This window comes from Streptomyces sp. NPDC059008 (assembly GCF_042749045.1).
GTDB lineage: Bacteria > Actinomycetota > Actinomycetes > Streptomycetales > Streptomycetaceae > Streptomyces.
This window is the reverse complement of the sequence record NZ_JBHYJC010000042.1, coordinates 1-53,393: the sequence shown is the minus strand read 5'-3', so window position 1 is coordinate 53,393 and position 53,393 is coordinate 1. Positions and strand designations below refer to the sequence as shown.

Annotated in this window: 57 protein-coding genes and 1 riboswitch (1 of these 58 running past the window's edge); of the genes, 25 read left to right on the top strand and 32 right to left on the bottom strand. The window is 72.8% G+C overall.

Features of this window, described 5'->3' with window-relative positions; all coding sequences use genetic code 11:
• Positions 1-218 carry the start of a class I SAM-dependent methyltransferase gene (locus ACFWZH_RS32230; protein ID WP_384439346.1) on the bottom strand. Its footprint begins 433 nt before the window's first position, so 218 of the gene's 651 nt are visible here — the first part of the coding sequence; its start codon is at positions 216-218; its stop codon lies beyond the left edge, outside the window.
• Between the two features lie 326 nt (positions 219-544).
• The gene (locus tag ACFWZH_RS32225; RefSeq protein ID WP_384439343.1) at positions 545-1,177 is read right to left on the bottom strand and encodes a TetR/AcrR family transcriptional regulator; all 633 of its coding nucleotides are present in this window, start codon (positions 1,175-1,177) and stop codon (positions 545-547) included.
• Between the two features lie 256 nt (positions 1,178-1,433).
• Between ACFWZH_RS32225 and ACFWZH_RS32220 the strand changes: the two genes are divergently transcribed.
• The 3 genes from ACFWZH_RS32220 (at position 1,434) to rph (ending at position 5,659) form a co-directional block, all read left to right on the top strand.
• Entirely contained in the window at positions 1,434-2,210 is a 777-nt protein-coding gene (locus ACFWZH_RS32220; protein ID WP_384439341.1) for an SDR family oxidoreductase, read from the top strand.
• A 71-nt stretch (positions 2,211-2,281) separates the two neighbouring features.
• Positions 2,282-2,719, top strand: coding sequence for an SRPBCC family protein (locus tag ACFWZH_RS32215; RefSeq protein WP_384439338.1), 438 nt, complete (start codon positions 2,282-2,284; stop codon positions 2,717-2,719).
• Positions 2,720-3,040: 321 nt separating this feature from the next.
• Complete coding sequence (gene rph / locus ACFWZH_RS32210) at positions 3,041-5,659, top strand: rifamycin-inactivating phosphotransferase (RefSeq protein ID WP_384439335.1); 2,619 nt, start codon at positions 3,041-3,043, stop codon at positions 5,657-5,659.
• Positions 5,660-5,748: 89 nt separating this feature from the next.
• Here rph and ACFWZH_RS32205 read toward each other — a convergent pair whose 3' ends face one another.
• Complete coding sequence (locus ACFWZH_RS32205) at positions 5,749-5,952, bottom strand: TetR/AcrR family transcriptional regulator C-terminal domain-containing protein (RefSeq protein ID WP_384439332.1); 204 nt, start codon at positions 5,950-5,952, stop codon at positions 5,749-5,751.
• Between ACFWZH_RS32205 and ACFWZH_RS32200 the strand changes: the two genes are divergently transcribed.
• The 3 genes from ACFWZH_RS32200 to ACFWZH_RS32190 all read left to right on the top strand — a co-directional run bounded on the left by ACFWZH_RS32200 (position 5,854) and on the right by ACFWZH_RS32190 (position 8,982).
• Positions 5,854-7,380 carry an FAD-dependent monooxygenase gene (locus tag ACFWZH_RS32200; RefSeq protein WP_384439329.1) on the top strand — a complete coding sequence of 509 codons (1,527 nt, stop codon included), beginning with the start codon at positions 5,854-5,856 and terminating at the stop codon, positions 7,378-7,380. The two genes, ACFWZH_RS32205 and ACFWZH_RS32200, sit on opposite strands and share 99 nt — an antisense overlap.
• Positions 7,381-7,396: 16 nt before the next feature.
• Positions 7,397-8,266 carry an LLM class F420-dependent oxidoreductase gene (locus ACFWZH_RS32195; protein ID WP_384439326.1) on the top strand — a complete coding sequence of 290 codons (870 nt, stop codon included), beginning with the start codon at positions 7,397-7,399 and terminating at the stop codon, positions 8,264-8,266.
• Positions 8,267-8,421: 155 nt separating this feature from the next.
• On the top strand, positions 8,422-8,982 hold the full coding sequence (locus tag ACFWZH_RS32190) for a hypothetical protein (protein WP_384439323.1): 561 nt from the start codon (positions 8,422-8,424) through the stop codon (positions 8,980-8,982).
• Positions 8,983-9,048: 66 nt separating this feature from the next.
• Here ACFWZH_RS32190 and ACFWZH_RS32185 read toward each other — a convergent pair whose 3' ends face one another.
• Complete coding sequence (locus tag ACFWZH_RS32185) at positions 9,049-10,077, bottom strand: SMP-30/gluconolactonase/LRE family protein (protein ID WP_384439320.1); 1,029 nt, start codon at positions 10,075-10,077, stop codon at positions 9,049-9,051.
• Positions 10,078-10,316: 239 nt separating this feature from the next.
• On the opposite strand from ACFWZH_RS32185, the gene ACFWZH_RS32180 reads away from it, so the two are divergent.
• The gene (locus ACFWZH_RS32180) at positions 10,317-10,757 is read left to right on the top strand and encodes a MarR family winged helix-turn-helix transcriptional regulator (RefSeq protein WP_384439317.1); all 441 of its coding nucleotides are present in this window, start codon (positions 10,317-10,319) and stop codon (positions 10,755-10,757) included.
• 45 nt (positions 10,758-10,802) lie between these two features.
• Here ACFWZH_RS32180 and ACFWZH_RS32175 read toward each other — a convergent pair whose 3' ends face one another.
• From ACFWZH_RS32175 to ACFWZH_RS32155, 5 genes are all read right to left on the bottom strand, one after another.
• Positions 10,803-11,975: an aromatic ring-hydroxylating dioxygenase subunit alpha gene (locus ACFWZH_RS32175; RefSeq protein WP_384439314.1), complete on the bottom strand. Its 1,173-nt coding sequence runs from the start codon at positions 11,973-11,975 to the stop codon at positions 10,803-10,805.
• 11 nt (positions 11,976-11,986) lie between these two features.
• The gene (solA, locus tag ACFWZH_RS32170) at positions 11,987-13,174 is read right to left on the bottom strand and encodes an N-methyl-L-tryptophan oxidase (RefSeq protein ID WP_384439311.1); all 1,188 of its coding nucleotides are present in this window, start codon (positions 13,172-13,174) and stop codon (positions 11,987-11,989) included.
• A gap of 87 nt (positions 13,175-13,261) precedes the next feature.
• On the bottom strand, positions 13,262-15,703 hold the full coding sequence (locus tag ACFWZH_RS32165; RefSeq protein ID WP_384439308.1) for an FAD-dependent oxidoreductase: 2,442 nt from the start codon (positions 15,701-15,703) through the stop codon (positions 13,262-13,264).
• 77 nt (positions 15,704-15,780) lie between these two features.
• Positions 15,781-16,866, bottom strand: a complete 1,086-nt coding sequence (locus ACFWZH_RS32160) for an S-(hydroxymethyl)mycothiol dehydrogenase (protein WP_384439305.1) — start codon at positions 16,864-16,866, stop codon at positions 15,781-15,783.
• A gap of 189 nt (positions 16,867-17,055) precedes the next feature.
• Entirely contained in the window at positions 17,056-17,859 is an 804-nt protein-coding gene (locus ACFWZH_RS32155) for an IclR family transcriptional regulator (protein WP_384439302.1), read from the bottom strand.
• 168 nt (positions 17,860-18,027) lie between these two features.
• Between ACFWZH_RS32155 and ACFWZH_RS32150 the strand changes: the two genes are divergently transcribed.
• Both ACFWZH_RS32150 and ACFWZH_RS32145 read left to right on the top strand, forming a co-directional pair.
• A complete protein-coding gene (locus ACFWZH_RS32150; protein ID WP_384439299.1) occupies positions 18,028-18,348 on the top strand; it encodes a bifunctional 3-phenylpropionate/cinnamic acid dioxygenase ferredoxin subunit in 321 nt (106 codons plus the stop codon).
• Positions 18,345-19,517 (top strand): NAD(P)/FAD-dependent oxidoreductase, encoded by a 1,173-nt coding sequence (locus ACFWZH_RS32145; RefSeq protein ID WP_384439296.1) that lies wholly within the window; start codon positions 18,345-18,347, stop codon positions 19,515-19,517. Before ACFWZH_RS32150 ends, ACFWZH_RS32145 begins: the two co-directional genes overlap by 4 nt.
• Positions 19,518-19,548: 31 nt before the next feature.
• On the opposite strand, the gene ACFWZH_RS32140 is transcribed toward ACFWZH_RS32145, so the two are convergent.
• The 3 genes from ACFWZH_RS32140 to ACFWZH_RS32130 all read right to left on the bottom strand — a co-directional run bounded on the left by ACFWZH_RS32140 (position 19,549) and on the right by ACFWZH_RS32130 (position 22,587).
• Positions 19,549-20,376, bottom strand: a complete 828-nt coding sequence (locus tag ACFWZH_RS32140) for an SDR family NAD(P)-dependent oxidoreductase (RefSeq protein ID WP_384439293.1) — start codon at positions 20,374-20,376, stop codon at positions 19,549-19,551.
• A 120-nt stretch (positions 20,377-20,496) separates the two neighbouring features.
• Complete coding sequence (locus tag ACFWZH_RS32135; protein ID WP_384439291.1) at positions 20,497-21,351, bottom strand: bifunctional 5,10-methylenetetrahydrofolate dehydrogenase/5,10-methenyltetrahydrofolate cyclohydrolase; 855 nt, start codon at positions 21,349-21,351, stop codon at positions 20,497-20,499.
• Between the two features lie 21 nt (positions 21,352-21,372).
• A riboswitch (ZMP/ZTP riboswitch) is annotated at positions 21,373-21,462 on the bottom strand.
• Between the two features lie 39 nt (positions 21,463-21,501).
• The gene (locus ACFWZH_RS32130; protein ID WP_384439288.1) at positions 21,502-22,587 is read right to left on the bottom strand and encodes a hypothetical protein; all 1,086 of its coding nucleotides are present in this window, start codon (positions 22,585-22,587) and stop codon (positions 21,502-21,504) included.
• A 228-nt stretch (positions 22,588-22,815) separates the two neighbouring features.
• Between ACFWZH_RS32130 and ACFWZH_RS32125 the strand changes: the two genes are divergently transcribed.
• The 4 genes from ACFWZH_RS32125 (at position 22,816) to ACFWZH_RS32110 (ending at position 25,281) form a co-directional block, all read left to right on the top strand.
• Positions 22,816-23,067: a hypothetical protein gene (locus tag ACFWZH_RS32125; RefSeq protein ID WP_384439285.1), complete on the top strand. Its 252-nt coding sequence runs from the start codon at positions 22,816-22,818 to the stop codon at positions 23,065-23,067.
• A 95-nt stretch (positions 23,068-23,162) separates the two neighbouring features.
• Positions 23,163-23,387, top strand: a complete 225-nt coding sequence (locus ACFWZH_RS32120; protein WP_384439282.1) for a hypothetical protein — start codon at positions 23,163-23,165, stop codon at positions 23,385-23,387.
• Positions 23,388-23,490: 103 nt separating this feature from the next.
• Complete coding sequence (locus ACFWZH_RS32115) at positions 23,491-24,726, top strand: SPFH domain-containing protein (protein ID WP_384439279.1); 1,236 nt, start codon at positions 23,491-23,493, stop codon at positions 24,724-24,726.
• 135 nt (positions 24,727-24,861) lie between these two features.
• Complete coding sequence (locus tag ACFWZH_RS32110; RefSeq protein WP_384439276.1) at positions 24,862-25,281, top strand: PPOX class F420-dependent oxidoreductase; 420 nt, start codon at positions 24,862-24,864, stop codon at positions 25,279-25,281.
• A 32-nt stretch (positions 25,282-25,313) separates the two neighbouring features.
• Here the strand turns inward: ACFWZH_RS32110 and dacB are convergent, their stop codons facing one another.
• The 3 genes from dacB to ACFWZH_RS32095 all read right to left on the bottom strand — a co-directional run bounded on the left by dacB (position 25,314) and on the right by ACFWZH_RS32095 (position 28,151).
• Positions 25,314-26,876: a D-alanyl-D-alanine carboxypeptidase/D-alanyl-D-alanine-endopeptidase gene (gene dacB, locus ACFWZH_RS32105; RefSeq protein ID WP_384439273.1), complete on the bottom strand. Its 1,563-nt coding sequence runs from the start codon at positions 26,874-26,876 to the stop codon at positions 25,314-25,316.
• A gap of 246 nt (positions 26,877-27,122) precedes the next feature.
• Positions 27,123-27,437 (bottom strand): hypothetical protein, encoded by a 315-nt coding sequence (locus tag ACFWZH_RS32100; RefSeq protein ID WP_384439270.1) that lies wholly within the window; start codon positions 27,435-27,437, stop codon positions 27,123-27,125.
• A gap of 54 nt (positions 27,438-27,491) precedes the next feature.
• Entirely contained in the window at positions 27,492-28,151 is a 660-nt protein-coding gene (locus ACFWZH_RS32095; protein WP_384439267.1) for a TetR/AcrR family transcriptional regulator, read from the bottom strand.
• A gap of 116 nt (positions 28,152-28,267) precedes the next feature.
• Between ACFWZH_RS32095 and ACFWZH_RS32090 the strand changes: the two genes are divergently transcribed.
• Together ACFWZH_RS32090 and ACFWZH_RS32085 are read left to right on the top strand one after the other, a co-directional pair.
• Positions 28,268-29,458 carry a cytochrome P450 gene (locus tag ACFWZH_RS32090; RefSeq protein WP_384439264.1) on the top strand — a complete coding sequence of 397 codons (1,191 nt, stop codon included), beginning with the start codon at positions 28,268-28,270 and terminating at the stop codon, positions 29,456-29,458.
• Between the two features lie 8 nt (positions 29,459-29,466).
• On the top strand, positions 29,467-29,682 hold the full coding sequence (locus tag ACFWZH_RS32085; RefSeq protein ID WP_384439261.1) for a ferredoxin: 216 nt from the start codon (positions 29,467-29,469) through the stop codon (positions 29,680-29,682).
• Between the two features lie 207 nt (positions 29,683-29,889).
• On the opposite strand, the gene ACFWZH_RS32080 is transcribed toward ACFWZH_RS32085, so the two are convergent.
• Positions 29,890-30,063: a CsbD family protein gene (locus ACFWZH_RS32080; RefSeq protein WP_384439258.1), complete on the bottom strand. Its 174-nt coding sequence runs from the start codon at positions 30,061-30,063 to the stop codon at positions 29,890-29,892.
• Positions 30,064-30,415: 352 nt separating this feature from the next.
• Between ACFWZH_RS32080 and ACFWZH_RS32075 the strand changes: the two genes are divergently transcribed.
• Complete coding sequence (locus ACFWZH_RS32075) at positions 30,416-30,640, top strand: DUF6480 family protein (RefSeq protein ID WP_384439255.1); 225 nt, start codon at positions 30,416-30,418, stop codon at positions 30,638-30,640.
• 127 nt (positions 30,641-30,767) lie between these two features.
• Here the strand turns inward: ACFWZH_RS32075 and ACFWZH_RS32070 are convergent, their stop codons facing one another.
• Entirely contained in the window at positions 30,768-31,256 is a 489-nt protein-coding gene (locus ACFWZH_RS32070; RefSeq protein ID WP_384439252.1) for an EF-hand domain-containing protein, read from the bottom strand.
• A gap of 336 nt (positions 31,257-31,592) precedes the next feature.
• On the opposite strand from ACFWZH_RS32070, the gene ACFWZH_RS32065 reads away from it, so the two are divergent.
• Entirely contained in the window at positions 31,593-32,273 is a 681-nt protein-coding gene (locus ACFWZH_RS32065) for a DUF899 family protein (protein WP_384439249.1), read from the top strand.
• Positions 32,274-32,310: 37 nt separating this feature from the next.
• On the opposite strand, the gene ACFWZH_RS32060 is transcribed toward ACFWZH_RS32065, so the two are convergent.
• On the bottom strand, positions 32,311-32,700 hold the full coding sequence (locus ACFWZH_RS32060) for a VOC family protein (RefSeq protein ID WP_384439246.1): 390 nt from the start codon (positions 32,698-32,700) through the stop codon (positions 32,311-32,313).
• Positions 32,697-32,990: an ArsR/SmtB family transcription factor gene (locus tag ACFWZH_RS32055; RefSeq protein WP_384439243.1), complete on the bottom strand. Its 294-nt coding sequence runs from the start codon at positions 32,988-32,990 to the stop codon at positions 32,697-32,699. Before ACFWZH_RS32055 ends, ACFWZH_RS32060 begins: the two co-directional genes overlap by 4 nt.
• Before the next feature lie 96 nt (positions 32,991-33,086).
• On the opposite strand from ACFWZH_RS32055, the gene ACFWZH_RS32050 reads away from it, so the two are divergent.
• A complete protein-coding gene (locus ACFWZH_RS32050; protein ID WP_384439240.1) occupies positions 33,087-33,836 on the top strand; it encodes an SOS response-associated peptidase in 750 nt (249 codons plus the stop codon).
• A 52-nt stretch (positions 33,837-33,888) separates the two neighbouring features.
• On the opposite strand, the gene ACFWZH_RS32045 is transcribed toward ACFWZH_RS32050, so the two are convergent.
• Positions 33,889-34,827 (bottom strand): GlxA family transcriptional regulator, encoded by a 939-nt coding sequence (locus ACFWZH_RS32045; protein ID WP_384439238.1) that lies wholly within the window; start codon positions 34,825-34,827, stop codon positions 33,889-33,891.
• A 346-nt stretch (positions 34,828-35,173) separates the two neighbouring features.
• On the opposite strand from ACFWZH_RS32045, the gene ACFWZH_RS32040 reads away from it, so the two are divergent.
• Genes ACFWZH_RS32040 through ACFWZH_RS32030 form a run of 3 tightly spaced genes read left to right on the top strand, consistent with a single transcriptional unit; the run spans position 35,174 to position 36,657 of the window.
• Positions 35,174-35,872: a DJ-1/PfpI family protein gene (locus ACFWZH_RS32040; RefSeq protein ID WP_384439235.1), complete on the top strand. Its 699-nt coding sequence runs from the start codon at positions 35,174-35,176 to the stop codon at positions 35,870-35,872.
• A 9-nt stretch (positions 35,873-35,881) separates the two neighbouring features.
• Positions 35,882-36,349 carry a hypothetical protein gene (locus ACFWZH_RS32035; protein WP_384439233.1) on the top strand — a complete coding sequence of 156 codons (468 nt, stop codon included), beginning with the start codon at positions 35,882-35,884 and terminating at the stop codon, positions 36,347-36,349.
• Entirely contained in the window at positions 36,346-36,657 is a 312-nt protein-coding gene (locus ACFWZH_RS32030; protein ID WP_384439230.1) for a DUF3817 domain-containing protein, read from the top strand. Before ACFWZH_RS32035 ends, ACFWZH_RS32030 begins: the two co-directional genes overlap by 4 nt.
• A gap of 48 nt (positions 36,658-36,705) precedes the next feature.
• On the opposite strand, the gene ACFWZH_RS32025 is transcribed toward ACFWZH_RS32030, so the two are convergent.
• Both ACFWZH_RS32025 and ACFWZH_RS32020 read right to left on the bottom strand, forming a co-directional pair.
• Complete coding sequence (locus tag ACFWZH_RS32025) at positions 36,706-37,149, bottom strand: hypothetical protein (protein WP_384439227.1); 444 nt, start codon at positions 37,147-37,149, stop codon at positions 36,706-36,708.
• 71 nt (positions 37,150-37,220) lie between these two features.
• On the bottom strand, positions 37,221-37,853 hold the full coding sequence (locus tag ACFWZH_RS32020; RefSeq protein WP_384439224.1) for a TetR/AcrR family transcriptional regulator: 633 nt from the start codon (positions 37,851-37,853) through the stop codon (positions 37,221-37,223).
• Positions 37,854-37,974: 121 nt separating this feature from the next.
• Between ACFWZH_RS32020 and ACFWZH_RS32015 the strand changes: the two genes are divergently transcribed.
• Entirely contained in the window at positions 37,975-38,886 is a 912-nt protein-coding gene (locus tag ACFWZH_RS32015; protein WP_384439221.1) for an alpha/beta fold hydrolase, read from the top strand.
• Between the two features lie 50 nt (positions 38,887-38,936).
• Here the strand turns inward: ACFWZH_RS32015 and gdhA are convergent, their stop codons facing one another.
• The 9 genes from gdhA to ACFWZH_RS31970 form a co-directional block, all read right to left on the bottom strand.
• Entirely contained in the window at positions 38,937-40,316 is a 1,380-nt protein-coding gene (gene gdhA, locus ACFWZH_RS32010; protein ID WP_384439218.1) for an NADP-specific glutamate dehydrogenase, read from the bottom strand.
• Positions 40,317-41,633: a beta-ketoacyl-[acyl-carrier-protein] synthase family protein gene (locus tag ACFWZH_RS32005; RefSeq protein WP_384439215.1), complete on the bottom strand. Its 1,317-nt coding sequence runs from the start codon at positions 41,631-41,633 to the stop codon at positions 40,317-40,319.
• Complete coding sequence (locus ACFWZH_RS32000) at positions 41,630-41,899, bottom strand: acyl carrier protein (protein ID WP_384439212.1); 270 nt, start codon at positions 41,897-41,899, stop codon at positions 41,630-41,632. Before ACFWZH_RS32000 ends, ACFWZH_RS32005 begins: the two co-directional genes overlap by 4 nt.
• A complete protein-coding gene (locus ACFWZH_RS31995) occupies positions 41,872-42,975 on the bottom strand; it encodes a beta-ketoacyl-ACP synthase 3 (protein ID WP_384439209.1) in 1,104 nt (367 codons plus the stop codon). Before ACFWZH_RS31995 ends, ACFWZH_RS32000 begins: the two co-directional genes overlap by 28 nt.
• A gap of 33 nt (positions 42,976-43,008) precedes the next feature.
• Complete coding sequence (locus ACFWZH_RS31990) at positions 43,009-43,848, bottom strand: SDR family NAD(P)-dependent oxidoreductase (RefSeq protein WP_384439206.1); 840 nt, start codon at positions 43,846-43,848, stop codon at positions 43,009-43,011.
• Positions 43,848-44,921 (bottom strand): 3-oxoacyl-ACP synthase III family protein, encoded by a 1,074-nt coding sequence (locus ACFWZH_RS31985; RefSeq protein WP_384439203.1) that lies wholly within the window; start codon positions 44,919-44,921, stop codon positions 43,848-43,850. Before ACFWZH_RS31985 ends, ACFWZH_RS31990 begins: the two co-directional genes overlap by 1 nt.
• A 17-nt stretch (positions 44,922-44,938) precedes the next feature.
• Positions 44,939-46,825, bottom strand: a complete 1,887-nt coding sequence (locus ACFWZH_RS31980; protein WP_384439200.1) for an acyl-CoA dehydrogenase — start codon at positions 46,823-46,825, stop codon at positions 44,939-44,941.
• On the bottom strand, positions 46,822-47,871 hold the full coding sequence (locus tag ACFWZH_RS31975) for an ACP S-malonyltransferase (protein ID WP_384439197.1): 1,050 nt from the start codon (positions 47,869-47,871) through the stop codon (positions 46,822-46,824). Before ACFWZH_RS31975 ends, ACFWZH_RS31980 begins: the two co-directional genes overlap by 4 nt.
• Positions 47,872-47,997: 126 nt before the next feature.
• Positions 47,998-49,362 (bottom strand): tol-pal system YbgF family protein, encoded by a 1,365-nt coding sequence (locus ACFWZH_RS31970; protein WP_384439194.1) that lies wholly within the window; start codon positions 49,360-49,362, stop codon positions 47,998-48,000.
• A gap of 424 nt (positions 49,363-49,786) precedes the next feature.
• Between ACFWZH_RS31970 and ACFWZH_RS31965 the strand changes: the two genes are divergently transcribed.
• Positions 49,787-51,133, top strand: coding sequence for a hypothetical protein (locus tag ACFWZH_RS31965; protein WP_384439191.1), 1,347 nt, complete (start codon positions 49,787-49,789; stop codon positions 51,131-51,133).
• A gap of 271 nt (positions 51,134-51,404) precedes the next feature.
• Positions 51,405-52,178, top strand: a complete 774-nt coding sequence (locus tag ACFWZH_RS31960) for a PE-PGRS family protein (protein ID WP_384439188.1) — start codon at positions 51,405-51,407, stop codon at positions 52,176-52,178.
• 222 nt (positions 52,179-52,400) lie between these two features.
• On the opposite strand, the gene ACFWZH_RS31955 is transcribed toward ACFWZH_RS31960, so the two are convergent.
• Positions 52,401-52,685, bottom strand: coding sequence for a zf-HC2 domain-containing protein (locus tag ACFWZH_RS31955; RefSeq protein ID WP_384439185.1), 285 nt, complete (start codon positions 52,683-52,685; stop codon positions 52,401-52,403).
• Positions 52,686-52,734: 49 nt separating this feature from the next.
• On the opposite strand from ACFWZH_RS31955, the gene ACFWZH_RS31950 reads away from it, so the two are divergent.
• Positions 52,735-53,328, top strand: coding sequence for a sigma-70 family RNA polymerase sigma factor (locus ACFWZH_RS31950; RefSeq protein ID WP_384439182.1), 594 nt, complete (start codon positions 52,735-52,737; stop codon positions 53,326-53,328).
• Positions 53,329-53,393 lie beyond the last annotated feature (65 nt).

Below are 53,393 nucleotides of genomic sequence, written 5' to 3'. Positions count from 1 at the left end.
GCACGCAGCCTCGGCTCCGGCTCCACGCCGATGACCTGGTCCACCTCCGTGGGATAGTGCCGGAAATTCGCGCCGGTACCCGCGCCGATCTCCACCACACGACCGCGTACACCCGCGAGCAACTCCCGGCGGTGCTCGATCGAACCATGCGCCTCCATATAGGCATTGATCTTCGGGTAGACGCGCGCGAACAGCGGATGCGAGACCGCCTTGACCATGCCGTGCTCCTCACCTGAGCAGTCGCCCTTACCGGAAGCAGTCCAGCACCGCTGCGAGTCGGCGCCCCTCGGCTCGCGGGTGGTTTCGCACGCTCCATCCCTTGGGCGGAACGACACGCCGGTCCTCGCCCGGTGAGGGCTTGGCCCGATTCGCAGTCCTGCCGGGCTGCGGTGCGGCGACCGGGCTGACAGGGTTGCCCGACGGCCGCCGTGCGGAGCGGTGTGACGAGCCGACCTGGGGCCCAGAGGCCTGACGATGTCGCGCAACGCCCGGGTTCGGTACGGGAGTTGGTCACGCGGGGTCGACCCCCGCGTGGACGTGCCGACTACTTGTCGACGGACGGCGCGGGCTTCGCCCGGAGCTCGTCGAGCCGCAGGAACGCCAGCGCGCGGCGCATCAGATCGACGAGTTCCTCGGGCTCGTCCTGCCAGGCCCAGTACTCCATGGTGACGGTGAACGCATCCAGCACCGCGGTGGTCAGCAGACGCACCTCGAGACTGTCGACAGGGGCGTGTGCGCGGGATGCCAGCGCGGGCGCGAGCCGTTCCTGCATCTCCCGGCCCGCGGCGAGCCAGCGCATCTTCAGGGCGGGGACGGTCCCCATGACCCGGACCAGCCGACGGGCCCGGGCGGCGTCCTCCAGGCGTCGCTCGGCCGTCGCGGTCCCGAAGGACGCCTCGACGGCGGCGCTGAGCGGTTCCGCGACCGGATGTTCCGCGAGGACGTCCACGAGTTGGCCGACGCTGGAGGCGTAGAGGGGGGTGAGGGCGTCCTCCTTCGCCGGGCAGTAGCGGTAGAAGGTGCGCAGGGAGACGCCCGCGGCCGAGGCGATGTCCTCGACCGTCGTCGTGTCGTAACCGCGGTCGGCGAAGAGGGTCGCCGCGGCCTCCGCGATCTCCAGTCGGGTCTGAAGGCGCCGATGTTCCGTCAGGGACGGACGTCCCCGCGCTGCCGCCATTGTGTACTCCTTGCCGTGCTCCGCCTCGGCCTTTATTGTCACAGACAGAATTTTTGGCACGCCATGCCAAAAAAGAGTATGTTGATCAACGACTGATCAGGAGCCGATCGGTGACCGGTGACCGGTGACCGGTGATGGGCGACCAGCGATCAGCGACCGGTGATCGGCGACCGGCCGCGTGCGGCCAACGGCCGAAACGCGCAGTGAACAGCGATCAGCGACCGGCGAACGTACAGCCCCAGAGAAGGAGCCGACCATGTCCCGCACCTACCTCATCACCGGATCCGCCTCCGGCATCGGCAAGGCCACCGCCACCCGGCTCAGGGAGCAGGGGAACACGGTCATCGGCGCCGACCTCAGGGACGCCGATATCGTGGCGGACCTCGCCACCCCCGACGGCCGGGCCCATCTGGTCGAGCGCGCACGCGAGTTGAGCGGTGGGCGGCTCGACGCCGTGATCGCGGGCGCCGGCCTCGCCGGTTTCGAACCGCGCGCCGTCAGCGTCAACTACTTCGGCGCGGTCGCCACCTTGGAGGGGCTGCGCCCCCTGCTGGCCGCCGGCACGGACCCACGCGCCGTCGTCATCGCCTCGGTCGCCTCCGTCCACCCTCACGACACGGCCATCGCCGAGGCGGCGCTCGCCGGTGACGAGGAAGCGGCGCTGGCCGCCGCCCAGGCAGCGGTCGACCGGGGAGAGGGCTATGCGATCTACGGCTCGACCAAGGCCGCCATGGCCCGATGGGTTCGCCGCACCGCCGTGACCGCCGACTGGGCGGGCGCCGGTATCCCCCTCAACGCCATCGCCCCCGGGACCGTCGTCACCCCGATGACCGAACCCATGCTGGCCAGCCCCGACCTGCGCAAGATCGTCGATGCGACCGTCCCCATGCCGCTCCACGGCCACGCCCAGCCGGCACAGATCGCTCCCCTCCTGGCCTGGCTCACCTCCCCGGAGAACGAACTGGTCACCGGCCAGGTCGTCTTCATCGACGGCGGGGCCGACGCCGTACTGCGCGGCGACGGAACGTGGTGAACCGTCGAGGGAAGCGACGGATCGAAGACCACCCGCAGTCATCGCAATCCGCAGTCATCGGAGGCCCTTCCGTGCACACCCTGACCCGTACCGCCGTCGTCACCGCCGACCCCGACGCCGTCTGGCGGATCATCGGCAGGTTCGGCGGCCTCGCCGACTGGCACCCCCTGCTGCCGCCGTCCGTGATCGAGGACGGCGCCGATCCCGAGACGCCCGGGGCGGTACAGGCCTTCTCCGTCAACGGCCAAGTGGTCATCCGGGAACGGCTCCTGGAGAAGGACGACGCGCGGCGGATGCTCCGCTACACGATCCATGAATCCGCCGCCCCCGTCTCCGACTACGTCTCCACGCTGTCCGTGCGGCCGCACGGGGCGGGCGCCGAGATCCGCTGGGTCGCGACATACGAGGCCGCCGACGCACTCGTCCCCGAGATCGAGAGGCAATTCGGCGACACCATCTACGCCACCGGCCTGAACGCCCTCAAGGAACGCTTCGCCCGGCCCGCGTAGGTCCTGGCCGCCGCACGGTTGATCTTCCACCGGTGGAGAGGACGGCAAAAGGCAAAGGCAAGGAGAGGTCTCTCCTTGCCACTCTCAACTTATAGCGCACTGGGGGGCTTGCGGCAAGGCCCGGGTGGTGGCGCAAAATCATCGGCCAAGGCCACAACCTGCAGAAATGGAGCACGACGTGCGTGTGTTGTCGACGTATGGGGGACGCGGTGACGTCGAACCGATGGGGGTGCCGACAAGGGGTTCGGCAGAGCTGGAGGCGCCGGTGACGCGATCGGCCGGTGCAGGGCGACGGGACACGACCGCCTCGGGGGTATCGCGATGATCGAGCAGTACGTGTGGGATCTTCACGAGGCCGACGAGACGCAGGTCGCGGTCGTCGGCGGCAAGGGCGCGCACCTGGGCGGGCTGTCGCGGATCGAGGGCATCCGCGTGCCGGCCGGCTTCTGCGTGACGACGGAGGCCTTTCGGCGGATCATGGCGGAAGCACCGTCGATCGACGAGCGGCTCGATCAGCTGTCGCGCCTGGACCCGGACGACCGGGAGGCGATCCGTACGCTCAGCGCGCAGATCCGCCGGACCATCGAAGGGATCGCCGTCCCGGACGACCTCACGGCGGCGATCACCCGCGCACTCGCCCGGCTCGATGAGCGAGCCGCCTACGCCGTCCGGTCCAGCGCGACGGCGGAGGACCTGCCGACGGCCTCGTTCGCCGGCCAGCAGGACACGTATCTGAACGTCGTGGGGCCGACGGCGGTCCTGCAGCACGTCAGCCGGTGCTGGGCCTCGCTGTTCACCGAGCGGGCCGTGACCTACCGCCAGCGCAACGGCATCGACCACCGTACGGTCCACATGGCGGTGGTCGTGCAGCAGATGGTCTTCCCGCACGCGTCCGGCATCCTGTTCACGGCCGACCCCGTCACGGGCAACCGGAAGGTCGCCACCGTGGACGCCGGGTTCGGCCTCGGCGAGGCCCTGGTCTCCGGCCTGGTGAACCCGGACGTCTTCAAGGTGCGGGACGGCGAAGTCGTCGGCAGGACGATCGCCGCCAAGGAGCGTGCCGTTCAGGCCCTGCCGGCCGGCGGTACGCAGGAAGTGGCGATCGACGCGCAGCGGCAGGAGCAGCCGGCGCTGTCGGATGCGCAGGTGGTGCGGCTCGTGCGGCTCGGGCGGCGGATCGAGGCGCACTTCGGCCGCCCGCAGGACATCGAATGGTGCCTGGTCGACGACGGCTTCCAGATCGTGCAGAGCCGGCCGATCACGACCTTGTTCCCCATCCCGGAGACCGGCGACGGCGACCAGGAGAATCACGTCTATGTCTCCGTCGGTCACGGGCAGATGATGACCGACCCCATGAAGCCGCTGGGGTTCTCCATGTGGCAGCTGACGGCGATGGTGCCGATGCACGAGGCCGGCGGGCGGCTGTTCGTCGATGTCACCCCGCGCCTGGCCGCGCCCGCGAGCCGCGCCGGCCTCCTGGACGTCCTCGGGAGGGGCGATCCGCTGATCAGGGACGCTCTGGAGACCGTCCTCGACCGCGACGACTTCGTCCCGTCGCTCCCGGACGCCCCTCCCGGCAAGCCACAGTCCGGCGGGCCGCCGGTCGGCGGCGGGTCCGCCCCGATCGAGCCCGATCCGGCCGTGGTCACCGAGCTGATCGAGCGCAGTCGGGCATCCGTCGCCGCTCTGGAGCGCGACATCCGGACGAAGACCGGACCGGCGCTGTTCGACTTCCTGCTGGAGGCCTTCGAGGAGCACAAGCGAGTCCTCGGTGATCCGCTGAGCATGCAGGCGATCATGGCGGGGATGGAGGCCACGTGGTGGCTCAACGACCAGCTGCGGGAGTGGCTGGGCGAGAAGAACGCGGCCGACACACTGACGCTGTCCGCCCCCGACAACGTCACGTCGGAGATGGGCCTGGCGCTGCTCGACGTCGCGGACGTGATCCGCCCGCATCCGGAGGTGGTGGCGTTCCTGGAGGGCGTCCAGGACGAGGGCTTCCTGGACGAGCTGGCGAAGCTCGCGGGCGGGACCGAGGCGCGCGACGCCCTGGAGGCCTACCTCGACCGGTACGGCATGCGCTGCGTCGGCGAGATCGACATCACGCGGCCGCGTTGGCGCGAGCGCCCCACCACGCTCGTGCCCGTGATCCTCGACAACGTCAGGAACTTCGAGCCGGGCGCCGCCGAGCGGCGCTTCGAGGAAGGCCGGCGGAAGGCGCAGGAGAAGGAACAGGAGGTGCTGTCACGCTTGCGGGCCCTGCCGGACGGGGACCGGAAAGCCGACGAGACCAAGCGGATGATCGACCGGGTCAGAACCTTCATCGGGTACCGGGAGTACCCGAAGTACGGCATCGTCAGCCGCTACTTCGTCTACAAGCAGGCCCTGTTGGCGGAAGCCGAGCGCCTCGTGAAGGCAGGCGTGCTTCCTGAGAAGGAGGACGCCTTCTACCTCACGTTCCAGGAGTTCCACGACGTCGTGCGCTCGCACCAGGTGGACGACCGGCTCGTCCAGCAGCGCAAGGACGCCTTCCGGTCGTACCACGCGCTCACCCCGCCCCGGGTGCTGACCTCGGACGGTGAGGCCGTCACCGGCGCGTACCGGCGCGACGACGTGCCGGCCGGCGCCCTGATCGGCCTGCCGGTGTCCGCCGGGACCGTCGAGGGAAGGGCCCGCGTCATCCTCGACATGGCGGAGGCCGATCTCGAAGCGGGCGACATCCTGGTCACGCCCTTCACGGACCCCAGCTGGTCGCCGCTGTTCGTCGGCATCGCGGGCCTGGTGACGGAGGTGGGCGGGCTGATGACCCATGGCGCGGTGATCGCCCGGGAGTACGGTTTGCCGGCCGTCGTGGGCGTGGAGCGGGCGACCCGGCTGATCCGGGACGGGCAGCGGATCCGCGTGCACGGAACCGACGGGTACATCGAGATCCTGCCCTGACCGACCACGGCGCGAAGGCGTGGCCCGAGGGACCGGCACCTCCGCGGTCACGTCGTCGCAGCCGAGTGGGCATGCGCCGGTACCGGTCGTCAGATCCTCGCCCGTAGCCCCTCGATCAGCAGGCCGAGTCCGAACTCGAAGTGCGCCGAGAGATCCGTGCTGGTCAGCGCCGGCAGCGCGGCGGCGAGGTGCGGATGGCCGCCCGCCGTCACCGCGTCGCGCAGCGCTCCGGGGTCGGCCGGGCCGCCGCCGTTCCCCGGCTGGAGGGCGGCCTGCTCCTCCAGGGCCTGCATCCGCGCAGCGTGGAGCTGCTCGACCAGCGCGGACTGCTCGACCGGTTCCTGCCGCACGGCCGGGCGGTGCCCGGCTGGCGCTTCGCTCAGCTGCCGACGCGGCTGGACTTCACCGGCCTCGACTCCCGGCACGGGTACACCCTTTTCCTGGCACAGGCGCAGACCGAGGCACTGCTCGCGGAACGGGCGCGCGAGCTGGGCGCGGAGATCCTGCGCGGATACGAGACCGTCGGACTGAGCCAGGACTCCGAAGGGGTGGCGGTGGACGTGCGCGGGCCCGGCGGCGTGGACACCGTGCGCGCGCTGTACGCGGTCGGGTGCGACGGCGGGCGGAGCATCGTACGGCAGGCCGCCGGCATCGACTTCCCCGGTACCGACGAGACCCTGACCGGGATGCTGGGCGACTTCGCCGTCGTCGGTGCGCCGCCGGCCGCGCTGGAAGCCGCCCAGGACGGTGGTGTGCTCATCGCGCCGCTGGAGGGCGGCCTCACCCGGTTCGTCCTGATGGACCCGGAGCGCATGCGGGTGCCGGCCGGGGAGCCGGTGCCCCCGGAGGAGTTCCGTGCGTCGTTGGTCCGGATCTGCGGCAGTGACCTCGGGGTGGCCGATCCCCGCTGGCTGTCGCGCTTCGGCAACGCCACGCGGCTCGCGGAGAGTTACCGCTCCGGCCGCGTCCTGCTTGCGGGCGATGCCGCGCACATCCACTTCCCCGCGGCGGGCCAGGGCCTCAACACCGGGCTCCAGGACGCGATGAACCTGGGCTGGAGACTGGCCGCCGTGGTCAACGGCTGGGCACGGACCGGGCTGTTGGACGGCTACGACGAGGAGCGCAGGCCGGTCGGCCGGGCGGTCACCGAGAACACCGAGGTCCAGACACTGCTCGCGGAGCTGACCCTCATCCCCCAGTACCGACGCCCCGGCGCGGCCCTGCGCAGGCTCCTCGACGAACTCCTCGGCATGGCGGAGGTCAATCGCCGCCTCACCGCACAGGTCTCCGCACTCGGCACCGTCTACCCTCCCGCGGCCCCCGGGGCCGATCCGCTGGTGGGACGGCGGATGCCCGACATCGGGCTGACCACCACGGGGTCCGACGCGACACGGGTCTACGACCTGCTCCCCGACGGCCGGTTCGTCCACCTCGACCTCGCCGGCGACCCGGACCTCCACGAGGCCGTCCCGCCGAACTGGGGCTCACACGTCAAGGCCGTCACCGCCACCGAGCACGACGACCACCCCGCTCTCGACGGCGTCGCCGAAGTCCTCGTGCGCCCCGACGGCCACATCGCCTGGGCCACGCGCACCACCGACCTCGCCGCACGCCGTGACGAGCGGCACGCGGCACTGGCCGAGTGGGCCGGAACGGCGGCCGCGGGCGGCGCGCCACGTCACCCGGGCACGTCCGTGCTGCGCGCTTCGGGCTTAGGGTGACGCCCGGAGGTGGAGTATGCGAGTGGCGTTGCATGCGCTCGGTATCGGTGACGGTGCCCGCCCCGAGGTGATCCGTGCGGTGGCCACGGCCGCGGAGACGCACGGCTTCGCGAGGCTCTGGTGCGGCGAGCACGTGGTGCTCGTGGACGCGCCCGCCTCCCGCTACCCCTACTCCGCGGACGGCCGGATCGCCGTGCCCGCGGACGCGGACTGGCTGGACCCGCTGCTCGCCCTGACCTTCGCGGCGGCGGTCACCAGCCGCATCGAGCTCGCCTCCGGCGTACTCCTGCTGCCTGAGCACCACCCGGTCCTGGTCGCCAAGCAGGCCGCCACACTCGACGTGCTCTCCGCCGGGCGGTTCAGCCTCGGGGTCGGGGTCGGCTGGTCGGCCGAGGAATTCGCAGCGCTCGGAGTCCCCTTCGCCGGGCGCGGGCGGCGCACCGAAGAGTACCTCGCCGCGATGCGCACCCTCTGGGCCGAGGACCCGGCCTCCTTCACAGGGGAGTTCACCCGCTTCGACGCGATCCGGGTCAACCCCAAGCCGCTGCGCGGCGGCCGGCTCCCGGTCGTGGTCGGCGGCAACAGCGACGCCGCCTTGCGCCGCGCGGTCACCCACGCCGACGGCTGGTACGGCTTCAACGTCCCGGCCGCCGACGTCCCGGCACGCCTCGCCGTCCTCGCCGACGAATGCGCCCGCCACGGTCGCGCATTCGACGAGCTCACCGTCGCCGTCGCGCTCGGCGACGGCGCCCCGGAGCACCTCCCCGCACTCGCCGCTGCGGGCGTCACCGAACTCGTCGTCGTCGGCGCACCCCCGCCCGGCCCCGACGCGGCGGCCACCTGGGTCGCGGAACTCGCCCGGACCTGGATCCGCCCGGAGGAATGACCGGGCCCGGCGGGGACACCAGCCGCGCGGTTCCATGCCCGCAAGGCGCTGCGGGCACTTCGGGTCGCCGCGTGCGCCTGGGCCGGCTCGGGAACCGTTCCCGCGGATCCAGCGTGACCTCTTGACGTGTTGTCGGCTGGTGGTGAGGGGACCGAATGAGCGCGCGGACGATGGTGAGCGTGGCGGTAACGGCCTGTGTGGCGCTGGTGGCGTGCGCGTGCGGTCCCGACGCGGCGAAGGAGGACACGGACCCGAAGCCTTCGCAGTCGTCCGCGTCCACGCGGGCCGAAGAGCCGTCGGCCACACCGTCGGGGCCCGGTCGGCCCGCGAAGCCGTCGGCCGAGCCGACCGGCGCCCGGCCCGCGCCGAGGACGAAGCAGGGCGCGATCCGGCGGTACGAGCAGTACCTCCACGCCCTGGGCCGTGAGGACATCGACATGGTCTGCGAGGTGGCCGGGCCCGCCGCGAAGAAGGCGCAGGACCAGGGGCTCGGCCCGTGCACGTCGACGTACACCGCCGTGTTCCAGATGATCTCGCCCGCGCAGAAGAAGGCCCTGAAAACCGCGACGGTCGACCCACAGCGCATCGCCGTGCGCACGCCCGACAAGATCGAGATGCCGGTCGCAGCGGTCCGGGCCTCCGCCACCTTCTCCGAGAGCGACCTCGGCAGCTACACCCTGGAGTACCTCAGGAACGAGTGGTACATCACCGACTGAACCCGACGCACCGGCCACCCGCTCACGACGTCGCACGCGGTCACCACGGCCGACCGGCTACCGGCGTCAGATCCCGTCCACGGCCGCGACCGAGAACGGTGTCTGCGGGGTGCCGGGGCCCATGGGGCCGCCCTTGTCGAACTGGGAGCGGACCACCAGGGTGCGGCCGTGCTGCCGTACGAGGGTGGTGGGGACCTGGAGGGCGGTGTCGGTGACCTGGCGCTCCATACGGGCGGCGGTGCCGTCGGCGAGGAGCCGCCAACGGCTCACCGTGTTCCGGGTGTTGTGGGCCGCCCACAGGGTGCCGTGGCGCAGGTCGAGCCCGTCGGCCAGGAGCATGCTGCCGCCGTGGAGGGCGAGGCGCGTGAGGGCGCCGGAGGGGAGCCCGATGCGGTAGAGGTCGCCGCCGTTCGAGTCGGCTGCCAGAAGGTAGCGTCCGGCGGGGTCGGCGACGATGCCGTTGAGGGTGTAGCCGTCGGGGTCGTGCGGGGCGAGGACGCCGGAGAGGTCGGCGTACACGGTGAGCGTGCCGCGGCCCGTGCCCGTCGTGGCGCGCGCGAGCTGGTCCGGGGTGACGCGGTAGATCACGGCGCGGGCGCTGTCGGTGAGGTAGGCGCTGCCGTCCGGGGCGACGGCCAGGTCGTTGACGAAGGTCCGGGCGTCGCCGGGGACGGCGAAGCGGGCGAGGAGGCGGGGCCGGCGCAGGTCGTACACGGCGACGCCGGTGGTGGAGTCGATCACCCACAGGCGCCCCGCGCGGTCCACCTTCAGGCCGTTGGCCGTGTGGCGGCCGTCCGCACCGGCGGGCAGGAAGACCTTCGCGGCGCGATGGCCGGGGGTGATCCGGTAGACGGCCCCGGTGGCGTAGGAGCCCACGTAGAGGTCCCCGGTCCGCCGGTCCTCGGCGATGCCTTCCGGGTAGGCGCGGTCGTCCGGCAGGTCGTGGACGGCGTGGACCCGGGGGTGGGGGCCGTTCCGGGGGGCGTGCCCCGCCGCGTCGGGCACGGCCCCCGGCGTCGCGGCGGCCGGCACGGCGGTGGTGAGGGTGAGGGTGAGCGCGGCAAGGGCGGTGAGGCGGCGTCGCAGGGGGCGCATCGCGGGCCTTTCTCCTGGGACCGACGAGGGTCGGCGGCTGCGTGGTGGGGGCCGTCCGGTGGCGCGCAGCGGATCGCGGATCGTGGACCACAGGAGGCTGAGCACCAACTTAAGTTAGAACTCTAATGCTCGTCAATGCTCTAACTAAAACTAAGGGGCTAATGATGAGCGCGGGCGGATCGTCTCGCCGGGCGCACGCGCCATCGCTCCTCGTCCGGCCCGCTCGTTACGATGCGGGGATGACCTCCATGCCCGCCGACGAGCGTCTCGGATCGCATATCAAGCGCGCCGAACAGGCCCTCAATGCGACCAAGTACGCCGTGCTCAAGCCGGCCGGCCTGACCGTCGCGCAGTACGCCGCGCTGCTGTTCCTCACGGAGCAGCCGGGGATCTCGGCCGCGGCGCTGGCCAGGGCGTGCGGGGTCACGCCCCCGACCATGAACACCGTGCTGAAGAACCTCCAGGAACGCGGGCTGATCGAACGCACTCCGCACCGGTGGCACAAGAACGTTCTGGAGACCCGCCTCACCGACGAGGGCACCAGGGTCATGGCCGACGCGGACGCCCGCGCCATCCGGGTCGAGCGGGCCCTTGCGGCGGAGTTCAGCGACGCGGAGCGGGAATCGCTGGTCGCGCTCCTGGGCCGGTGCGTGGGCCTCCTGGAGTCCGTCCGGCCGTAGGCCCCCTCCGCAAGGCCAGGTCAGACCAGATCGGCTCAGATCAGGTCAGCCGCGCTCCCCCGCCAGGCGGTCGGTGACCCAGCGGTGGAAGGCACCGATGTGGTGCTCGCTGGGCACCAGCACCCCGCCGTCGCGGTAGGCGCGGGAGTGCATGGCGGGCTGGGTCCGCTCGCAGGCGTCGAAGTCCTGGGTGTTGACCCGGTGGAAGAGCTCGACGGACCGGGAGACGTCGGCGCCGGAGTCGACGACCTCGGGCAGATACAGCCAGTCGCACTCGACGAGGGTGCGGTCGGGGGCCGTGGGGAACATCCGGTGGACGATGACGTGGTCGGGGACGAGGTTGACGAACACCTGCGGCCGGACGGTGAGCGCGTAGTAGCGGCGGTCCTGGACGTCCTCGATGCCGGGCAGCCGGCCGAAGCCCTCGCCGCCGTCGACGGTGAACCCCGCGGCCTCCGCGGCGAACTCAGCGCCATGGCCGACGTAGTACTGGGCGGCGAAGCCGTCGGCGAACTCCGGGAGGACGTCGGTGAGTTCGGGGTGGATGGTGGCGCAGTGGTAGCACTCCATGAAGTTCTCGATGATGAGCTTCCAGTTGGCGCGCACGTCGTAGCCGATGCGCCGGCCGAGGGCGAGTCCTTCGGTGCGGTAGCGGTCGATGGCGGCCGGGTCCCCCAGCCGCTCGACGGCCGCGCCGATCACGGTGTCCTCGAAGGACGGCGGGTCGTCGGCCAGACACACCCAGGCGTAGCCGAGCCACTCGCGCAGCGGGACGGTCACCAGGCCGCGCTCGGTGCGGTCGATGTCCGGCATCTTCTGCAGGTTGGGGGCGGCGATCAGGCGTCCGTCGAGGTCGTAGGTCCAGGCGTGGTAGGGGCACTGGAGGTTGCGGCGGACCTCGCCGGACTCCTCGGTGCACAGCTGCGCGCCGCGGTGGCGGCAGATGTTGAGGAAGGCGCGCAGCTCACCGGCGCGGTTGCGGGTGATCAGTACGCTCTCCCGGCCGACCCGGACCGTGCGCAAGGCGCCGGGCCGGCCCAGGTCGGCGCTGCGTACCGCGCAGAACCACAGGCGTTCGAAGATCTTCTCCTGCTCCTGGCGGAAGATCTCGGGGTCGGTGTAGTAGTGGCCGGCGAGGGTGCTGATCAGGCTCGGGGCGACGCCGGTCGCGGGCCCGGCGGGCGCCGCCGGCACGGACTCGGTGGGTGTGGTCGTCATGGGTGCTCTCCTCAAACGGCCGCGGCGGCGGGCCGGCCGGGGGGCGTTCCGGCGAAGCGGCGGGAAGGGTCGAACAGCTCGATGGGGTGCGCGGTGGCACCGGTCAGCGCGAGATCGGCGACGATCTCCCCGACGACCGGTACGAACTTGAAGCCGTGCCCGGAGAAGCCGCAGGCGACGGTCACCGTCCCCGGGTGCGCGGGGTGCCGGGTGATCACGAAGTGCTCGTCGGGGGTGTTGGAGTACATGCAGGTGGCGGCCTTGAGGAAGCGGCCGGGCAGGGCCGGGATGCGCGGGGCGAGCTGGTCGGCCATGGCGCGTACCTCGTGGTCGTGCACGGTGCGTTCGATGGTCTCGGGGGTGCAGACGGTGCCCTTGCGGAAGAACGCGACCTTGGCGCCGCCCTCGGGGCCGTCGATCGACGGGAAGCCGTAGATCTGGACGCCCCGCGCGTCCTCCCAGATGTAGATCGGATGCCGCTCGGGGACGAACGGCGCGGTGCCGCCGTCGGGTGCGAACCAGTACATGACCTGCCGTTCGATGGTGAACGGCACGCCCAGGTCGGTGAGCAGCGCAGGCGCCCAGGCGCCCGGGCAGATCACCAACTGCCCTGCGGTGTAGGTGTCTTCGGGGGTGTGGACGCGGACGCCGGCACCGCCGGGAAGCTCCTCCCAACGGGTGACCGGCTCCTCGAAGTGCAGCTCGGCACCGTCCTGGGTGGCGAGTCGGACGTGGGCGGCGACGGTGTACTCCGGCCGGACGAGCCCGGCCCGCGCCTCGTACAGCGCGACCTCGTCGTCGGCGGGGGTGAGGGTGGGAAAGCGGCGGCGGATCTCCTTGGCGTCGAGCATCTCGTGCGGCAGGTCCCACTGCCGGGCGGACTGCAGACTGCCGCTGACGGTGCGGCTGTCGGGGCGGCCGACCATCACCCCGCCGCACAGGGTGGCGATCTCACGGCCGGTGGCCCGCTCCAGCTTGTCGTACAGCTCGTACGAGCGCAGCAGCAGCGGCACGTAGGCCGGGTCCTCGAAGTAGGACTGGCGGATGATGCGCGAACCACCGTGGCTGGAGCCGCGGTTGTGCACCGGGCCGAACCTCTCCAGGCCCAGGACCCGTGCGCCGCGGGCGGCGAGATGGTGGGCCGCGGCGCTGCCCATGCCGCCGAGCCCGAGGACGATGACGTCGTACGTGGGGGACACAGTGGCCTCCTGGCGCGTATGGCGCGTCTGTGGTGTGCGGGCCCGTCCGGCCCCGATCGACCGGACGGGGCCCGCAGGGGTGTCTCGCTAGCGGCGGATGCGGGTCATCTTCGGGTCGAAGAGCGGCTCGTCGGCGACGGTCGCCGGGACCTTCTCGCCGAAGTACTCGATGTGCACACCGGTGCCGGTGGCGAGCGGCGGCAGCCAGGCGTAGGCGACGCAGCGGCCCAGCGTGTAGCCGTACGAAGCGCTGGTCACATAGCCCGCGGGCGCACCGCCGAGGTACACCGGCTCCTTGCCCAGGACGTTGGCGGCGGGGTCGTCGAGCAGCAGCGCGGTCAGTTTGCGGGTGAGGGGGCGGTTCGCGTCGAGTGCGGCCCGGCCCACGAACTCCTTGTCCGCCCGGACCGCGAAGCCGACCCCCGCCTCGTGCGGGTCGTGCTCGGCGGTCATGTCGGCGCCCCAGGCGCGGTAGCCCTTCTCCAGGCGCAGGCTGTTGAAGGCCGAGCGGCCGGCCGCGATCACGCCGAGTTCCCGGCCCGCCTCCCACAGGGTGTCCCAGAGCCGCAGTCCCAGGTCGGCGGTGGTGTACAGCTCCCAGCCCAGCTCACCGACGTACGACAGGCGCATCGCCGTCACCGGCACATGGCCCAGGTGGGTGTGCTTCGCGCGGAAGTAGCCGAAGCCCTCGTGGGAGAAGTCGTCGCGGGTCAGCGGCTGGACGAGGTCGCGAGCGAGCGGCCCCCACACGCCGACGCAGCAGGTGCCGGAGGTGATGTCGCGGACCTCGACGCCGTCCGGCGCGTGCCGCAGCAGCCAGTCGAGGTCGGCCGGGGAGTTGGCGCCGACCTGGAAGCGGTCGGGGGCCAGGCGGGCGACGGTGAGGTCGGAGCGGATACCGCCGGTCTCGTCCAGGAGCAGGGTGTAGGTGACCGCGCCGGGCTTCTTGCGGAGGTTGTTGGTGGTCATACGGTCCAGGAAGTCCAGCGCGCCCCGGCCGGTGACCTCCAGCCTGCGCAGCGGGGTCATGTCGTACAGCGCGACCTTCTCGCGGGTCGCCTTCGCCTCGGCGGCGGCGATCGGCGACCAGTAGCGGGCGGACCAGGCGTCGCGCTCGGGGAGGCGGAGTCCCTCGCTGAGCGGGGCGTTGGCCTCGTACCAGTGGGGGCGCTCCCAGCCGCCGCTTTCGAGGAAGTACGCGCCGAGCTGCTGCTGGCGCGCGTGGAAGGGGCTGGTGCGCAGCGGTCGGGGCTGCTCCATGGGCTGCAGGGGGTGGAGGACGTCATAGACCTCGATGAAGTTCTGGGCGCCGCGGTCGGCGACGTAGGCGGGCGAGCGCTGGGCGTCCTCGAAGCGGTGGAGGTCGCACTCGTGGATGTCGGTGGCGGGCCGGCCGTCCGTCATCCACTCGGCGACGGCCTTCGCGACGCCCGCGGAGTGGGTGACCCAGACCGCCTCGGCGAGCCAGAATCCCCGCAGTGCGCGGGATTCGCCGAGCACCGGCATCCCGTCGGGGGTGAAGGAGAAGACGCCGTTGAAGCCCTCGGCCACCTCCGACGCGCCCAGCGCGGGCAGCAGGGTGACGCTGTCCTGCCAGCTCGGCGCGAAGTCGTCCTCGGTGAAGGGCAGCGACGACGGCATGACGGGAGCTTCGTCGAAGGCGGCGACGGTGAAGGGGTCGACGGGCATCGGGCGGTGGGCGTAGGAGCCGATGCCGATGCGGTCGGTGTGTTCACGGAAGTACAGGTCGCGGTCCTGGAAGCGCAGGATCGGCCGGCTCGCCTCGGTACGGGGGTCGTTGACACCCGCGAGCTCGGGAAGCGGTGCGGTCCTGGCGTACTGGTGGGCGAGCGGGAGCAGGGGCACGTCCACCCCGGCCATCGCGCCGATCACCGGACCCCAGAAGCCGGCGGCCGAGACGACATGGTCGGCGGGGAAGCTGCCCCGGTCGGTGACGACGCCGGTGACCTGGCCGTTCTCCCGCTCGATGCCGGTGACGGTGTGCCGTTCCAGGAAGCGGGCGCCGTGCCGCGCGGCCCGCTCCATCTGGGAACGGCAGGCGAGCAGGGCGCGGGCCAGTCCGTCGTCGGGGGTGTGGAAGCCGCCGTGGAGCACGGTCTCGTCGAGCATCGGCCAGAGCCGCTTGCACTGCCGCGGAGTGAGGAGTTCCCCGCGCACGCCCCAGGAGGCGGCGAGTCCGGCCTTGCGGTGCAGATCGGCCCAGCGGGCTTCGGTGGTGGCGACCTCCAGACCGCCGACCGGGTTGAAGCAGGGCAGTCCGTCGACCTCCAGGGAGCCGAACTTCTGCACCGTGTACGCGGCGAACTCGGTCATGGTCTTGGAGGGGCTGGTCTGGAAGACCAGGCCCGGGGCGTGCGAGGTGGAGCCGCCGGGGGCCGGCAGCGGGCCCTGTTCGAGGACGGTGACGTCGGTCCAGCCGCGGGCGGTCAGCTCATCGGCGAGCGAGCAGCCGACGATGCCGGCGCCGATGACAACCACACGGGAACTGTTGGCGGGCGTGCGGGACATGCCCCTCCTCCTGCTGGTCGGGGTGGTCGACGGGAGTGCTGCGCCGTTACCGGATCGGTGGGGTGCGAAGGACGCCGCTACAGGACCACGACGGAGCGCAGCACCTGGCCGTCGCGCATCTTGTCGAAGGCGGACTCCACCTCGTCCAGGCCGATCGTCTCGGTGACGAACCCGTCGAGGTCGAGCCGTCCGCCGAGGTAGCGGTCGATCAGGAGGGGGAAGTCGCGGCTGGGCAGGCAGTCGCCGTACCAGGAGGACTTCAGCGCGCCACCGCGCGAGAAGAGGTCGATCAGCGGCAGCTCGATGCGCATGTCGGGGTCGGGCACCCCGACCAGGACCAGGGTCCCGGCCAGGTCGCGCAGGTAGAAGCCCTGGGTGAAGGTCTCGGGGCGGCCGACCGCGTCGATGACGACATCGGCGCCGTTGCCGCCGGTGAGCTGCCGTACGGCCTCGATGGCGTCCGTACCACGGGAGTTGACGGTGTGGGTGGCGCCGAAGCGGGTGGCGCCGTCCAGCTTCCGCTCGTCGATGTCGATCGCGATGACCCGGCGCGCCCCGGCGATCGAGGCGCCGGCGATCGCGGCGTTGCCGACGCCGCCGCAGCCGATGACGGCGACGGTGTCACCGCTGCCGACGGCCCCGGTGTGCACCGCGGCGCCGTACCCGGCCATCACCCCGCAGCCGATCAGTCCCGCGGCCTCCGGGCGCGCCGACGGATCGACCTTCACCGCCTGCCCCGCCGCGACCAGCGTCTTCTCGGCGAACGCCCCGATGCCGAGCGCGGGGCTGAGCGGGGTGCCGTCCGGCAGGGTCATCGGCTGGGCGGCGTTGCGGGAGTCGAAGCAGTACCAGGGCCGGCCGCGGCGACAGGACCGGCAGCCGCCGCAGGGCGCCCGCCAGGCGAGTACGACGTAGTCTCCCGGGGCGAGTTCGGTGACGTCGGGGCCGACCGCCTCGACGACGCCGGCCGCCTCGTGGCCGAGCAGGAAGGGGAACGCGTCGTTGATCGCGCCGTCGCGATAGTGCAGATCGGTGTGGCACACCCCGCAGGCCTGTACGGCGACGAGCACTTCGCCCGGCCCGGGATCCGGCACCAGGATCGTCCGCAGCTCGACCGGTGCGCCTTGTTTCGCCGCGACGACGGCATGGACTTCGTGTGGCATGCCCTACCCCTCGGTGTTGCGCAGTGCACGACTGGTTGCGCGATGAGAGACATAGTGGGAACGCGGCCTCGGCACCGTCAAGAGGTACGCCCCAGCACTTGGTAAAAGGCTCGTGACACGTCCGCACACAGCCGCGGGGCCGGAACAACCGCTCCGGCCCCGCCCGCGCCACCCGTGCCCGTCAGCCCCTCAACAGGCGTACCCCATCCGCCGCGAGAGCTCCTCGGCCGCGGCGACGGTGCCCTTGACGACCTGGGGCAGCCGCTCCTCGTCCAGCCGGTAGGCGGGCACCGAAACGCTGATCGCCCCGATCACCGAGCCGTCGTGCGCCCGCACCGGCGCGGCGACCGCGCGCAGCCCGAGCTCCAACTCCTCGACCGCCACCGCGAACCCCCGCTCGACGACCTCCCCGAGCTGCCGGCGCAGCTCGGCGGCCGAGGTGACCGTCCGCTCGGTGAGCCGCGGCAACTTCCGCCCCAGGACCGCCTCCTGGACCGGTGCGGGCTGATGGGCGAGCAGCGCCTTGCCGCTGGAGGTGGCGTGCAGCGGTGTACGGCGGCCGAGCCAGTTCTGCGCGGTGACCGAGGCCGGGCCGCGCGCCTGCATGATGTTGACCGCGGCATCGCTCTCCAGCACCGCGATGTTGACCGTCTCGCCCAGCTCGTCGGCCAGCTGCTTGCACACCGCCGCGCCCTCCTGGGAGATGTCCAGCCGTACGGCGGCCGCACCGGCCAGCCGCAGCACTCCGGCGCCGAGGTAGTACTTGCCGCGCTCCTGCTCCTGACCCACCAGCCCGCGGCTCTCCAGCACGCCGAGCAGCCGGAACGCGGTCGACTTGTGCACACCCAGCTCGTCGGCGACCTCGGTCACCCCGGCCTCGCCCAGCCGCGCGAGGATCTCCAGAACGGTCACTGCCCGGTCCACCGACTGCACCACGCTCGCGGGCCCCTTCGGCGGTCTGCCTTCCGGCCGCCCCTCCACGTTGTCCGTCATCTGTGGGATCTCACCACCTGGGAACCCGGTCGCGGGTCCGATTCCGTGCGCTCGGCATTTGCGGGGATCGCTTGACGCACACGCTCCCCGTCTGGATTCTGTTGCGCATAGCGCTTCATCGTGCGCAACGCGAAACTCGATGATACCGAACAGTAACAGGGGGGTCCTGTGATTCCTGTCTGCCCGCTCGCCGACCTGCCCGCAGGCGAGTCCGTACGCATCGACACCGCACCTCCGATCGCCGTCTTCAACGCCGACGGGCAGCTGTACGCCATCGACGACACCTGCACCCACCAGGACGCCTCGCTCGCGGACGGCTGGCTGGAGGGGTGTCTGGTCGAATGCCCGCTGCACGCCGCTTCATTCGATCTCCGCACCGGAGCGCCCACCTGCCTGCCCGCACGCCGGGCGGTGCGCACCCATCCCGTGACCGTCGAGGACGGCATGATCTACGTCCACCACGCCGCCGAGGAGGGCACCGCCGCATGAACTCGGTCGCTGTCATCGGGGCGTCGCTGGCGGGGCTGTACGCCGCGCGGGCCCTGCGCGCCCAGGGGTTCGAGGGCCGCCTGGTGATCGTCGGGGACGAGCGGCACCGCCCCTACGACCGGCCGCCACTGTCCAAGGACTTCCTCACCGGCTCGGCGGGCCAGGACCAACTGGCCCTCGCCGACGCCGAGGAGATCGCCGGACTCGACGCCGAATGGCTGCTGGGCACCCGGGCCGTCGGCCTCGACACCGCCGCGGGCTCGGTGCTCCTCGACGGCGACCGGACCCTGAGCACCGACGGCGTGGTCGTCGCCACCGGCGCCGCCCCCCGCCACCTGGCCGGCCCCGCGCCCGGCGGAGCGCACACCCTGCGCACCCTCGACGACGCCCGGGCACTGCGCGCGGACCTCGTCCGGGGCCCGGTCAGGGTCGTGGTGATCGGCGCCGGCTTCATCGGTGCCGAGGTCGCCGCCTCGTGCGCCGCCCTCGGCCATGACGTCACCGTCGTCGAGGCCGCGCCCCTGCCGCTGCTGCCCCAACTCGGCGACGAGATGGCCCGGATCTGCTCCGCCCTCCACGCGGACCACGGCGTCACCCTCCTCACCGGCACCGGCGTCGCCCGCCTGCACGACGGTGGCGGCACCGAACGGCGGGTCACCGCGGTCGAGCTGTCCGACGGCCGGCTGCTGCCCGCCGAGGTCGTGGTCACCGGCATCGGCGTACGCCCGAACACCGACTGGCTCGCCGGCTCCGGGCTGCCGCTCGACGACGGCGTGCGCTGCGATGCCGGCTGCGTCACCCCGCTGCCCAACGTCGTGGCCGTCGGCGATGTCGCCAGGGTGGCCGGCACCCGCACCGAACACTGGACCGGCGCGACCGAGCAGGCCGCGGTGGCCGCCCGGAACCTGCTGGCCGGCAGCACCGTCGCCACCCACCAGGCGCTGCCCTACTTCTGGTCCGACCAGTACGGCGTACGCATCCAGTTCGCCGGCCGGCGGGGCCCCGCCGACACCCCGCGCCTCGTCGAGGGCTCGCCCGACGACCGCAGCTTCCTCGCCTGCTACGAACGCGACGGGCGCCCCACCGCCGTCCTCGCCCTCAACCGGCCCCGCCCCTTCATGCGACACCGCCGCGAACTCGCCCGCGCCACCCAGCCGGCCACCACCTGACCTCCCGCCCGGGAAGGCGCCGCCCCGGCCGTCAGCGGCCGCGGTCCTCGCCGTCGCCACGCGGCTCCAGACGGAAGGTGAACGCGGCGCCGCCGATGTCGACGGCCGTGGCGCCGCCGTCGACGGTGAGGACCGCGCCGTTGACGAAGGACGCGGCGGGCGAGAGGAGCCAGTCGACGGCCTCGGCGACCTCGTGCGGCTCGCCGGGGCGGCCGACGGGGAGCAGCCGGGTCGCTTCCTCGTACGCGGCGTCGATGCCGCCGGTGAGGCCGGACTCGTCGGCGAACCGCGCCATCCGCCGGTCGGCCATGTCCGTACGCACCCAGCTGGGGCAGACGATGTTGGCGCGGAGTCCGTCGCGCCCGTAGTCGACGGCGAGGGAGCGGCAGAGCTGGAGCAGGGCCGCCTTGGAGGTCGCATAGGCGGCGTTGCCGGCGCCGTTGCGCAGGGCGGAGACCGAGGCGACGGCGACGACCGAGCCGCGTGCCGCCAACAGGTGTGGCAGGGCGGCGCGTTGGAGGAGGAACGGGCCGGTGACGTTGGTGGTCATCACGGCCTCCCAGTCCTCGATCGACAGATCGCCGACGGAACCGCTGCGGCCGATGCCGGCGTTGAGGACCAGCCCGTCGAGCCGTCCGTACGCCGACACGGCCGCATCGACCAGGCCCTGGACGGCCTCGGGGTCGGCGGTGTCGGAGGGGTGGGCCAGGGCGCCGGTCTCCTCGGCGAGGCGGTGCAGCGGTTCGGGCCGGCGGCCGGAGACCACCACCTGATGGCAGGCCGCCCGCAGCAGCCGGGCGGTGGCGGCACCGATGCCCGTACCGCCGCCCGTCACGATGACAACGCGCTGTTCCACCATGGCCGTTCACCCTCCGGTTGATGATCGTTCATCGCCCTGGCGATCATACGGAGGGCGACTGCCCGCCGCCGCACACTTCCGGCCCCCTCCCGCCCCGCACGGGACCTCGGTGCCGCGCCGTCAGACCGCCGTCGACTGACGGGCCGCGGCGTCGACGGTCTGGGTGAGCAGGGTGGCGATGGTCATGGGGCCGACGCCGCCGGGGACCGGGGTGATCAGGGAGGCGCGGCTGCTCGCGGAGTCGAAGTCCACATCGCCGACGTTGCCGGGGTTGTAGCCGGCGTCGATGACGACCGCACCCGGCTTGATGTGTTCGCCGGTGAGCAGACGGGGCCGGCCGACGGCGGCGATCAGCACGTCGGCCTGCCGGGTGATCGACGCGAGGTCGGTGGTGCGGGAGTGGCAGTAGGTGACGGTGGCATTGCGGCCGAGCAGCAGCATCCCGACGGGCTTGCCGAGGATCGCGCTGCGGCCGACCACGACGGCGTGCTTGCCGGCCAGCTCGACGTCGTAGTGGTCGAGGAGGCGGAGGATGCCGGCCGGCGTACAGGAGGCGAAGCCGTCGACACCGAAGCTCATCGTGGCGAAGGAGTGGTAGGTGACGCCGTCGACGTCCTTCTCGGGAGCGATGGCCTCGAACGCGGCGCGCTCGTCGATGTGCGGGCCGACCGGGTGCTGGAGGAGGATGCCGTGGACGGTGGGGTCGTCGGAGAGCTCGGTGATGGTGCCGACCAGCTCCGCGGTCGTGGTCTCGGCGGGCAGCGCGACATGCCGCGACCGGATCCCGGCCTTCTCGCAGCGGGCGCGCTTCATCCGTACGTATGTCGCGGAGGCGGGGTCGTCACCGACCAGTACGGTGGCCAGGCAGGGGGCCTGGCCGGTCTCCCGGGTGAGGGCCGCCGCGCGGTCCGCGGCCTGCTCGACGATGCGGCGGGCCAGTGCGCTGCCGTCCATGAGGCGGGCGGTCTGGGACATCGGGTGCTCCTGAGCGTCGTGAGGGATCGCCCAGGCGCGCGGCAGATGGCCGGGGGCGGCCGGGCCGCTTCCCGGTGGTACTCCACCCAAGCGCCAGTCACGGCCCGCCGACCACTGTAATCGACGGCGGATCGCTCCTGGGAGCCGGCGTCAGGTGCCTCCGTGACCGCCCGGCGCCGGGGTGGGCGTGGAGGCTTCCCATTGGCTGAGGATGCCGTCCCAGTCGTGCTGGGCGGTGGTGATGGCGCTGGGGTCCCAGGTGGCGGGGGCGGGCTGTTGCCCTTGGTACACCTGGTAGTCCTGGTAGTTCTGGTTGCCCTGGTAGTTCTGATAGCCCTGGTACTCCTGATAGCCCCGGTAATCCGCGTTGTTCTGATAGCCCGCGTACTGCTGCTGTTTCCAGGGTTCGTGCTCGTACGCCTCCCGTGGGGGCTGCGAGGGTCGCTCGCGCCAGGCCAGATGCGGAGTCTCGGACTGCTGGGAGGGCTGGAGCGTGGCCATCCGGCGGTGGCGGCCGATGCGGTCCGGTGGTGGGGTCTGCGGGCTCTGGCGGTTCTCGGGGGCCAACTGCTGGGCGCGGGCCACGAGGAAGCGGACGTCGAGACCGAGTTCGGTGGCCAGGGCCGTGAGGTCGACTCCGGTGTGCCAGCTGCTCATCAGGATCGCGTCCAGGGCCGGCGCCCAGGCCGAGTCGGTGGCCTGGGGCGCAGTGGCCTGGGGCGGGGCGGTCTGGGGCGGGGCGGCCTGGGGTGGGGTGGACGGGGGCGGGGCGGCCTGGGGCGGGCCGGCCGCCGGTGCGCCGGTGTGGCCGGGCGGAACCTGGCCGGGCGCGGCGGCCTGGGCCGAGGGGTGCGCGGCGGGGTGGGCGCCGCTCTGCCCCTGCTGGTGGGCGGCGGCCGGCTGGGCGGGGGGCTGCTCCCGGGCGGCGGTCTGCTCGCCCGCGGGCGGCTGCTCGTTGGCGGGGTGGGCGGGCTGGGCGAGCAGGCTCTTGGCGACCGCGCGGGCGTCGTCCTTGCCCACCGTGCGGCGGGCCAGGCGTACTTCGCGTTCGTCCAGGCCGAGCAGGTCCGCCACCACCGCGTCGCTGCCCACGGTCACGGCGAAGGCGGCCAGCGTCCGCGACCGGCGGACCTCGGCCTCGTCGAGGAGTCCCTGCGTCCGGCGGACCTCGTCATCGCTGCTGCAAAACGCCTGTGCGAGTACCGCGTGGCGCTCCCACAACTCCCTCGGTTCCATGACTGCGACAACGTTCCTTCGTCCGGATTGGACTGCTTCCCGGCAATAGATCACTGCATGGGGTGATATTCGAGGGTGTTTCGCCCCCCTCGGAAGGACGCATGTGCGGGGAGCCGCAAAAATACGCAGTGACCCCAGGCCCGCAGGATCGTTTCAACGGCCATGAGCGCTCCTACCTCCGGCACCGTCGCAGGTCACGGACAGACTTCCCTCCCGCGCCCCGGATCCATGCCCCGGTGGATCACCGCCGAGGTCGCCCACCAGACCCCGTTGTACGCCACGCTGGTGCGGATTTGGACGGAGCGCGCCGCCACGGTACCGGGGGTCGCCGACCCCGAATGGCAGCGGCTGGTCTCGTACCGCTGCCTGATGGAGGAGACCGAGACCGCGCTGACCGCCCTCCGGCCGCACCGCGCCCCCGACGTGCTGCCCGCGCGCCGGCCGGTCCCAGCGGCCCGGCCCGCCCGGCTGGACTCCTGAGCCGGCCGGATCGCCCGGAGTACCGTTGAGTTGTCGAGATTTCCCGCTGCCCGGCTTCCGGGCCGACAGCGGCTTTGACCAGCGACGGAGCCCGGGTGAGCGCGAGGGATGACACGGACTTCGACCCGATCGGCGCGATCGGGCGGGTGACCGTCTCGATCCCGAGCGACGGTCCGGGCGAGGTGCTGCTGCCCGTACGCGGCGGGACCGAGGCCTTCGCCGCCTGGTCCCGAGAGCCCATCGCCCGCCATACGCAGGTCGTCGTGGTGGACCACACCTCGGCGCGGTCGGTGATCGTCGCGCCGCTGCCGGCCGCCTGACCCGGACCGGAGCCCGTACGGCCGAGCCGGGGATGCCTCCCCCGCTCCGCGCCGTCCCCGCCCGGAGTACCCGGGCCGGCCGCACCGGACCAGGAGCCTTGTGATGTTGTTCTGGCATGTTCCCGCGCCGAACGAGGCGCTGTTGATCTCCGGCTCGAAGCGCCGTGCGGGGGACGCGCAGTTCCGTATCGTCACGGGCCATGGCTGCTGGGTCATGCCCGTCAAGCAGAAGGCGAGTCTGCTGTCGCTGTCGCTGCGGGAGGCGGAGATCTCCGAGGACTGCGTCACCCAGCAGGGCATCCGGCTCGCCGTCCGGGCGGTCGCCGTCTTCAAGGTCGGCGACGACCCGACGTCGATCGCCAACGCCGCGCGACGGTTCCTGGACGAGCAGGACACCATGGAGGAGCTGGTGGGGCGGATCTTCGCCGGCCATCTGCGCTCGATCGTCGGCGGGCTGACCGTCGAGCAGATCATCCGGGAGCGGGACCGGGTCGCCCAGGAGGTCAAGGACGGCAGTCACTCCGAGATGGAGAAGCTCGGCATCGTCGTCGACGCCCTGCAGATCCAGGAGATCGGCGACACCTCCGGCTACATCACCAACCTGGCCGCCCCGCACGCCGCGGCGGTCGCCAGCGCCGCACGGATCGCCGAGGCGAAGGCCGACCAGGAGGCGGCCGAGCGGGAGCAGCAGGCGGCGGCGCTGAAGGCGAGGTACGAACGGGACACCGCGATCAAACGGGCCGGGTTCCTGGCCGAGACCGAGCAGTACAACGCCAGCGCCGCACAGGCCGGTCCGTTGTCCCAGGCCAGGGCCTCACAGCAGGTCATCGAGGAGCAGACGGCACTGGCCGAGCGGCAGGCCGCGCTGGCCGCCCGGCGTCTGGAGGCCGAGGTCCGCCGCCCCGCGGACGCCGAGGCCTACCGGCTGCGCACCTTGGCGGAGGCGCGGCGCGACCAGGTCCGCTTCGAGGCGGACGCCCGTGCCTACACCGAACGCGCGCTCGCCCAGGCGCGCGCCGACGCCAATACCGCGCTCGCCGCCTCGCTCCGGGACGGCAACCAGGAGCTGATCGCCGCCAACCGCACCGTCGAGAACCTCCCGGCGCTGGCCCAGGCCGCCGCCGAGGGCATCTCCGGCTCCCGGCTCACCGTCCTCAACGGCACCGACGGCATCGACGAGATCGCCTCCGCCATCGTCGGCCAGGGCCTGGCCATCCTCGACACCCTGAAGAAGGGACCCGCCGCGGCACCCGGCACCACCGCCCCGCCCACCGCGCCTCCCCCGCTGGCGGACGGGGACGGTTCCCTCCCGCGGAAGGCCGCGCCTCCCAGAGGGTGACGGGCCATAGGCGCGAAGATGACCGCAGCGGCGCACCGAGTGCGGCGACGTACCGGACGCGGCGACGCACCCCACGGCGGCGACGCATCCGAAGGCAGCACGTCCCCCTACCGCAGCGAACCGAGAGTGCCTCCCATGTCGAAACCACCGCTCCCCGAAGCCGCCGTCACCATGCTGGCCAAGCCCAATCCGGCCGTCATCACCACACTGCGGCCGGACGGCCAGCCGGTCTCCACGGCCACCTGGTACCTCTGGGACGAGGGCCGGGTGCTGGTCAACATGGACGAGGGCCGCAAGCGACTGGAACACGTACGCCGCGATCCCCGGGTCACGCTCACCGTGCTCGACGAGAGCAACTGGTACACCCACCTCAGCCTCATCGGCCGCGTCGGGGAACTCCGCGACGACCAGGAGCTGACCGACATCGACCGGCTGGCCCGGCACTACCTCCGGCGGCCGTACCCGCAGCGGGACCGCCGCCGGGTCAGTGCCTGGATCGAGATCGACCGCTGGCACGGCTGGGGCAGCCTGAAGGACAGCAGCCAGGCGGGGTGAGTCCGGCCAGGGGCTGTCCGATGGGTCGGGCCCTATCCGCTCGTCTGCTGCAAGTAGGCCGCGACATCGGCCACATCGTTCCCGATCGACAGGACGCCGCCGATGTTCGCGCCCGCCGTGGAGGCACCGTTGACGCCGGCGAAGAACACGTCGAAGCGGTCCTTGCCCGTCTCCAGATAGCCGGCCGTGGTCTCGGCGCCCACGGCCAGCCGGTCGTTGAGCGCGTCACCGCCCGCCACGGTGCCGGTCTTGGCGAAGACCCTGCCGCGTGCCGGGCAGTCACGGCAGGAGTCCGCCAGGGTGCCGTCGACGCCCAGGATCGGCAGCGAGGTGCGAAAGCGGTCCGCGTCGGCGGTGTGCTGCCAGTACGTCAGGAGCTGAGCCGCGGCCCGTGGTGTGGTGCGGTCGACCGGACTGCCGCCCCGGCCGTCCGCGAGCTGGACGGCCCCGCGGTCCACCTTCGCACCGTCCAGGAAGGCGGCGAGCACCGGGAATCCGTCCTGGCAGTCGGTCTTGCCCCGGCTCACGGCCATCAGGCAGATCCCGAGGTTCGCCCCGAGGTTGTGACTCACCTTGAGGATGAGCTCGGCGTACTCGGCGTACGGCGGGGAGGTGTACCGGGCGACGGTGGGCACGCCCTGGTAGGAGCGCGGCAACCGGGTGGCGGGGTTGGGGCCGACGGCGGGGGCGGTGACCTCGACCCCGGCCCGCTTCAGCGCCTCGATCATCGCGGTCCGGCCGAAGGCGTTCGGGTCCTTGACGGGCGACACCCGCAGGACGGGGGCCGAGCCGGCGGCGATGGTGCCGGACAGCTGGATGCGGGTGCCGTCGGCGGAGGCCTTGACGGAGATGTCGGTCGGCTTGCCGGCGGCGACGGTGCGGACGGAGGAGGTGACCCGGTACGGCGCGACCTTCGGGCGCACCTCCAGGCCGGCCGGTGCGCCCGCTGCGCTGCCGGGGGAGGTCAGCAGATCGATGACGTTGTCGTTGATGATCAGTGGGGTGGGCGTTGGGTCGAGCGTCGGGTCCGGGCGGAACAGCCGTGCGTCGACGACCACATCGCCCTCGATCCGGCGGATTCCCGTGGCACGCACCTGCCGGGCGAGCTGGTCGACGCCGGCCAGCGGGTTCTGCGGGGTGAGGGTGGCGCCGGGGATGTCGTTGGCGTAGGTGTGGTCGATGGTGGTGAAGGCGACGGTGCCGTTCTTGCGCGTCCTGCCGCCGAGTGTCAGGTCCCCCTGCGCGACCAGGTCGAGATCGCCCTGGAGCGTCGCGTTGCGGCGCGTGCCGACGGCGTGCAGCGGTGTGACGAAGCGGTGGCCGCCGCCCAGGGTGTGCCAGGTGCCGCTGACGCCGAACAGTTTGGCCGTGGACCCGGGGATGAAGAACTGGTCGGCGTTGCGGGACCGGGTCACCTTTCCGGTCCGCGGGTCCTGCTGGAACAGGCCCCACTGGGCGTGCCGGTAGGCGGGCTTTCGCAGGACCGCGGTGATACGCGGATCGAGGGTCTCGTGGTCCGTGGGGGGCGGCGGGGTGGCCTGGACGAGCCCGGCGAGGACGGCGCCGACGGCCACCAGAAGGGCCAGGGCGCGCACGGTGCGCCGGCGGTTCCTCCTGCACGCGGCGGATGGTGACATACGGACTCCACGAGGGACGGATCGCGCTCGACGGGCCCGTTGGCCGGCGGCCGCCGGGGTGGTCGCCGGGTGCGGGAACGAAGGGCGGAACAGGACGCCGCGTCGACTCCGATACGCCTGGCAGGCGGCTCCCCTGCGCCCCGGCACGCGGCAGTGGGCCCGGGAGGAGGCCCCGGGCCCACTGGGTGGACTACCTGGTGGGTGTCAGACGAGCCCGAGCAGCCCGAGGCCGAGCAGGCCGTCCCTGCCCAGTCCGTAGGGGAAGCCGTGCGGGTGGAAGAGGTGACGGCCGTACTCGTAGCCGTCCTTCTTGTGGCCCTTGCCCTTCTTGCCCTTGTGGTCCTTGCTCTTGTTGCCGCTGTGGCCCTTGCTGCCGGTGTGGTCCTTGCCGCAGTGCATGTCGCACAGTGCGCGCTGCGCGCCGTTGGGGGACGCGGTGGCGGCGCCCGCTGCCGGCACGACCAGGACGGCCGCGGTCAACCCGGCCACTGCGAGGCCACGAGGGATCGAACGGAGCATGTTCCCACCTTCACTCGAATCTGCAGAAAAGGAATATCCTCTGCAAACGCGACGTTAGAGTGGCGTTTCACCCCTCTGGTGGTGCCCCGCCGCGGAGTCACTGGAACGCAGCACGTCCGCCTGCTCCCCGCCGTCCGGCAGGCTTTCGAGCAGGCTTCCCAGGGCGCCCGTGACGAGCGCGCAGACCGTGTCGGGGTCCGCGCTCGCCAGTGGTTCCTTGGCGACCACCACCCGCATCAAGCCAATTCCCAGCAGCCAGGAGAGCGCCAGATCGGCGCGGAGTCCGCCGTTGTCGGAGCGGGAGAGCGTGGCGAGCACGTCCGCGTACTCCTCCCCCAACCCCCGCAGCGCGTCCGCGATCTCGTCGCTGCCGCCGATCGAGCGCAGGCAGACCTCCAGCGAACGGTCGGATTCCGCGCCGCCGGCCAGCATGCCGCGCAGCGCGACCTCGAACAGCCGCTCGGCGGGGGTGGTCCGCAGCTGCTCCTGTCCGCCGCGCGCCATCACCTCTCCGAACAGGGCCTTCTTCGAGCCGAAGTAGCGGAACAGCAGGGCCTGGTTGGCCCCGGCGCGGGCGGCGATGTCCCGTACCGTCGCCCGTTCGTAACCGCGCTCCGCGAACAGTTCCGAGGCCGCGTCGAGCAGACGCAGCCGGGTGCCCTGCGCATCCCTGCGGTATGCGCCCGCCGGGCCGTGCTGCGGGGTCTGCCCCATCGTCTCGTCACGCTCCTCTCCGTCGGACCGTCACCATGACGGCCACATCGCGTCGTTGACCGCCCCGAGGGAGCGGCCTACCTTTGTAAGCAGGTGCTTACACAAGGGAGGTCGCCGTGACCACAGCCGACACAGCACCCCTCTCCTACCCCTTCAATGTCGCCGAGAGCCTTGAGTTGTCCGACGAGTACGAGCGCGCGCGCCATCGTCCGGGACTGCTGAAGGTACGGATGCCCTACGGCGAGCCGGCCTGGCTCGTGACCCGTTACGCCGAGGCCCGCTTCGTCCTCGGCGATCAGCGCTTCAGCCGCGCCGAGAGCGCGCGGCACGACGAGCCCCGGCAGTCCGAGGGCCGCCGCGACAGCGGCATCCTGGGCATGGACCCGCCCGACCACACCCGGCTGCGGGCGCTGGTGGCCAAGGCGTTCACCGTCCGCCAGGTCGAAAAGCTCCGGCCGCAGGTCAGGCAGCTGACGAACGAACTCCTCGACGAGCTGGCGGCCGCCGGACCGCCGGCCGATCTGGTGGACCGTTACGCGCTGCCCATCCCCGTCGCGGTGATCTGCCGGCTGCTCGGCGTACCGACCGAGGACCGGCCGCGGTTCCGGGTGTGGAGCGACGCCGCCCTGTCGACGAGCTCGCTGACCGCCGAGGAGCTCGACGCCAACCTCGAAGAACTCCGCGCCTATATGAGCCAGTTGATCGACGAGCACCGGCGCGCACCGCAGGACGACCTGATGACCGCGCTCATCGAGGCCCGGGACGTCGGCGACCGGCTGTCCGAACTCGAACTCGTCGACCTGTGCGTCGGCATCCTGGTCGCCGGGCACGAGACCACCGCCACCCAGATCCCCAATTTCGTCCTCGCCCTGCTCGACCACCCCGACCAGCTCGCCCTCCTGCGCGAGCAGCCCGGTCTGATCGGCGGCGCGGTCGAGGAGTTGCTCCGCTTCGTCCCGCTGGGCAGCGGCGCGGGGCAGGCCCGCTACGCCAAGGAGGACGTCGAGGTCGGCGGCACCCTGGTGCGGGCCGGCACCCCCGTACTGGTGGCGGTGGGCGCGGCCAACCGCGATGCGCTGCGCTTCGACTCGCCCGGCACGCTGGACATCTCGCGGGCGGGCAACCAGCACCTCGGGTTCGGCCACGGCGCCCATCACTGCCTCGGCGCCCCGCTGGCGCGCCTGGAACTGCAGGAGGCGCTCAGCGCCCTGATCACCCGGTTCCCCAAGCTGCACCTGGCCGGCGATCTGGAGTGGAAGAGCCAGATGCTGGTACGCGGCCCGCGGGTCATGCCGGTGGGGTGGTGAGTGCGCGGATGCCATGGGAAGTGGACATCGCCCCGCACCAGTGTTTGGCGTCGGGCTCCTGCGCCGCCATCGCACCGGACCTCTTCGCCCTCGACGGCGCCCATGCCCGGCCGCTGAACGACCGGATCGAGGAGGACGAGCGCGCGTTGGACGCCGCCGACGTATGCCCGGCCATGGCGATCACGGTCCGGCGCGGGAAGGACGTCGTCGGGCCGCGGCCGTAGCCAGGAGCGGGGCGGGGCGTGGGGACGGGCCGCGGCCGCGGCAGGACGCGCCGCGGCCGTGGAGTGCGACCCGCGACTCAGGGGAGCGGCGCGGGCGGGTGGGCCCGCCGTGGCGCGGAGGGCGGCGGCGGGCCGTGATCGTCAGCGCGTGAGCGTGTTCCTCAGCGGAGCGTGAGCGTGTCACTCAGCGGCGCGTGAGCGTGTTCCTCAGTGCCGGAATTTGTCCTTGCCCCGCTCCATCGCGTAATTCACTCTCCCCTTGACCATTTCGGCCTTGCCTTTTCTCGCCAGGCTTGCGTTACCCACGGCCTTCCCGACCGTTTCCTTGGCCTTTCCCTCGGCCATTTGGCCGATGCTCTTGGCCTTCTTTCCGATGCCCATGCCGTGCTCCTTCAGGGTCATTCGGATGGTGGCAGCAGCGTTCCGAGCGGACCGAGATCCACCTTCGGATCTCGCCTGGAAAGCTCGTATCCAGCGCAGAGTCCCATCATACGGTCGCGCGGAATCATCGGCATGGGCTCCAGGACGCCCCGCCACCCCTCGAGGCGACCCCCGCACCGTCCCGCCGCACGACAGCCCCACAACCCACCGGCGCCACCGACCACCGTCGACCCACCACCGACTCGATACCGACCCGGCAGCGACCCGGCAGCGACTCGGCAGCGACTCGGCAGCCACGAAATCGACCACGGCTGAGGCGGCCGTTTCCGCGAATATCGGGCAGTCTTGAGGTATGGGCATTCAGAATTCGGATCCGGACCGCACTCCCGGCCTCGGCCCTGGTGGCGGGGTACCGCCCGGGGAAACCCCGCCGGGCGAGGGCAGCACGGGCGCGGAAACCGGCCCCCGCGACGTACAGACGAAGGGCTGGTCCAAGGGCCCGGTCATCATCCTCGGCATCCTCGTCGTGCTCTGCGCGATGTTCTTCATCGCCTATGCGGTGATCGTGGCGCTGTGACGGGGGGCGCCCCGAGGGCCAGCATGCACGATCACCCCACTTGAGAATGGGATCCATTTTCATATAGCGGGTGCGCGGCGGACTGGCCGCCCTTTCGCGCACCGAGGAGCGCCTGGGCGCCCCAGGTCTACTCGCGCATGGCGGCCCGGTACTCCGCGACCTTCAACTGACCGTCGCCGTCGCGGTCCAGTGCCGCGAAGGCCTGCTCCGCCTGCGCGTCCGAGAAGCCGGTCGCCCGCTGCAGAGCGGTGAACTCCGCCCGGTTCACCACACCGTCGTCGTCGGTGTCGGCCAGTGCCACCGTCGCCGCGATCGACGGCCACACCATCCGGCCGATGTCCCCGGACTCGCTGGCGCGTACGAACGCGGCGATGAACTGCTCCCGGTCCAGCCGTCCCTCGGCGTCGACGTCCGTCAGGGCGGCGAGCTGCTCGAAGATGTTGCGCATCCCGGCATGCACCGCCTGCGCCTTGGGGGACTCCGCGGGTTCGCCCGCGGCGTCGGCCATGCGGCGCGCCCGCTCGGTGAAGTCCTGCGCGGTCAGGTAGCCGTCGCCGTCGGTGTCGTACAGGGAGAAACGGTGCTCGTACTCCGTGCGCAGCGCATCGGTGATCATGCGTCATCCCTTCTGAACGTGGTGGCTCCTGACGGAGCCCGGAGGGGCGGCCGACCACCTGGGGGGGGGCGATCACCGCCGAGAGCACACTAAGTGGCGATACCCTGACAGACCGTCACCAACGTTCACGGTCACGCGACCGCGCCACGCCTGCCACCTCGGTGGCCGCACGCGCGCACTCGCGCCTGGGCCGGAGCGGTGGGTCTGGTTGATCCGAAGGAGTGCACCGACCGCGCCCTGGTCATTTCGCTGCCCGACGGGCCCCGGCGCGCGGGCATACGGTGGTCGGCCAGAGCGACTGGTGACCGCCAGACCGCAGCCAGGCCGGGAGTAGCGATGCGTCTGACCAATCTCACCGGGGAGTCGGCCGAATACCTCAACGCCCGCGAGGAGCTGCGGCAGGCCGAGATCGAGCTGATGCGCCATCGTGAACGCGTCGCCGACCTGCGCCGCCGGCTGCCGCTGGGCCCCGTCGTCGACGACTACGTGTTCGAGGAGGGCCCCGCCGATCTGGCGGCCGGTGACGCGCCGGCGCGGACCGTGCGCCTGGGCGAGCTGTTCACCCGGCCCGGACGTGACCTGGTCGTCTACCACCTGATGTACGGCAAGCGGCAGACCGAGCCGTGCCCCATGTGCACGATGTGGTGCGACGGGTTCAACGGCGTGGCCCGCCACCTCGCGCAGAACGTGGACCTGGCGATCGTCGCCGCAGCCGACCTGCCCGCGCTCCGCGCGCACGCCCGCAACCGGCAGTGGACGGATCTGCGTCTGCTCAGCGCCGGGTCCAGCACCTTCAAGTACGACCTGGGCAGCGAGGACGCCGAGGGCAACCAGGACTCGACGGTGTCGGTGTTCACCCGCGACGACGACGGGTCGGTGCGCCACTTCTACTCGGTGCACCCCCGGATGTCCGACGACATCGACCAGCGGGGCATCGACCTGCTCAGCCCGGTGTGGCACCTCCTCGACCTCACCCGCAGAGGCCGGGACGACTGGTTCGCCGCACTCGGCTACTAGGCAGCGGCCGGCACCAGGGCGGGTCGCGGCGGGCGCCCTACGCGCCGTGCACGATCTGGATCAGGTTGCCGCAGGTGTCGTCCAGCACCGCGGTGGTGACCGTGCCCATCTCCAGCGGCTCCTGGGTGAAGTACACCCCGAGGCCGCGCAGCCGGTCGAACTCCGCCTGTACGTCGTCCACGGCGAAGGAGGTGGCCGGGATGCCGTCCTGGACCAGCGCCGTCTTGTACGGCTGCACCGCGGGGTGGCCGGAGGGCTCCAGCAGCAGTTCGGTCCCGTCGGGGGCCTCCGGGGAGACCACGGTCAGCCAGCGGGCCCCGCCGCCCAGCGGGACGTCGTGCTTCTTCACGAAGCCCAGGACGTCGGTGTAGAAGCGCAGGGCCTTGTCCTGGTCGTCGACGAAGACGCTGGTCACATGGATCCTCATGGGGTGCTCTCCGGTGCATCGGGCCTGAGCCATCGGGTCATGACGCGCTCAAGGGGTTCGGTGTTCAGGTCGTGGAACTTGTAGCGGCCCTGGCGCCGCGCGCGGACCAGACCCGCGGATTCGAGTACGGCCAGGTGCTGGCTGATCGCCTGGCGGGACAGCCCCAGACCGTGCTTCGTCGCCAGCCGTGCGCATATCTCGAACAGGGTCTGGCCGTCCCGTTCCACCAGCTCGTCAAGGATGCGCCGACGGGTGGGGTCGGCCAGCGCCTTGAAGACATCCTCCGACATGACCCCACCATAGGCAAGTGGAGACTTGCCTATCAAACCGGGCGCCCTGCCGGCACGGGTGCCGGGCGGCCGGCGACCGCGTGGCAGGGTGGAGGCATGTGCGGAAGATATGTCTCCACCCGCCGTCCGCAGGATCTCGCGGCCACGTTCGACGTCGCCCGCTGGGACCCCGACCAGGCGCTGGACCCGAGCTGGAACGTCGCCCCGACCGACCATGTGTGGTCGGTGCTGGAGCGCGTCGAACGCGACACCGGCGAGATCACGCGGCAGCTGCGACCGTTGCGCTGGGGCCTGGTGCCGTCGTGGGCGAAGAGCCTGGACGTCGGCGCGAAAATGATCAACGCCAGGGTGGAGACCGTCGCGGAGAAGCCGGCCTACCGCCGGGCCTTCGCCAAGCGGCGGTGTCTGCTGCCGGCCGACGGCTTCTACGAGTGGCAGGCCGTCGCCGCGACCAGGACCGCCAAGGCCCGCAAGCAGCCGTACTTCATCAGTCCCGAGGACGGCCAGGTCATGGCGCTCGCCGGCCTCTACGAATTCTGGCGCGACCCCGGCGTATCCGATGACGAGGCGTCCGGGGCGTGGTGGACGACCTGCACCCTCATCACGACCGAGGCCACCGACGCCGCCGGACGCGTCCACCCGCGCATGCCGCTGGCCATCGCCCCCGACGACTGGAGCACCTGGCTCGACCCAGCCCACCACGACGCCGACGAGCTCCGCGCGCTGCTGGCGGCCCCCGCCGCCGGGCACCTGGACGCCCGGGCGGTGTCCACCGCGGTCAACAACGTGCGCAACAACGGCCCTCACCTCCTGGACGACGCCGAGGACGCCGCGGAGGGCGTCTGAGGCCGGCTCGTACGCGAGGGACGCCGCGCCGGGACACCGGCCGGAACACCGGCTAGCGGAACGTCCTGCGGTAGGTGTGGGGGCTGACGCCGGTGGTGCGTTTGAAGCGGTCGCGGAAGGTGGTGGCCGAGCCGAAGCCGACCTGGGCGCCGATCCGTTCGACGGAGTGGTCGGTGCTCTCCAGCAGGTGCTGGGCCTGCCGGACGCGGGCGCGGTGCAGCCACTGGAGCGGTGTGCTGCCGGTCTGCTCGCTGAAGTGCCGCAGCAGGGTGCGGGTGCTCAATCCGGCGCGGGTGGCGATGTCCGCCAAGGTGAGGTCCCGGGCGATGTTGTCCTGCAGCCAGGCCAGGAGGGGTTCGAGGGTGGCGCCACGGGGCGTGGGCGGGTGCTGCTGGACGATGAACTGGGCCTGGCCGCCCTCGCGTTCCAGCGGCATGACGGACAGCCGGGCGGCGTCGGCGGCGACGGCGGAGCCGTAGTCACGGCGGATCATGTGCAGGCACAGGTCCAGACCCGCGGCCCCGCCGGCGGAGGTCAGGATCTGCCCGTTGTCGACGTACAGCACGTCCGGGTCGACGTCGATGTCCGGGTAGGCGGCGGCGAGATGGGCGGCGCCGATCCAGTGGGTGGTGGCGCGCAGCCCGTCGAGGAGTCCGGCGGCGGCGAGGATGAAGGTGCCCACGCAGATGGAGGCGATACGGGTGCCGTCGGCGGCGGCCTGTTCGAGGGCCTTCCGGACGGCGGGTGACAGGGTGCCGGATTCGTCGGTCGTGCCGGGCACGACGATCGTGTCGGCCTCGCGGAGTGCGTCCAGGCCCCAGGGGGCGCGCAAGGTGAACGCCCCCGCGTCGACCTCGGGCTGCTCGGCGCAGACACGTACCCGGTAGCCCGCCCGGCCGTCCGGCAGCCGGCTGCGGGCGAAGACCTCCAGGGGGGTGGAGAGGTCGAAGGGGATCACCTGATCCAGGGCGAGGACGGCGACGGTGTGCATGGCGGCAATCTACCGGGCCACCGGATTCCCGCCGAGGGTACGAAGGGACAGAGATGGGCCGCAGGGGCGGGGAACAGCGCGGACTCTGATAACTGGTCCCCTGCTGGTTCTCGTGCTGGTCCCTGGGGTGGATCTCGCGCAGGACCCGTGCTGCCCCCCTGGGCTGGCTCTCGCGCGGGACCCGTGCTGGTGCGGCGTTCCGCGCAGTCGGCGGAGGGTCGACGGAGCAGTTGGCGATATCCCGTTGAAGGTTGTCGATCTCGCTACTGGGGGCGTGCGGGGGTGCTGACTACCGTCGGTGGCGATCAGGGGTGAGACCGCCCGTCAAGCGACAAAGGGGATTCCCATGCACGCCCAGCTCGTCCTGTTCGACGGCTTCGATCCGCTCGACGTCATAGCTCCCTACGAGGTCCTCTACGCGGGCGGCATCGCGTCCGGCGGCGCCGTGACCGTCGAACTGGTATCGGCTGAAGGTCCGCGCGAGGTCGTCAGCGGTATCGGCGGCCTGACGCTGCGGGCGACCGCCCACCTGGCGCCGGAGCGGGCCGACCTGGTCCTGGTGCCCGGCGCGGCGGGCCGGGTGGGCGAGGCGGACGCGGAGCCCGCCGACGGCGAGAACGCCGGCGGGACCGGCGACGCGACCGCCGACGGCAGCATCCGGCCGGTGCTGGCCCGCGCCGTGGAGACCGCACTGCCCCGTCTGCTCAAGGCGGCGATGGACGACGCCGGAGTGACCGTCGCCACCGTGTGCGGAGGCTCGCTCGTACTGGCTCTGGCCGGGCTCCTGGAAGGCCGCCGCGCCACCACCCACCACCAGGGAACGGACCTGCTGGAGGCGGCCGGTGTGACCGCGGTGGCGGCCCGTGTCGTCGACGACGGCGACCTGGTCACCGGTGCGGGCGTCACCTCCGGCCTGGACCTCGGCCTGTATCTGCTGGAGCGCGAGATCGGGCCGCAAGTAGCCCACGCCGTGGAGCAGTTGTTCGCCCATGAGCGTCGAGGCGTGGTGTGGAGCGACCGCGGCCCCGCGCCCGTCGCCCTCTGAGGGCGCCCCATGACCAAGCTCCTGCTCTCCCTGCACGTCCTGGCCGCCATCGTCGCCGTCGGACCCGTGACCGTCGCCGCCAGCATGTTTCCCCCCGCCGCCCGGCGCGCCCAAGCGGCCGGTCCCGACGCCGCCGCGCTCGGTACGGTCCGGCTCCTGCACCGCATCTGCCGGGTCTACGCCGGAGTCGGCCTGGCGGTGCCGGTGTTCGGGTTCGCCACGGCGAGCAGCCTCGGCGTCCTCGGGGACGCCTGGCTCGTCGTGTCGATCGTGTTGACCGCGATGGCGGCCGGCGTCCTCGCGGTGCTCGTCCTGCCCGGCCAGGACGCGCTCCTGGAACAGCTCGGCGGCGCGGCCGGCTCCGTCGCGGCCGGCGCCACGGGCCGGCTGGCCATGCTCACCGGGGTCTTCAATCTGCTGTGGGCCGCGGTGACCGTGTTGATGATCATCCGTCCCGGTTCGACGACGGGGGCATGAGCGTGCGGCATCCACACCGGGCGCTGCGGATCGCCGCCGGCGTCGAACTGGCCACCCTCGTGGTGATGCTGGCCAACCTCGCCACCGCGCATCTGCCGGCGCTCTCCTCCCTGGTCGGCCCCACCCACGGCTGCGCCTATCTGTTCACCGTCGTCGCCGTGGCCCGTACCCCGCGGCGCACACCGCCCACGATCGCCCTGTCGCTGCTCCCCGGCATCGGCGGCTGCCTCGCCCTGCGCAGGCTCACCCGGCCCGGGAAGGGGAGGAACGCACCGGCGGTGGATCCACCCACCGCACGACCGGCGTGACCGACCGGCCACCGGGCCCGGCCCGGGAGTTCGCCTCGGAACCGGCCGTCAGATGAAGACGGCGAGCAGCAAAGGGAGCGCCGAGACGGCGGCGGCCGCGCCGCCCGATGCGAGAGCCAGGCGCGCGGTGCGCCAGCGCAGGGTCCAGGGGAAGGCGCCGGAGAGCAGAGCCAGGCCCGCGCCGGTCAGGTAGAGCCAAGGCGCGCTCACCAGCGGGACGGTGATGCCGGCAGGGCAGTGGTCCGGGCCGCAGGAGTCCGTGGCCATCGTCGCGAAGCAGTAGAGGAAGAAGCCGGGAAACCAGAGCAGCCCGATGACGGACAGCGCGATCGCCGCCGGGCACCACCACTGCGGATCGCGGGTCCGCCGCGTCGGCAGGGGGACGTTCGGCGCCCGGAACCCGTTGGCGGTTGCCGCGTGGTGCCCGGCGAAGGTCTCCGGCACCGCGCCGTACGGGGCGTGTTGCGGCGCCGGCGCGGTCGCATCAGTCATGGGAGCGAGTCAACGCGTCCCTGACGCCCGCCGTCACCAGGAGGCGTACTCAGCCGCGTGGGGGCGGGTACTCACTCCACGGCCGGCGGTGCGTCTCCACCGCGGGGCGGGAAGAGCCGGTCGAGGTGGTGGTCGAGAACGGTCGCGGCGGACTCCGGCGTGCGGTGGCCGACCAGGATGCTGGTGCCGAGTCCGGCGGCCATGGCGAGCAGGCCGATCGCTTCGACGCGGGCGTCCGTGCCGGGCGGGGTGAGGCCGGCCCGCTGTGCCTGTTGGAGCAGACCGGTCACGGCGTCCTCGGCCGCGGCGGGGTCGTCGGCGAAGGGCTGGTCGGCGAGTGCCTGGTCGGTGACGGACAGGATGGCGTACGACGTGTAGACGAGGTGGAAGCCGATGCCGGCCTCGTCGGTCGGCAGCGACGCCTTCAGCACGGCCTCGATCACCACCCGCGGCCCGGGGTCCTCCCCGGCGGCGCGCACCCGGGCGGTGACCCGCTCGCCGAACCGCTCGGTCAGGTGCTGCAGCCCGTAGAGCAGCAGCTTCTCCTTGGTCTGGAAGTAGTACTGCACCAGCCGCAGCGACACTCCCGCCTCCGCCGCCACGTCGCGCATCCCCACGGCGTGGAGTCCGCACCGCCCAGCGACCCGGACGAGCGCCTCGGCGATCTCGGTACGTCGTTCCTCGTGGTCCACCCGTTTCGGCATCGGCCGCTTCTCCGCTCTCGGTTCGCTCGGTCTGGGCCCGGTCGGCCACCTTCATGATACGGCCGTACCATCATGGTGATACGGTCGCACCACAAAGATGGACGCACCAGGAGGTGGCCACGTGCCCGAGACCATGACCCGCGCCCGGACCGATGTCGGCCGCTATGTGAGCGATGCCCTGCGCGACCGCTACTTCGCGGCCTGCGACGCGGTCTTCGCGCTGGGGGCGCCCGCCAGCGAGGAGTTGGACGTGGAGACCACCTTCGGCACCACGCACGTCTACCGCTACGCCCCCGCGGACCCCGCCGCCGCGTCGCGCACCCCGGTGGTGCTGGTGCACGGGGCGGGCTCCTGCTCCGCCATGTGGTACCCGAACACCGCGGCGCTCAGCGCCGAACGGCCGGTCTACGCCCTCGACACACCGGGTGACCCCGGGCGCAGCGAGCAGCGCGAAGCCATCCACCAACCCGAGCGCGCCGCACAGTGGCTGGACGAGGCGCTCGCCGGGCTCGGCCTCGACCGGGTGCACCTGGTCGGCTCCTCCTACGGCGGGTGGCTGGTGCTGAACCAGGCGCATCGCAGGCCCGGCCGCCTCGCGTCGGTCACGCTGCTCGACCCGGGCGGGCTGGAGAAGGTCGGCCTGCGCTTCTTCACCTGGATCTTCGTCGGCCTCTTCGCGACCTTCGCGCCCAAGGCGTGGCGCCCGCGGCTGGCGGCCTGGCTGGAGCAGCCGGTCCTCGTCGTGCCGGAGCTGCGCGCGATGGTCCACGCGGGGGTGCGCGCCTACCGCATCCGCCGCCCGGCCCCGCTCCCCCTGACCGAGGACGAACTGCGCACCCTCCGCACCCCGCTCTACCTGGTGCTCGGCAGCCGCAGCCTCATGGTGCACCCGCAGCGGCAGGTGGAGCGCGTTCCCCGCCTGGTGCCGGGAGCCCGCGCCGAGATCATCTCCGCCACCGGCCACGGACCCCAGATCGACCATGCGGAGGAGGTCAACCAGCGGATGCTGCACTTCATGGACACCGTCGACTGACGGCATGTCAGTTCGCGGCCCCGCCCGGCCGGTCGGGCGGGGCCGCGCGTTCACACCACCCCCTGGGCGAGCACCGCGGCGGCCAGGCGGGTGAAGCCGGCGATGTTGGCGCCGAGCACGTAGTTTCCCGGGGCGCCGTAGCGCTCCGCGGTCTGGCGGCAGGTGTCGTGGATCGTGCGCATCGCTTGGGCGAGCCGCTCGGCCACCTGGAGGGAACTCCAGCTCTCCCGCCGGGAGTTCTGCTGCATCTCGAAGGCGCTGGTGACCACGCCGCCGGCATTGGCGGCCTTCCCCGGCCCGAAGGCCACTCCGGCCTCGTGCAGGATGCGGACGGCGTCGGGGGTGGTGGGCATGTTGGCGCCCTCGGACACCACCTTGACGCCGTGGCGGACCAGCGTCGTCGCGGCATCGGCGTCCAGTTCGTTCTGGGTGGCCGAGGGCAGTGCGACCTCGCAGGGGACGTCCCAGACCCGTCCGCCGGGGACGTAGACCGCGCAGCTGCCCCGGCGCCGTGCGTACGCGCTGATCCGGCCGCGCTCGATCTCCTTGATCTGGCGCAGGAGTTCGACGTCGATGCCCTTGTCGTCCACCACGCAGCCTTCGGAGTCGGAGGCGGTGACCACATGGGCTCCCATGTCCTGGGCCTTGGCGATCGAGTGCAGGGCCACATTGCCCGAGCCGGACACCGCGACCCGCCGGCCGTCCAGATCCTCGCCGCGGGTGTGCAGCAGCTCGGCGGCGAACAGCACGTTGCCGTACCCGGTGGCCTGCGTACGCAGCGCGGATCCGCCCCATTCGCGGCCCTTGCCGGTGAGCACGCCGGCCTCCCAGCGGTTGGTGATGCGCCGGTACTGGCCGAAGAGGAAGCCGATCTCCCGGGTGCCCACCCCGATGTCGCCGGCCGGGACGTCGGTGTGCTCGCCGACATGGCGGTGGAGTTCGGTCATGAAGGACTGGCAGAAGCGCATCACTTCGCGGTCGGAGCGGCCTCGTGGGTCGAAGTCGCTGCCGCCCTTCGCGCCGCCGAGGCCGAGTCCGGTGAGGGAGTTCTTGAACACCTGCTCGAAGCCCAGGAATTTGACGATGCCGAGGTTCACCGAGGGGTGGAAGCGCAGGCCGCCCTTGTAGGGGCCCAGGGTGCTGCTGAACTCCACCCGGAATCCCCGGTGGACGAGGGTGGTCCCGGAGTCGTCCTGCCAGGGGACCCGGAACATCACCTGCCGTTCGGGTTCGGTGATGCGCTCGATCAGGCCCGGCTCGGCGAACTCCGGATGGGCGGCCAGTGCCGGTGCGAGGCAGTCCAGGACCTCGCGCACCGCCTGATGGAATTCCGGCTCTCCGGGATTGCGTTGCCGGACGGCGTCGTACAGCCTTCCCAGGTGCGGGATCCGGGTGTCGGGGGTCGTGGCGACGGGTGCGCGGTACGGCATTCATCCTCCGCGGTGAGGGGTGTGGGACCCGCGGTGGGTGGGGCGGGCTCCGTTGTGGGAGGGGTCGGGTGGCGGTGGTCCCGGCCGGAAGGCGAGGACCGTGTTGTGTCCGCCGAAGCCCGCGGAGTTGCTGAGCGCCAGGCGGACGTCCTGCCGGCGGGGCCCGCCGCTCACCAGGTCCAGCCCGCGGCACTCCGGTTCGGGCCGCTGGAGGTTGGCGATGGGCGGGACGAGTCGGTGCTCCGCCGTCAGCACGGTCAGGGCCGCCTCGACGGCGCCCGCCGCCCCCATGGTGTGGCCGATGACGCCCTTGGCGGAGGTCACCGACGGGGAGTCGGCGCCGAACAGCTTGTGGAGGGCGGCGGCCTCGGTGCGGTCGTTCAGGGGCGTGCCGGTGCCGTGCGCGTTGATGTGGTCGACCTCGCCCGGGACCGCGCCGGCCGTCCGCACCGCCTGCTCCATGGCCCGCCGCAGCCCGTGCCCCTCGGGGTCGGGGGCGACCTGGTGGTGGGCGTCGGCGGTCAGCCCGCATCCGGCGAGCCAGGCGTGCACCGGCGCGTGCCGGGCGGCCGCGTCGGTCTCCCGCTCCATGACGAGTACGCCCGCCCCTTCGCCCAGGACGAAGCCGTCGCGGGCGGCGTCGAAGGGCCGGGAGGCGGCGGCCGGGGAGCCGTGGCGCCGGGAGAGCGCCCCCATTCTCGCGAAGGCGGTGGCACACAGCGGTGTGACCATGGCATCGGCCCCGCCGGCGACGGCGATGTCGCAGGCGTCGGTGCGCAGCAGCACGGCCGCGAGGGCGATGGCGGTGGCGCCGGACGCACAGGCCGTGGCGGTGTGCAGCACCGCGCCGTGCGCCCGTAACGCGATCGCCAGTTGCCCCGCTGCCATGTTGGGCAGGAAGCCGGGCAGGGTGAGCGGTGAGACCGACCGGGGGCCGGTGTGCAGGAGCCTGCGGAACTGGTCCTCGTAGGTCTGCACTCCCCCGGCGGCCGAACCGAGGACGACCGCGACCCGGGAGCCGTCCCATACGGCCGGGTCCAGTCCGGCGTCGGCGACGGCTTCACCGGCGGCCGCCAGCGCGAACTGGGTGAACCGGTCGTAGCGCCAGGGCCGGGCTCCGGGCACCCGGGTCCGCGGATCGAAGCCGGGCACCCGGCAGGAGAAGGAGACCGGGAGCCCGGCCAGTGCGGGGTCCTCCGCCGCGGTGCCCCGCCCCGCGCAGACGCCGGCCCAGGTCTGCGCGGTGTCGGCGCCGGCGGGTGTGACCAGCCCGATGCCGGTGACGGCGAGGTCCCCGTGCGCGCCGCGACCGTTCACCGGGGGGCTCCGCCGTCGGACGGCGCGCCGGCCGCGGACAGCTGTGCGTCGACGGCCCGGGCGAACTGTTCCAGCGTCAGGCCGGCGGCGGAGTCGTCCTCTTCCAGGGGGGTGCCGAAGTGCTCCTGGAGCGTGACGTACAGCTCGACGACGGCGAGCGAGTCGAGTTCGAGGCCGGCCAGTGTGCTGTCGGGCCGCATGGCGTCGGCGTCGACCTCGAACTTGTCCGCCAGTACGGTCACGAGGTGGTCGTAGACACTTTCCATGGCTGCTTCCTCCGGCGCGCGGGGTGGGTGGTGGTGTGGGTGGTACGGGGTTCGGGATCGTGCGCCCAGGGCAGCGCGGAGGGCCAGCTCATCGCGAGCGAACCCCAGGTCAGTCCGCCGCCGAAGGCGGTCAGCAGCGTCCGCGTCCCGGGGCGGACCAGCGTGCGTCGGGCGGTGTCGGCGAGGGCCAGCGGGATGGAGGCGGCGGCGGTGTTGCCGACGTCGCGGATGTTGCCGAAGCGGTACCGCCGGGTGATGCCCACCCGGTCGGCGACCGAGTCGAGGATGCGCTGGTTGGCCTGGTGGCCGATGAACGCCCCGACGGTGTCGGGCCGCCAGCCGGCCCGTCCCAGCACCGCCAGCGACGATTCGGTCATCCGGCGGACGGCCTGCCCGTACACCTCGCGGCCGCTCATCCGGAAGTAGCGATCCTCACGGCACAGACGGCGCGAGGTGTCGGGCTGGCGGCAGCCGCCGGCGGCGATGGCGATGAGGTCGCTGCCCCCACCGTCGGAGCCCCAGTCGACAGCGGCGACGGCACCCGGCTCAGCACGGTCCCCGGCGCGCAGCAGCACCGCCGCCGCGCCGTCACCGAAGATCACCGCGGTGTCCCGGTCCAGCGGGTCGATGATGCTGGAGTACTTCTCGGCGCCGATCACCAGCGGCCGGGCGCAGACCCCGGTCCGGACCAGTGCGGTGGCGACGGTGACGCCGTAGACGAACCCGGAGCACACGGCCGCCAGGTCGAAGGCGGGGACCGTGTCCAGGCCGAGCCGGTGGGCGACCTCGGGGGCGGTGGCCGGGCAGCGGCGGTCCGGGGTGGTGGTGGCGACCAGGACCAGGTCCGCGCGGGCGCGCGCGGAGGCCTGCGCGGCCCGGCCGGCGGCCACCGCGAGGTCGCCGGTGCTGGTGTGGTCGTCGGCGGCCCGGCGTCGGAGGATGCCGGTGCGGGAGCGGATCCACTCGTCGGTGGTGTCCAGCACACCACGGCGCCTGACGTCCTCGTTGGAGAGCACGCGTGGGGGCAGAGAGGTCCCGATGCCGTCGATCACGGCGGTGGGGCTCACCTTGGTCATGGTCGGCAGTCCTCAGGTCGCGGGGTGGTCGGGTCAGGCGGCGAACGGGGAGGGGGGTTTCGGGATTCCGGCCAGTCCGCCGTCGGGGACGGACGCGCCGCCGTCGAGCACCAGCGCCTGACCGGTGAGGTAGGACGCGGCGGGCGAGGCGAGGTAGAGCGCGGCGCAGGCCACCTCGTGCGGCTCGGCCCAACGGCCCAGCGGGACATGGGCCATCAGCCAGTCGGACAGCGGCCCCGTGGAGTAGGCGAACGCCGTCATGTCCGTACGGGTCCAGCCCGGGCACAGCGCGTTGACCCGGATGCCCTCGCGGGCCCAGCCGACCGCGAGGCTGCGGGCCAGCGAGATCTGCGCCGCCTTGGAGGCCGCGTACGCCTCCATCCTCGGTGTGCCCACCACACCGGCGAGGGACGACATCAGCACCACGGCGGCCCGCGGGGAGGCGGCCAGGTGGCGGTGCGCGCGCCGGCACAGGGCCGCGGTGGCGTTGAGGTTGACCGACAGCACCTGGTCCCAGTCGTCCTGGTCGGAGTCCTGCAGGGCGTCCAGCGTGGGACTGCCGTCGGGCCGGGAGGGGAGGATGCCCGCGTTGTGGACCACGACGTCGAGCCCGCCGAGCCCGGCCGCGGCGGCGTCCACCACGGTGTCCGCGGCACCCGGCTCGGCGAGGTCGCCGGGCACGAGGGCCGCGGTGCGCCCCTCCTCCGCGACGAGTCCGGCGGTCTCCTTCAGCGCGTCCGAGGTCCGGGCGGACAGCGCCAGGTCCGCGCCGGCCTGGGCGAGCGCCACGGCCACGGCCCTGCCGATGCCGCGGGAGGCGCCGGTCACCAGGGCGCGCGCGCCGTCCAGCCGGAACGAGGCGAGTGAGGTCATCAGGAACTCCTTTGCACAGCGGGGGTTCGGGCGGGGGGTGGGGCGGTGTGCGGGGTACGGGCCGGTCCTATCCGGATGGCGGGTGCGCCGGTCCAGGTCAGCAGGGCGCTGCCCCAGGTCACACCGGCGCCGAAGACGGCGAGCAGGATCCGGCCGCCGCGCGGCAGCAGACCGCGGGAGGCTGCGGTGGCCAGTGCGTACGGGGCGCTGGCGGCACCGATGTTGCCCACCTCGTCGCCGACGATGACCAGCCGCTCCGGCGGGATGCCGATGCGCTCGCCGAGGCCGCGCAACAGCACGGGGTTGGGCTGGTGGGTGATGTACGCGTCGATGTCCTCCAGCCGGAGCCGGTTGCGGACCAGGGCCTCGCCGACCAGCTGCGGAAAGATCCGGGCGATGAAGTCGCGGACCGCACGGCCGTCCATGTGGACGTGGTGGCGGTGCGCGCCGAGCGTGGCGGGGCTCGCCGGGATGCGGCTGCCGCCGGCGGGGATGAGCACGTGGTGGGCGCCGGTGCCGTCGGAGCCGAGGCGGAAGTCGGCGAAGCCGCCGCCGCCCGGTACGGGGCCCAGGATCGCGGCGGCCGCGCCGTCGGCGAAGAGCACGGCGGTGCCGCGGTCCGCGGGGTCGATGAACTTGGAGTAGGCCTCGACGCCGACGACCGCCGCGTACCGTGCGCCGCGGTTGCCGCGGAGCCAGTCGTGGGCGACCCGGGCCGCGAACAGCCAGCCGGCGCAGGCCGCGCTGACGTCCAGCGCCACCGCGTGGCGGGCGCCGGTCAGGGCCTGGACCCGGCAGGCGGTGGAGGGGCCCAGCTCGTCGGGGGTGGAGGTGGCCGCGATCAGCACGTCGACCTGGTCGATGTCGATGTTCGCGGCGGCCACCGCGGCCCGCACCGCGGCCGCCGCCAGATCGGAGGCGGCCTCTGCCGGGTCGGCCACATGCCGGGTGTGCACACCGGTGCGCTGGGCGATCCACTCCGGTGTGACGCCCGCCGCCGCCGCGACCTCCTCGTTGGTCCGGGTGGTGGTGGGCAGGTAGGTGCCCATGCCCACCACTCCGATACGGGGCATCCTGGGGCAGGTATGGCTCATGACGGCCCTTCCGGTAGCGGGTCGAGGGACGCGGTCAGGGCCGCGGCGTAGTCGTCGGCACCCAAGGGGGCGGGCGGCGTACCGCCCGCGGCGCCCATGGCCTCCTCCAGCAGGGGCAGATGGGGCATCAGCCGGTCGCACAGACCGTCCAGCACGGTGGGCAGCGCCCGCACCGTGGCCGCGCTCAGCACGCCGGTGGCCTGGAGGCCGCCGGCCAGGCGGCGCGCCTCGACCGCCCCGTACAGCGCCACCAGGGGACGCAGCACCGCGAGCAGCCCGGGATCGTCGACCGCCGCGAGGGCACCGGCCAGGCTCTCGGCGACGAGCCGGCTCCCGTACGCCTCGCCGAGTTCACCGGCCGCGTCCAGCAGCGGATTCCACAGCTCCAGGCCCGTGAGCCCGGCCTGGGTCCGCTGCTGCAGTGTCCGGTGCAACTCCCCGGCCAGACGGGCCTCCTGGGCTCTGGTGACCGCCGGCCACCACGCGGGGTGGTCTGCCGGGACGGCGGGTGCCGTCGCCACGCCCCCGCGGCGGCCGGCGGCGTGCCGCCCGTTGTGGGCGCCCTCCGCCGCGAGGGCCCGGCCGGCGTCCAGCAGGATCAGCTCGCTGTCGCCGCCGGCGCTGTCGAAGGCGTGGGCGAACCCGTGGTACCCCGCCAGCAGGTTGGGCCGCAGGAAGCCCGCGACCCCGCACCGGTGCTGGCACTGGGCGGCCACCCGCGCGGTGCCGCGCACGGTGAGCGCCTTGAGCACCGCCAGGGGGCGGTCGACCGCGGTCCACGGCGCGAAGGTCATCCCGTCCGCCCGGCCCTCCGCCGGGCCGCGGCGGGCGGCCTCGGCGCGCGACCTGGTCCAGATCTCGCGGGCCGTCCGGCCGGCGCAGGTGAGGGCGAAGGACTCGGCCAGGCAACCGAGCAGCGCGTGCTGCTGGTTGCGGTAGGTCAGCACGCTCGCCCCCGGGGCCAGCCGGCCGTGGGACCGCCGGCGGGCGGAGAAGCGCAGCGCCTGTACCGCGCACTCCCGTGCCATGGCGGCCATCGCCGAGGGCAGCGTGGCCCACAGGACCTGTCCCACGCACAGGGTCCGCTGGAGCCGGGCGTCCGCGGTGCCGAGCGGGTCGTGGAAGGCTCCCTCGGCGTCGATGCGGGCGCGGTCGCACAGCCACTGCTCGGGGCGCAGCCGTACGTCGTGGAAGCGCACCAGCGCGTAGTCCATCGGCAGGTCCGGCAGTTCGAGGCCGCGGGAGATCTCCACGCCCGGCAGCGGGCCGTGCTCGTCGGTGAGGTCCACCACGAAGGAGAACACCCCGCGGTCCGCCCCACCGGCCAGCACCCGTGCGCACACCACGGCCGTCTGCGGCATCCGCGAGGAGCCGACGGAGGAGAACTTGGCCGCCCCCGCGTCCGGCGTGCCGAGCCGGAACCCGCCGGTGCGCGGGTCGAATTCGGCGGTGGTGCGGATTCCCAGGTGGCTGCTGGCGTCGCCGATCTCCGTCACCATGAACACGCCCTTGGAGCGGGCGCTGGCCAGCGCCTCCCACTGGCTTCCGAGGCGGGCCGGGTCGTCCGTCAGCGCGATCACCGACCCCAGGCAGAGCGCGTAGTGGGAGAGGGCGGCCATGTACAGCGGCGGGTCGGCGACCGCGACGCAGTCGCTGAGCAGCGCGAGCCGCCGGGGGTCGGTCAGCAGCTCGGCGGCCGGCGGCAGGGCGTCGGCGAGGCGCCGCAGCCGCCGGTGGATGCGGTGGGCGCGCGCCGCGCGGTCCGCGGTCGGGGGTTCGTCGGTGGCCGCCAGGGCGGCGCGCAGTCGGCCGCGCAGCGGGTCCGGGGACGTCCCGTCGATGAGGTCGTGCAGTTCACCGCGCGGCGGCAGGCGTGTGGTCATCGAGACGGCTCCAAGGGGCGATGGGGACCGCCGGTCGGCGAGGAGGCCTGGGCGGCGGCCTGCGTCCAGGGGAATTTGGGGTCGGCGAGGGGTGCGTGGGCGCGGGCCGCGGCGGGCGGCAGGGTGTGCTGTGCGTTGCGGGTCAGCGAGCTGCCGGTTCCCGCCTCCAGGAGCAACGCGGTCCTACGGGTGGTCAGTTGGTGCAGCACCTTGGGCAGCCGTGCGGGGCGGATCAGGCAGTTCGCCAGTCCACGGCGCACATCGTCGCCGGGCCCGTAGGGGCCGCCGTGGACGGCGGAGAGCACCGGCATCCGGGCGGGGCGGGCGGCGAGCTGCCGCATCGAGGCCGCGAAGGCGTCTGCCGGCCCGGCCAGCGACGGGTGGTGGGAGGAGAACGGCAGCCGCAGTCGGGAGGCCGGCACCCCCTGCCGCCTGGCGAACTCCTCCACTGTGGCAAGGGCCGCGACGGGGCCGCTGACCACGGTCTCACCGGGGTCGTTCACGCAGGCCAGGGCCAGTTCCGGGGACCCGGCCTCGCGCAGCAGCGCATGGGTGCGGCACTCCGCGGCGCCGATCAGCGTCAGCCCGCCCGCGCAGTGCGTCAACTGCTGTGCCAGCAGGCAGGCGATCCGGGCTCCGGTGGCGATGTCGAAGACACCGGCCGCGGTGAGCGCCGCGATCTCCCCGAAACTCACACCGAGCACCTGGTCGGGTGCCGCCCCGATGGCGCACAGTGCCCGGTGGACCGCCATCGAGGAGCAGAACAGGGCGAGTTGGGCGGTGCCGACGGTGGCGGCGGCGAGGTCGCGGCCGCTGGGGGGCGAGTCGCCCAGCAGCGCCTCCGCCAGGGGCGTGATGCCGAACTCCCGGCCCGCCTCCTCCGCTTCCCCGAACACCTCGGCGACCGCGGTGCGTACGCAGCTGTGCGCGCGGGCCGCCCGGACGAGCGGGCTGACGGCGAAGTCGCCCTGGCCCGGGAAGAGATGGACGACCTGGCGGGGTAATGCGTCGGCTTCTTCCGGGGAAACGCCGGTGGTGTCACGCATGTTCACCGCTCCTTTCCGTCCCGCGGCGGCTTCTCCTCGATTGAACAGCGGCTTTCACGAGGATGGGGGTGGCCGTGATACGCGGAGATGTTGAAAGACGTGAAAGCGCACAGTTGGTCGAATGGTTCAGGCTCTCGGATAAACGGATGTCAGGGCGGACGTACGGTGCAGAATCGCGGTCACCGCGGGCAGCGGGCGAAAAGGGGCGAGGAGTTGTCGTAGTCGGCTCACCGCGAGATCCGCCGCGCCCGACCGCACATGGACGTACTGGTCGAGAAAGGAACTCCAGGCGGCGCAGGCCTCCTCCACATGGCCGAGGCCGACGAGGATCTCGGCGTGCCGGGCATGGCTCAGCGCCAGCCCGCGGTGGTCGTCGCCCGGACGCCGCGCCAAGGAGTGGTGCAGGGCCGCCCGGGCGGCCGGTAGATCTCCCAGATGCCGGAAGACCTCGGCGCTCTGGAACTCCAGCGCCGCGGGTGTGTAGGTGTGGAAGGGACCCGGCGCGCACCCGCGCCGCCGGCCCGACTCGGCAGCGCGCTCGGCCGTGCCCAAGGAGGTGAGCGCCGCATGGCGCAGACCGCAGGCGGCCTGGGCGACGGCGAGTTGGGACAGCAGGAACGCCCGGGTGCCGCCGTCCGGCGCGACGGCGGTGCACGCGGCGGTCTCGGCGGCCTGCAGCGCGGTCCGCCGGTGGCCCAGCGCGAGTCCTTGGGCGCTCAGTCCCCGCAGGACGACGGCCCAGGTGGTGGCGTCCCCGGACTCGGCGGCCAGTCGCAGGGCAGTGCGGAAGTGGCGTTGGGCCAGTCCGTGGACGGATGCGTCCTGGTACATCCGCGCGAGCAGGAAGGTCAGTCGTGAGGTCTCCACCAGCAGGCCCCGGTGGGTGTGCTGGTCCGTCATCTCCCGCAGCCGGGGGACGACGTCGTCCGCGAGGTAGGTGGCCAGGGTCGAGCGGGCCCGCCGGCCACCGTGCGCGTTGAAGGACGCGGCGTAGAAGCGCACGGCGAGCCGGACGACGGCGAGTTCTTCCTCGGTCTCCTCGGGCCGCACCGCGGAACGCACCGTCCAGGACCGCGGTGCGGTCCGTGCGCCCGCGAGGTCCGCTTCCCGGTACGGCTGGAGTCGTGCGGACACCCGGCGGGCGGGGTCGCTCTCCAGGCTGCACAAATCGGTGAGCGCCGATTCGGCCGGCGAGACATGGTCGGGTGGCCGCCCACCCGTCGGCCCGGAAGGGGCGCAGGCGAATCCGGCCGCACTCGGCGAGACGGACCGGCCCAGGCGCCGGGTCAGCGCTTCCGCTATGAGTTCGGGCACCGGCGGAGCGGGCTGCGTACCGCTGAGCCAATGGGAGACGGCCGTGCGGTCGTAGTTCAGGTCCAGGTCGATTTCCGCCGCGAGCGCATTGACCGACCGGGCGAGCGCGGCCTGGGTCCAGCGGGCCTCCGCCAGCAGGGACCTCAGGAATTCGTTGCGGCGTCTGGTCTGCGCCACTTTTCGCTCCCGGGCGGAGAGTCGGCCGGGCGGCCAACGGTGGGGGGCCGCTCGTTCCGAGCCAATTCCGCGGCCGGGCCGCGGGGGGTACAGAGTGAGGAACTGCGGGAATTCTGCTGCTGAGAGGTTTTTTGAGGTGCCATGTGCCGCGCCTGGTGCTGCTGTTGTTGTGCGTGGGGAATCCTGGTGCGGACCGCCGGAGCGCATACGGCGCAGAATTCACCGGCGCGCGAGCCGGCCGGTGTCCGGAAATCCGCCTTCCGGAACCCGGGGCATAGCCGACGTCCGCCCCTTAACGGAACCATGAATCCGGTCGGGCGGGAACGCCCGCCATGCGGTGGGTCCGTGAACGTGTTGAAAGTCCCCGCACCTCGTCACGGTGCGTCGTGTCCGGAGAGGGAAGACGGATCATGAAAGACGGATCATGAAGGGCCGGCGCCCCAATCGCCTGCTGGCCGCTCTGCTGGCCGAAGCCGACTGGTCCGCCGGGGACCTCGCCCGCGCCGTCAACCTCCTGGGCGCGGCACACGGCCTGAACCTGCGCTACGACCGGACCTCCGTGGCTCACTGGCTCCACGGATCGCGCCCCCGTTCACCGGTCGACGAGCTGGTGGGGCAGGCGCTGAGCCGCCGTGTCGGACGGCGGCTGACGCCCGCCGACACCGGGTTCGAGGCGCCGGACGCGGGCGGCGACACGGTGGCGGCCGTGCTGCGCGGCGACGATCCGGTGCGGCGGTTGGCCGCGCTGTGCCGGGCGGACGCCGACCCCACCCGCCGGGCGCCGCTGGCCCGCTCCGTCATCTCCGCCCCGCCCCCCGTGCTCCGCAGCTGGGACAAGAGCCCCCCGCCGGTCATGCGGACCACCGGAGGCGGGCGGCAGGCCACCTCGGCGGACGCGGCACGGCTGACGACCATGGCGTCCTACAGCGCGCTGATGGGGGAGAAGTACGGCGGCGCCCACGGCAGGCCCGCGCTGGCGCTGTACCTCGCCGACGACGTGGTGCCGCTGCTCACCGCACCCGCCGATCCGGCGGTCCGCAGCTCCCTGCTCACCGGCGGGGCCCATCTGACGCTGCTGCTCGCCGCGATGACGTCCGATGTCGGGCACACCGCCCTCGCACTGCACTACTACAACGTCGCCCTCTCACTCGCCCACGCGGCCGAGGACCGCGGCTCCTACGCGATCACCCTGCGCTGTCTGAGCGTGCAGGCGCACCGGCTGGGCGACCACCGCCAGGCCGTCGAGCTCGGCGAGGCGGCACTCGGCGTCGCGGGCTCGGCCGTCCCCCACGCGACCCGGGCCTTCCTGCACGCCGGGCGTGCCGTCGTGCGTGCCGGCGCCGGCGGGCACCGCCTGGCGGCCGCGGATCTCGGGGCGGCGGAACGGCAGCTCGCCCTGGCCACCGGACCGGAGGGCCCCTTCACCAGCTACCCGGAGACCGCCCTGCGCTACCAACGGGCCGAGGTGCTCGCGCGGCTGGGGGACCACAACGGCGCGGCGGCCGAGCTGGCACGCTCCCTGGCCGACCGGCCGGCCGATCACCACAAGGCCCGTACGCTGCTGCACGCCCAGCTCGCACAGGTCCTGCTGGCCGCGCACGAGGTGGAGGCGGCCGTCGAGCACTGCTTCCACGCGCTGCAGCACCACCAGCAGCTCGCCAAGGGTTCCGTGCACGGCACGCTCCCCCGGCTGGTCCAGCGCCTCGCCCCCTATCAGAGGAATCCCCGCGTCAGGGCCTTTCGCGCGCGCCTGCGCGCGATGCCGCGGTGACACCGCCATGGTCCTCTCCCCCCGTTGGAGACGGTCGCACGGTCTTCGGCTCCGGTGCCGCCCCGTCGCGCTTCAGGTCGGAAACAGGCTCTGATCGGGCAAGCATCAGCATCGCCACGTCAAAAGGGTCTGTCACAGCTCTATAGGTGCGTTCGAGCGCCGACTTCTAACCTCTGCGCACCCACCTCGCCACCGGCTTCACCCGTACGCACCGCGCCTCCGGTGCCCCTCGTGATCGGCGCCGGAGACGGGGTGCGACGATGGGCCTGTCATGGATGCGGGGCAGGTTCTCAGGGGGCTACGGGCCGCGGTGTTCGCCGCGGTGTGTGTGCTGCTCGCTGCGCTGGGACACGCGGTGATGTCGGATGCCGCGGTGCCCGCGTGGATGCTGCTCACGGCCGGCGCGGGAACCGCGGCCGGTGCCTGGTGCTTCGCGGGCCGGGAACGCGGCCCGCTGCTGGTCGGGTTGCTGACCGTCGGCACCCAGGCGGCGCTGCACAGCGCCTTCTCGTTCGGCCAGGCGGTGGTCCGCTCCGGCGGTGGCGGCGAGCCGCTGTCGCTCGCGCGGCAGTGGGCGGACTCCTGGATGTGCGGCGCGCAGGGCATGCGGCTCTCCGACGGCGCCACCGCCCAGATGACGCAGCTGATGCATCGGCAGATGGCGTCCGTGCACGGGATGCACGGGGCCTCCGGGATGCCGGGGATGTCCCCGGCGGAGCATGCCGGGCAGATGCCGCAGCTGGATGCGTCCGGTCAGATGGCGGGGATGCACGGTGGCGCCACCGGCATGCTCGCCGCCCACCTGCTGGTCGCGCTGCTCAGCGCGTGGTGGTTGTGGGGCGGCGAGCGGGCGGCGTTCCGGCTCGTGCGGAGCGTGTCGTCCTGGCTGTTCGCCCCGCTGGTGCTCGTTCTGCGCGGGGTGCTGCCCGATGCGCCGCCCGCCGTGCGCGCGGCCCGGCAGGAGCCGCGGCGAGCGGTGCAGAAGCTGCTGCTGGCCCATGCGATGTCGCTGCGGGGTCCGCCGTATGAGCCGGCTGTCGGCTGACAGCACGGTCGAATTCCCGAGCCGAGGGGCGGACGGGCGTCGCGCGCCGAGCGCGGACGCCCGGGTCCCGGCTCCGTTGTCACCGGTCGCCGCCCACGTGCGGTGACCGGATCATGCGAAGGACTCCAGATGATGAATCCTGTCCGGATGCCGGTGGCGCCGCCGCCGGTGTCCGACGCCGGCACACCGGTCCGCGGGCGCGGGCTGCCGCGCCCCGCCCGCTCAGCCGGCCCGTCCGCCGTCCGTGTCCACCGCACCGGGGGGCACCGGCCCCGCGGACACCGACCGCAGACCGGCGAGCAGCGCGTCGACGGCCGCCGGGTCGCCTTCGGAGTGGGCCGTGGCGCGGTCGAGACGCGCCGTCAGGGCCCGCGCCCGGGCTTCCCACTGCCGGCAGTCATGGCAGTCGGCAAGGTGGGCGGCGAGCCCGCCGGGGGTGACGCCGGGTGGCGGTTGCTCCCCGTCGAGGCGGGCGGAGAGGGCCGTACGGATGCGCGAGCAGTGCATGTGTCCATCCTCCCCGAAGCACCGCGGTGCGGCGAGGGGCGGTCGCGGTATGCGGGATGACGAGGCGGTGACCGGCTGGGCGCTGGCCGCCCGTACCGGTGACGAGCGGGCCGTCGAGCAGTTCGTGCGGGCCACCCAGCTCGATGTGCGGCGCTATGTGACGCACCTGAGCGGCGATCCGCAGGCGACCGACGACCTGGTGCAGGACACCTACGTACGGGCGTTGCGCAGCCTGCCGCGGTTCGAGGGCCGCTCCTCGGCACGTACCTGGCTGCTGACCATCGCGCGGCGGGTGGTGGCGGACCGGATCCGGTCCCATGCGGTCCGGCCGCGGCTGGCCGCGACCGACGACTGGCAGTCGGCGGCGGAGCGGGTGCAGCCGCGCGGGGTGCCGGGCTTCGACGAGGGCGTCGCGCTGTCCGAGCTGCTGGCGGCCCTGGCGCCGCAGCGGCGGGAGGCGTTCGTCCTCACGCAGCTGCTGGGGCTGCCGTACGCGGCGGCCGCCGGGGTGATGGGCACTCCCGTGGGGACCGTACGGTCCCGGGTGGCGCGCGCCCGGGAGACGCTGGTGGCGCTGCTGGCGGAGGCGGAGCGGCCGGAACCGGCCGAGCGGCCGCGCGCGCTCGCGGGCGCCGTGGCCTGACGGTCCGCGCCCGGTAGGCGCAGGGGGCGCAAGGCGTGGGCCCCCGCGCGCTCAACAACCCCCAG

Excerpts from the sequence above, each read along its gene's own strand:
- ACFWZH_RS32115 (WP_384439279.1), top strand. The coding sequence starts at position 23,491 with ATGTTGTTCTGGCATGTTCCCGCGCCGAACGAGGCGCTGTTGATCTCC.
- ACFWZH_RS32080 (WP_384439258.1), bottom strand. The coding sequence starts at position 30,063 with ATGGGCATCGGAAAGAAGGCCAAGAGCATCGGCCAAATGGCCGAGGGA.
- ACFWZH_RS31975 (WP_384439197.1), bottom strand. The coding sequence starts at position 47,871 with ATGCGTGACACCACCGGCGTTTCCCCGGAAGAAGCCGACGCATTACCC.
- ACFWZH_RS32220 (WP_384439341.1), top strand. The coding sequence starts at position 1,434 with ATGTCCCGCACCTACCTCATCACCGGATCCGCCTCCGGCATCGGCAAG.
- ACFWZH_RS32225 (WP_384439343.1), bottom strand. The coding sequence starts at position 1,177 with ATGGCGGCAGCGCGGGGACGTCCGTCCCTGACGGAACATCGGCGCCTT.
- ACFWZH_RS31955 (WP_384439185.1), bottom strand. The coding sequence starts at position 52,685 with ATGCACTGCTCGCGCATCCGTACGGCCCTCTCCGCCCGCCTCGACGGG.
- ACFWZH_RS32035 (WP_384439233.1), top strand. The coding sequence starts at position 35,882 with ATGACCAAGCTCCTGCTCTCCCTGCACGTCCTGGCCGCCATCGTCGCC.
- ACFWZH_RS32165 (WP_384439308.1), bottom strand. The coding sequence starts at position 15,703 with ATGTCCCGCACGCCCGCCAACAGTTCCCGTGTGGTTGTCATCGGCGCC.
- ACFWZH_RS32065 (WP_384439249.1), top strand. The coding sequence starts at position 31,593 with ATGCGTCTGACCAATCTCACCGGGGAGTCGGCCGAATACCTCAACGCC.
- ACFWZH_RS31985 (WP_384439203.1), bottom strand. The coding sequence starts at position 44,921 with ATGCCCCGTATCGGAGTGGTGGGCATGGGCACCTACCTGCCCACCACC.
- ACFWZH_RS32020 (WP_384439224.1), bottom strand. The coding sequence starts at position 37,853 with ATGCCGAAACGGGTGGACCACGAGGAACGACGTACCGAGATCGCCGAG.
- ACFWZH_RS32130 (WP_384439288.1), bottom strand. The coding sequence starts at position 22,587 with ATGGAACCGAGGGAGTTGTGGGAGCGCCACGCGGTACTCGCACAGGCG.
- ACFWZH_RS32195 (WP_384439326.1), top strand. The coding sequence starts at position 7,397 with ATGCGAGTGGCGTTGCATGCGCTCGGTATCGGTGACGGTGCCCGCCCC.
- gdhA (WP_384439218.1), bottom strand. The coding sequence starts at position 40,316 with ATGCCGTACCGCGCACCCGTCGCCACGACCCCCGACACCCGGATCCCG.
- ACFWZH_RS32160 (WP_384439305.1), bottom strand. The coding sequence starts at position 16,866 with ATGCCACACGAAGTCCATGCCGTCGTCGCGGCGAAACAAGGCGCACCG.
- ACFWZH_RS32060 (WP_384439246.1), bottom strand. The coding sequence starts at position 32,700 with ATGAGGATCCATGTGACCAGCGTCTTCGTCGACGACCAGGACAAGGCC.
- ACFWZH_RS32110 (WP_384439276.1), top strand. The coding sequence starts at position 24,862 with ATGTCGAAACCACCGCTCCCCGAAGCCGCCGTCACCATGCTGGCCAAG.
- ACFWZH_RS32200 (WP_384439329.1), top strand. The coding sequence starts at position 5,854 with ATGGCCGCCCGCCGTCACCGCGTCGCGCAGCGCTCCGGGGTCGGCCGG.
- ACFWZH_RS32085 (WP_384439261.1), top strand. The coding sequence starts at position 29,467 with ATGCCATGGGAAGTGGACATCGCCCCGCACCAGTGTTTGGCGTCGGGC.
- ACFWZH_RS32045 (WP_384439238.1), bottom strand. The coding sequence starts at position 34,827 with ATGCACACCGTCGCCGTCCTCGCCCTGGATCAGGTGATCCCCTTCGAC.
- ACFWZH_RS31950 (WP_384439182.1), top strand. The coding sequence starts at position 52,735 with ATGCGGGATGACGAGGCGGTGACCGGCTGGGCGCTGGCCGCCCGTACC.
- ACFWZH_RS31995 (WP_384439209.1), bottom strand. The coding sequence starts at position 42,975 with ATGACCAAGGTGAGCCCCACCGCCGTGATCGACGGCATCGGGACCTCT.
- ACFWZH_RS32095 (WP_384439267.1), bottom strand. The coding sequence starts at position 28,151 with ATGGGGCAGACCCCGCAGCACGGCCCGGCGGGCGCATACCGCAGGGAT.
- ACFWZH_RS32180 (WP_384439317.1), top strand. The coding sequence starts at position 10,317 with ATGACCTCCATGCCCGCCGACGAGCGTCTCGGATCGCATATCAAGCGC.
- ACFWZH_RS32050 (WP_384439240.1), top strand. The coding sequence starts at position 33,087 with ATGTGCGGAAGATATGTCTCCACCCGCCGTCCGCAGGATCTCGCGGCC.
- ACFWZH_RS32030 (WP_384439230.1), top strand. The coding sequence starts at position 36,346 with ATGAGCGTGCGGCATCCACACCGGGCGCTGCGGATCGCCGCCGGCGTC.
- ACFWZH_RS32040 (WP_384439235.1), top strand. The coding sequence starts at position 35,174 with ATGCACGCCCAGCTCGTCCTGTTCGACGGCTTCGATCCGCTCGACGTC.
- ACFWZH_RS32055 (WP_384439243.1), bottom strand. The coding sequence starts at position 32,990 with ATGTCGGAGGATGTCTTCAAGGCGCTGGCCGACCCCACCCGTCGGCGC.
- ACFWZH_RS32125 (WP_384439285.1), top strand. The coding sequence starts at position 22,816 with ATGCCCCGGTGGATCACCGCCGAGGTCGCCCACCAGACCCCGTTGTAC.
- ACFWZH_RS32190 (WP_384439323.1), top strand. The coding sequence starts at position 8,422 with ATGAGCGCGCGGACGATGGTGAGCGTGGCGGTAACGGCCTGTGTGGCG.
- ACFWZH_RS32100 (WP_384439270.1), bottom strand. The coding sequence starts at position 27,437 with ATGCTCCGTTCGATCCCTCGTGGCCTCGCAGTGGCCGGGTTGACCGCG.
- ACFWZH_RS32070 (WP_384439252.1), bottom strand. The coding sequence starts at position 31,256 with ATGATCACCGATGCGCTGCGCACGGAGTACGAGCACCGTTTCTCCCTG.
- ACFWZH_RS32135 (WP_384439291.1), bottom strand. The coding sequence starts at position 21,351 with ATGTCCCAGACCGCCCGCCTCATGGACGGCAGCGCACTGGCCCGCCGC.
- ACFWZH_RS31960 (WP_384439188.1), top strand. The coding sequence starts at position 51,405 with ATGGATGCGGGGCAGGTTCTCAGGGGGCTACGGGCCGCGGTGTTCGCC.
- ACFWZH_RS32185 (WP_384439320.1), bottom strand. The coding sequence starts at position 10,077 with ATGCGCCCCCTGCGACGCCGCCTCACCGCCCTTGCCGCGCTCACCCTC.
- ACFWZH_RS32140 (WP_384439293.1), bottom strand. The coding sequence starts at position 20,376 with ATGGTGGAACAGCGCGTTGTCATCGTGACGGGCGGCGGTACGGGCATC.
- ACFWZH_RS32025 (WP_384439227.1), bottom strand. The coding sequence starts at position 37,149 with ATGACTGATGCGACCGCGCCGGCGCCGCAACACGCCCCGTACGGCGCG.
- ACFWZH_RS32145 (WP_384439296.1), top strand. The coding sequence starts at position 18,345 with ATGAACTCGGTCGCTGTCATCGGGGCGTCGCTGGCGGGGCTGTACGCC.
- ACFWZH_RS31965 (WP_384439191.1), top strand. The coding sequence starts at position 49,787 with ATGAAGGGCCGGCGCCCCAATCGCCTGCTGGCCGCTCTGCTGGCCGAA.
- ACFWZH_RS32000 (WP_384439212.1), bottom strand. The coding sequence starts at position 41,899 with ATGGAAAGTGTCTACGACCACCTCGTGACCGTACTGGCGGACAAGTTC.
- ACFWZH_RS32175 (WP_384439314.1), bottom strand. The coding sequence starts at position 11,975 with ATGACGACCACACCCACCGAGTCCGTGCCGGCGGCGCCCGCCGGGCCC.
- ACFWZH_RS32075 (WP_384439255.1), top strand. The coding sequence starts at position 30,416 with ATGGGCATTCAGAATTCGGATCCGGACCGCACTCCCGGCCTCGGCCCT.
- ACFWZH_RS31990 (WP_384439206.1), bottom strand. The coding sequence starts at position 43,848 with ATGACCTCACTCGCCTCGTTCCGGCTGGACGGCGCGCGCGCCCTGGTG.
- rph (WP_384439335.1), top strand. The coding sequence starts at position 3,041 with ATGATCGAGCAGTACGTGTGGGATCTTCACGAGGCCGACGAGACGCAG.
- ACFWZH_RS31980 (WP_384439200.1), bottom strand. The coding sequence starts at position 46,825 with ATGACCACACGCCTGCCGCCGCGCGGTGAACTGCACGACCTCATCGAC.
- ACFWZH_RS32155 (WP_384439302.1), bottom strand. The coding sequence starts at position 17,859 with ATGACGGACAACGTGGAGGGGCGGCCGGAAGGCAGACCGCCGAAGGGG.
- ACFWZH_RS32205 (WP_384439332.1), bottom strand. The coding sequence starts at position 5,952 with ATGCAGGCCCTGGAGGAGCAGGCCGCCCTCCAGCCGGGGAACGGCGGC.